General features: G+C 55.0%; 53 protein-coding genes, 1 pseudogene and 1 riboswitch (1 of these 55 running past the window's edge). Of the genes and pseudogenes, 41 read left to right on the plus strand and 13 right to left on the minus strand.

What is annotated here, in order from left to right:
• Positions 1-539 precede the first annotated feature (539 nt).
• From pheS to DQX05_RS23485, 4 genes are all read left to right on the plus strand, one after another.
• The gene (gene pheS / locus DQX05_RS23470; protein WP_119795804.1) at positions 540-1,574 is read left to right on the plus strand and encodes a phenylalanine--tRNA ligase subunit alpha; all 1,035 of its coding nucleotides are present in this window, start codon (positions 540-542) and stop codon (positions 1,572-1,574) included.
• Positions 1,575-1,616: 42 nt separating this feature from the next.
• Entirely contained in the window at positions 1,617-4,055 is a 2,439-nt protein-coding gene (gene pheT / locus DQX05_RS23475) for a phenylalanine--tRNA ligase subunit beta (RefSeq protein ID WP_119795805.1), read from the plus strand.
• Between the two features lie 328 nt (positions 4,056-4,383).
• Complete coding sequence (gene zapA, locus DQX05_RS23480) at positions 4,384-7,356, plus strand: cell division protein ZapA (protein WP_119795806.1); 2,973 nt, start codon at positions 4,384-4,386, stop codon at positions 7,354-7,356.
• Between the two features lie 103 nt (positions 7,357-7,459).
• The gene (locus DQX05_RS23485; protein ID WP_119795807.1) at positions 7,460-8,071 is read left to right on the plus strand and encodes a CvpA family protein; all 612 of its coding nucleotides are present in this window, start codon (positions 7,460-7,462) and stop codon (positions 8,069-8,071) included.
• A 111-nt stretch (positions 8,072-8,182) separates the two neighbouring features.
• Here the strand turns inward: DQX05_RS23485 and DQX05_RS23490 are convergent, their stop codons facing one another.
• Both DQX05_RS23490 and DQX05_RS23495 read right to left on the minus strand, forming a co-directional pair.
• The gene (locus DQX05_RS23490) at positions 8,183-8,554 is read right to left on the minus strand and encodes a cupredoxin domain-containing protein (protein ID WP_259392189.1); all 372 of its coding nucleotides are present in this window, start codon (positions 8,552-8,554) and stop codon (positions 8,183-8,185) included.
• Positions 8,555-8,691: 137 nt separating this feature from the next.
• Positions 8,692-9,045: a phage holin family protein gene (locus DQX05_RS23495; protein ID WP_087445079.1), complete on the minus strand. Its 354-nt coding sequence runs from the start codon at positions 9,043-9,045 to the stop codon at positions 8,692-8,694.
• Between the two features lie 151 nt (positions 9,046-9,196).
• On the opposite strand from DQX05_RS23495, the gene DQX05_RS23500 reads away from it, so the two are divergent.
• From DQX05_RS23500 to DQX05_RS23580, 17 genes are all read left to right on the plus strand, one after another.
• A complete protein-coding gene (locus DQX05_RS23500; RefSeq protein ID WP_119795808.1) occupies positions 9,197-11,554 on the plus strand; it encodes an endonuclease MutS2 in 2,358 nt (785 codons plus the stop codon).
• Between the two features lie 28 nt (positions 11,555-11,582).
• The gene (locus DQX05_RS23505) at positions 11,583-12,002 is read left to right on the plus strand and encodes a DUF350 domain-containing protein (RefSeq protein WP_119795809.1); all 420 of its coding nucleotides are present in this window, start codon (positions 11,583-11,585) and stop codon (positions 12,000-12,002) included.
• A gap of 163 nt (positions 12,003-12,165) precedes the next feature.
• Positions 12,166-12,699, plus strand: coding sequence for a hypothetical protein (locus DQX05_RS23510; RefSeq protein WP_119795810.1), 534 nt, complete (start codon positions 12,166-12,168; stop codon positions 12,697-12,699).
• Positions 12,700-12,781: 82 nt separating this feature from the next.
• The gene (locus DQX05_RS23515; protein WP_119795811.1) at positions 12,782-13,984 is read left to right on the plus strand and encodes an MFS transporter; all 1,203 of its coding nucleotides are present in this window, start codon (positions 12,782-12,784) and stop codon (positions 13,982-13,984) included.
• Between the two features lie 52 nt (positions 13,985-14,036).
• Positions 14,037-14,258: a hypothetical protein gene (locus DQX05_RS23520; protein ID WP_119795812.1), complete on the plus strand. Its 222-nt coding sequence runs from the start codon at positions 14,037-14,039 to the stop codon at positions 14,256-14,258.
• 142 nt (positions 14,259-14,400) lie between these two features.
• A complete protein-coding gene (locus tag DQX05_RS23525; protein ID WP_119795813.1) occupies positions 14,401-14,667 on the plus strand; it encodes a hypothetical protein in 267 nt (88 codons plus the stop codon).
• A 25-nt stretch (positions 14,668-14,692) separates the two neighbouring features.
• Positions 14,693-15,145: a spore coat protein gene (locus DQX05_RS23530; RefSeq protein WP_119795814.1), complete on the plus strand. Its 453-nt coding sequence runs from the start codon at positions 14,693-14,695 to the stop codon at positions 15,143-15,145.
• Positions 15,146-15,318: 173 nt separating this feature from the next.
• The gene (locus tag DQX05_RS23535) at positions 15,319-15,819 is read left to right on the plus strand and encodes an Lrp/AsnC family transcriptional regulator (protein WP_087445086.1); all 501 of its coding nucleotides are present in this window, start codon (positions 15,319-15,321) and stop codon (positions 15,817-15,819) included.
• A 13-nt stretch (positions 15,820-15,832) separates the two neighbouring features.
• Positions 15,833-17,041: an aminotransferase class I/II-fold pyridoxal phosphate-dependent enzyme gene (locus tag DQX05_RS23540; RefSeq protein WP_119795815.1), complete on the plus strand. Its 1,209-nt coding sequence runs from the start codon at positions 15,833-15,835 to the stop codon at positions 17,039-17,041.
• Positions 17,042-17,290: 249 nt separating this feature from the next.
• Entirely contained in the window at positions 17,291-17,449 is a 159-nt protein-coding gene (locus DQX05_RS32500) for an aspartyl-phosphate phosphatase Spo0E family protein (protein WP_255321635.1), read from the plus strand.
• 99 nt (positions 17,450-17,548) lie between these two features.
• Positions 17,549-18,097 carry a hypothetical protein gene (locus tag DQX05_RS23550; protein WP_259392190.1) on the plus strand — a complete coding sequence of 183 codons (549 nt, stop codon included), beginning with the start codon at positions 17,549-17,551 and terminating at the stop codon, positions 18,095-18,097.
• A 23-nt stretch (positions 18,098-18,120) separates the two neighbouring features.
• A complete protein-coding gene (locus tag DQX05_RS23555; protein ID WP_259392191.1) occupies positions 18,121-18,711 on the plus strand; it encodes a bifunctional adenosylcobinamide kinase/adenosylcobinamide-phosphate guanylyltransferase in 591 nt (196 codons plus the stop codon).
• 73 nt (positions 18,712-18,784) lie between these two features.
• Entirely contained in the window at positions 18,785-19,375 is a 591-nt protein-coding gene (locus DQX05_RS23560; RefSeq protein ID WP_119795819.1) for a cob(I)yrinic acid a,c-diamide adenosyltransferase, read from the plus strand.
• The gene (locus tag DQX05_RS23565; RefSeq protein ID WP_119795820.1) at positions 19,362-20,345 is read left to right on the plus strand and encodes an RluA family pseudouridine synthase; all 984 of its coding nucleotides are present in this window, start codon (positions 19,362-19,364) and stop codon (positions 20,343-20,345) included. The genes DQX05_RS23560 and DQX05_RS23565 overlap by 14 nt, the downstream gene beginning before the upstream one ends.
• Positions 20,346-20,475: 130 nt before the next feature.
• Positions 20,476-20,850, plus strand: a complete 375-nt coding sequence (locus tag DQX05_RS23570; protein ID WP_397335942.1) for an arsenate reductase family protein — start codon at positions 20,476-20,478, stop codon at positions 20,848-20,850.
• A gap of 180 nt (positions 20,851-21,030) precedes the next feature.
• The gene (locus DQX05_RS23575; protein WP_119795821.1) at positions 21,031-21,930 is read left to right on the plus strand and encodes a 5'-3' exonuclease; all 900 of its coding nucleotides are present in this window, start codon (positions 21,031-21,033) and stop codon (positions 21,928-21,930) included.
• Positions 21,931-22,052: 122 nt separating this feature from the next.
• Positions 22,053-23,222, plus strand: coding sequence for a phosphodiester glycosidase family protein (locus DQX05_RS23580; protein WP_259392192.1), 1,170 nt, complete (start codon positions 22,053-22,055; stop codon positions 23,220-23,222).
• A gap of 28 nt (positions 23,223-23,250) precedes the next feature.
• Here the strand turns inward: DQX05_RS23580 and DQX05_RS23585 are convergent, their stop codons facing one another.
• The gene (locus tag DQX05_RS23585; protein ID WP_087445094.1) at positions 23,251-23,547 is read right to left on the minus strand and encodes a DUF3055 domain-containing protein; all 297 of its coding nucleotides are present in this window, start codon (positions 23,545-23,547) and stop codon (positions 23,251-23,253) included.
• A 227-nt stretch (positions 23,548-23,774) separates the two neighbouring features.
• On the opposite strand from DQX05_RS23585, the gene DQX05_RS23590 reads away from it, so the two are divergent.
• On the plus strand, positions 23,775-24,836 hold the full coding sequence (locus tag DQX05_RS23590; protein ID WP_119795823.1) for an HRDC domain-containing protein: 1,062 nt from the start codon (positions 23,775-23,777) through the stop codon (positions 24,834-24,836).
• 97 nt (positions 24,837-24,933) lie between these two features.
• Here the strand turns inward: DQX05_RS23590 and corA are convergent, their stop codons facing one another.
• The gene (gene corA, locus DQX05_RS23595) at positions 24,934-25,869 is read right to left on the minus strand and encodes a magnesium/cobalt transporter CorA (protein ID WP_119795824.1); all 936 of its coding nucleotides are present in this window, start codon (positions 25,867-25,869) and stop codon (positions 24,934-24,936) included.
• A 504-nt stretch (positions 25,870-26,373) separates the two neighbouring features.
• A riboswitch (SAM riboswitch) is annotated at positions 26,374-26,524 on the plus strand.
• Positions 26,525-26,641: 117 nt separating this feature from the next.
• Between corA and metA the strand changes: the two genes are divergently transcribed.
• From metA to mqnC, 4 genes are all read left to right on the plus strand, one after another.
• Positions 26,642-27,583, plus strand: coding sequence for a homoserine O-acetyltransferase MetA (gene metA, locus DQX05_RS23600; RefSeq protein ID WP_119795825.1), 942 nt, complete (start codon positions 26,642-26,644; stop codon positions 27,581-27,583).
• On the plus strand, positions 27,583-28,767 hold the full coding sequence (locus DQX05_RS23605; RefSeq protein WP_119795826.1) for an aminotransferase class V-fold PLP-dependent enzyme: 1,185 nt from the start codon (positions 27,583-27,585) through the stop codon (positions 28,765-28,767). The genes metA and DQX05_RS23605 overlap by 1 nt, the downstream gene beginning before the upstream one ends.
• Positions 28,764-29,948 carry a trans-sulfuration enzyme family protein gene (locus DQX05_RS23610; protein ID WP_119795827.1) on the plus strand — a complete coding sequence of 395 codons (1,185 nt, stop codon included), beginning with the start codon at positions 28,764-28,766 and terminating at the stop codon, positions 29,946-29,948. Before DQX05_RS23605 ends, DQX05_RS23610 begins: the two co-directional genes overlap by 4 nt.
• A gap of 303 nt (positions 29,949-30,251) precedes the next feature.
• Positions 30,252-31,391, plus strand: a complete 1,140-nt coding sequence (gene mqnC, locus DQX05_RS23615) for a cyclic dehypoxanthinyl futalosine synthase (protein ID WP_119795828.1) — start codon at positions 30,252-30,254, stop codon at positions 31,389-31,391.
• Between the two features lie 33 nt (positions 31,392-31,424).
• On the opposite strand, the pseudogene DQX05_RS32505 reads toward mqnC, so the two are convergent.
• The 6 genes and pseudogenes from DQX05_RS32505 to DQX05_RS23650 form a co-directional block, all read right to left on the minus strand.
• Positions 31,425-31,670: pseudogene (locus DQX05_RS32505) on the minus strand (hypothetical protein); the annotation flags it as partial.
• Between the two features lie 584 nt (positions 31,671-32,254).
• On the minus strand, positions 32,255-33,598 hold the full coding sequence (pgtP, locus tag DQX05_RS23630) for an MFS transporter (RefSeq protein WP_119795831.1): 1,344 nt from the start codon (positions 33,596-33,598) through the stop codon (positions 32,255-32,257).
• Positions 33,599-33,601: 3 nt separating this feature from the next.
• On the minus strand, positions 33,602-34,645 hold the full coding sequence (locus tag DQX05_RS23635) for an ABC transporter substrate-binding protein (protein ID WP_119795832.1): 1,044 nt from the start codon (positions 34,643-34,645) through the stop codon (positions 33,602-33,604).
• The gene (locus DQX05_RS23640) at positions 34,642-35,460 is read right to left on the minus strand and encodes a DUF3919 family protein (protein ID WP_119795833.1); all 819 of its coding nucleotides are present in this window, start codon (positions 35,458-35,460) and stop codon (positions 34,642-34,644) included. The genes DQX05_RS23635 and DQX05_RS23640 overlap by 4 nt, the downstream gene beginning before the upstream one ends.
• A gap of 73 nt (positions 35,461-35,533) precedes the next feature.
• The gene (locus tag DQX05_RS23645; protein WP_119795834.1) at positions 35,534-36,973 is read right to left on the minus strand and encodes a sensor histidine kinase; all 1,440 of its coding nucleotides are present in this window, start codon (positions 36,971-36,973) and stop codon (positions 35,534-35,536) included.
• Positions 36,974-37,007: 34 nt separating this feature from the next.
• Positions 37,008-37,685 carry a response regulator transcription factor gene (locus DQX05_RS23650; RefSeq protein WP_119795835.1) on the minus strand — a complete coding sequence of 226 codons (678 nt, stop codon included), beginning with the start codon at positions 37,683-37,685 and terminating at the stop codon, positions 37,008-37,010.
• A 371-nt stretch (positions 37,686-38,056) separates the two neighbouring features.
• On the opposite strand from DQX05_RS23650, the gene ytxC reads away from it, so the two are divergent.
• The 11 genes from ytxC (at position 38,057) to DQX05_RS23705 (ending at position 52,272) form a co-directional block, all read left to right on the plus strand.
• Positions 38,057-38,974, plus strand: coding sequence for a putative sporulation protein YtxC (gene ytxC / locus DQX05_RS23655; RefSeq protein WP_119795836.1), 918 nt, complete (start codon positions 38,057-38,059; stop codon positions 38,972-38,974).
• Between the two features lie 488 nt (positions 38,975-39,462).
• Positions 39,463-41,418, plus strand: coding sequence for a threonine--tRNA ligase (gene thrS, locus DQX05_RS23660; protein ID WP_119795837.1), 1,956 nt, complete (start codon positions 39,463-39,465; stop codon positions 41,416-41,418).
• A 314-nt stretch (positions 41,419-41,732) separates the two neighbouring features.
• Complete coding sequence (locus tag DQX05_RS23665; RefSeq protein ID WP_259392195.1) at positions 41,733-43,949, plus strand: M1 family metallopeptidase; 2,217 nt, start codon at positions 41,733-41,735, stop codon at positions 43,947-43,949.
• Between the two features lie 225 nt (positions 43,950-44,174).
• Positions 44,175-45,635 carry an ammonium transporter gene (locus DQX05_RS23670; RefSeq protein ID WP_119795839.1) on the plus strand — a complete coding sequence of 487 codons (1,461 nt, stop codon included), beginning with the start codon at positions 44,175-44,177 and terminating at the stop codon, positions 45,633-45,635.
• Between the two features lie 298 nt (positions 45,636-45,933).
• Complete coding sequence (locus DQX05_RS23675) at positions 45,934-46,638, plus strand: response regulator transcription factor (RefSeq protein WP_119795840.1); 705 nt, start codon at positions 45,934-45,936, stop codon at positions 46,636-46,638.
• A gap of 4 nt (positions 46,639-46,642) precedes the next feature.
• Positions 46,643-48,037, plus strand: coding sequence for a sensor histidine kinase (locus DQX05_RS23680; RefSeq protein ID WP_119795841.1), 1,395 nt, complete (start codon positions 46,643-46,645; stop codon positions 48,035-48,037).
• Between the two features lie 76 nt (positions 48,038-48,113).
• Complete coding sequence (locus tag DQX05_RS23685; RefSeq protein WP_119795842.1) at positions 48,114-48,656, plus strand: FG-GAP repeat domain-containing protein; 543 nt, start codon at positions 48,114-48,116, stop codon at positions 48,654-48,656.
• The gene (locus DQX05_RS23690) at positions 48,643-49,614 is read left to right on the plus strand and encodes an LCP family protein (RefSeq protein WP_119795843.1); all 972 of its coding nucleotides are present in this window, start codon (positions 48,643-48,645) and stop codon (positions 49,612-49,614) included. The genes DQX05_RS23685 and DQX05_RS23690 overlap by 14 nt, the downstream gene beginning before the upstream one ends.
• A 63-nt stretch (positions 49,615-49,677) precedes the next feature.
• Positions 49,678-50,847 carry an FtsW/RodA/SpoVE family cell cycle protein gene (locus DQX05_RS23695; RefSeq protein ID WP_119795844.1) on the plus strand — a complete coding sequence of 390 codons (1,170 nt, stop codon included), beginning with the start codon at positions 49,678-49,680 and terminating at the stop codon, positions 50,845-50,847.
• Positions 50,848-50,964: 117 nt separating this feature from the next.
• On the plus strand, positions 50,965-51,879 hold the full coding sequence (locus tag DQX05_RS32940) for a 3D domain-containing protein (protein ID WP_119795845.1): 915 nt from the start codon (positions 50,965-50,967) through the stop codon (positions 51,877-51,879).
• 111 nt (positions 51,880-51,990) lie between these two features.
• Positions 51,991-52,272 carry a hypothetical protein gene (locus tag DQX05_RS23705; RefSeq protein ID WP_119795846.1) on the plus strand — a complete coding sequence of 94 codons (282 nt, stop codon included), beginning with the start codon at positions 51,991-51,993 and terminating at the stop codon, positions 52,270-52,272.
• A gap of 91 nt (positions 52,273-52,363) precedes the next feature.
• On the opposite strand, the gene DQX05_RS23710 is transcribed toward DQX05_RS23705, so the two are convergent.
• The 3 genes from DQX05_RS23710 to DQX05_RS23720 are packed head-to-tail and all read right to left on the minus strand — an operon-like array spanning position 52,364 to position 54,243.
• Positions 52,364-53,008, minus strand: a complete 645-nt coding sequence (locus tag DQX05_RS23710; RefSeq protein ID WP_119795847.1) for an ABC-2 transporter permease — start codon at positions 53,006-53,008, stop codon at positions 52,364-52,366.
• On the minus strand, positions 53,009-53,866 hold the full coding sequence (locus tag DQX05_RS23715) for an ABC transporter ATP-binding protein (protein WP_119795848.1): 858 nt from the start codon (positions 53,864-53,866) through the stop codon (positions 53,009-53,011).
• A complete protein-coding gene (locus DQX05_RS23720) occupies positions 53,863-54,243 on the minus strand; it encodes a GntR family transcriptional regulator (RefSeq protein ID WP_119795849.1) in 381 nt (126 codons plus the stop codon). Before DQX05_RS23720 ends, DQX05_RS23715 begins: the two co-directional genes overlap by 4 nt.
• 297 nt (positions 54,244-54,540) lie before the next feature.
• Between DQX05_RS23720 and liaF the strand changes: the two genes are divergently transcribed.
• The 4 genes in view from liaF to DQX05_RS23740 are tightly spaced (at most 36 nt apart) and all read left to right on the plus strand, a layout consistent with a single transcriptional unit that may run on beyond the window.
• On the plus strand, positions 54,541-55,506 hold the full coding sequence (gene liaF / locus DQX05_RS23725) for a cell wall-active antibiotics response protein LiaF (protein ID WP_119795850.1): 966 nt from the start codon (positions 54,541-54,543) through the stop codon (positions 55,504-55,506).
• Between the two features lie 3 nt (positions 55,507-55,509).
• Complete coding sequence (locus DQX05_RS23730) at positions 55,510-56,637, plus strand: HAMP domain-containing sensor histidine kinase (RefSeq protein WP_119795851.1); 1,128 nt, start codon at positions 55,510-55,512, stop codon at positions 56,635-56,637.
• 14 nt (positions 56,638-56,651) lie between these two features.
• Positions 56,652-57,305: a response regulator gene (locus tag DQX05_RS23735; RefSeq protein ID WP_182914883.1), complete on the plus strand. Its 654-nt coding sequence runs from the start codon at positions 56,652-56,654 to the stop codon at positions 57,303-57,305.
• A gap of 36 nt (positions 57,306-57,341) precedes the next feature.
• Positions 57,342-57,671: the 5' portion of a YugN family protein gene (locus tag DQX05_RS23740; RefSeq protein WP_119795853.1), read on the plus strand. The gene runs 87 nt beyond the window's last position; 330 of the gene's 417 nt are visible here — the first part of the coding sequence; its start codon is at positions 57,342-57,344; its stop codon lies off the right edge, out of view.

Below are 57,671 nucleotides of genomic sequence, written 5' to 3' on the forward strand. Positions count from 1 at the left end.
TAGTGACATTATCTCAGAACAGTTATAGGGTGACATTATCACAGAAGAACAACATCAACTCCGCGAATTAGACTTGCAAAACAGCGGCGCGTTGACTATAATACATGAAATGTAACGTATTGCTTATCGTTAACACATGTATCCATGCAACTGCCAAGATGGAGACAAGTACGCAGCACCGCTTCCCAGGGAAGATGCGCCGCCGACTGAGAGCGCGTCTGAAGACATGGACTGCCGAAATTCACTCCGGAGCAGGGCCTTGAACGGCAGGCACAGCCTGTGCCAGTAGAGGCTCCCGGCGAACGACCCGTTATCGTCGTATGAAGTGAGACAGCTCGCGGCTCTCGGCCATGCCGAAGCGTGTGATGTCTAATAAGGGTGGTACCACGGCCTTCTCGTCCCTTGAGACAGAGAAGGCTTTTTTGTTTTGAGAGGCTGTTCACAAAGTCCGCTTTTGATCGCGAAGTGATACAAAAAGAAGACCGGTCTTTTCGAACACGAATTGTATTGAACTGGAAAACCAAAGGGAGGTTGACACCATGAAAGAGCGTTTGCAGGCGTTGCGCGCCGAAGCGCTGGAGAAGCTGCAGCAAGTAAAAGATGCAAACAATTTGAACGAGCTGCGCGTCAAATTTCTTGGCAAAAAAGGGGCGCTTACTGAAATATTGCGCGGCATGGGCGGTCTGAGCGCGGAAGAGCGTCCGCTGATCGGCCAGGTGGCGAATGAAGTGCGCGGAGCCATCGAACAGTATATCGAAGAGAAGCAGGAGGCCTTCCAGCGCGAAGAGACGGAACGCCGTCTTCAGGCGGAGACGATTGACGTGACGCTGCCGGGACGCCCGATGGCGCAAGGAGCGGCACACCCGCTGCAAAAGGTTATTCAGGAGATTGAAGACATCTTCATCGGCATGGGGTATACGGTAGCGGAAGGACCGGAGGTCGAGCATGATTACTACAACTTCGAGGCGCTGAACCTGCCGAAGGACCATCCGGCCCGCGATATGCAGGATTCCTTCTACATTACAGAGGAGCTGCTGATGCGGACACAGACGTCCCCGGTTCAGGTGCGCACGATGGAGATTATGAAGGGCGAGGTGCCGGTCAAAATCATTTGCCCGGGCCGGGTTTACCGCCGCGATGATGACGATGCGACGCATTCGTTCATGTTCCATCAGATCGAGGGGCTTGTTATCGGCGACAACATCCGAATGAGCGATCTGAAGGGCACACTCCTTCAGTTCATGCGCGAAATGTTCGGATCGCATATGCAGATCCGGCTCCGTCCGAGCTTCTTCCCATTCACCGAGCCAAGCACGGAAGTTGATGTCACCTGCGTGGAATGTGGCGGCAGCGGCTGCCGCATCTGCAAGCAGACTGGCTGGATTGAGATTTTGGGAGCAGGGATGGTTCATCCGCGCGTGTTGGAAATGAGCGGCTACGATCCGGAGAAGTACACCGGATTCGCTTTCGGCATGGGTGTAGAACGGATTGCGATGCTCAAGTACGGAGTGGATGATATCCGCCATTTCTATACGAACGACCTGCGGTTCTTGCAGCAATTTGCTCGCATGTAAGCCGGAAGGGACTACTTCTCACGGGAAAGGAAGAGAACGGCCATGAACGTATCCTACCAATGGTTATCGGAATATATCGATGTGACCGGCGTGACCGCCGAGGAATTAGCGGCGCGGATGACGCAAGCCGGCATCGAGATTGATGTCATAGAAAATCGCAACAAAGGAGTAAACGGCGTCGTTGTCGGTTACGTCCAGTCCAAGGAGAAGCATCCGGATGCGGACAAGCTGAACGTGTGCCAGGTGGATGCCGGAACAGGTGAAGTGCTGCAAATCGTATGCGGAGCCAAAAATGTGGACGCTGGCCAAAAGGTGCCTGTCGCGCTGATCGGGACGGTCATGCCGGATGGCATGAAGATTAAGAAGGCGAAGCTGCGCGGCGTCGAGTCGCAGGGCATGATCTGCTCGGCGAAGGAGCTGGGCATGAACGACAAGCTGCTGCCGAAGGAAATGCAGGAAGGGATCCTCGTTCTGCCGGAAAGCACCGAAGTCGGAACGCCGATCGCGGATGTGCTCGGTCTGAACGACCATGTGCTGGAGCTGGATCTCACGCCGAACCGCTCGGACTGCCTGAGCATGGTAGGCGTAGCGTATGAGACGTCCGCTCTGCTCGAGCGCCCGCTTCGCCTGCCGGAGACACAGGTCCAGGAGGATGCTTCGCAGGCAGCGGATGCGATCCGTGTCAGCATTAGCGCAGCGGACGGCTGCACCCATTATGCGGCCCGCTATATCCGCAGTGTAACGATTCAGCCGTCCCCGCTGTGGCTGCAGAACCGGTTGTTGGCGGCGGGCGTGCGTCCGATCAACAATATCGTTGACGTGACGAATTTCGTCATGCTGGAATATGGGCAGCCGCTGCATGCGTTCGATGCCGATCAGTTGAACGAGGGGACGATCGAAGTCCGCTATGCGCGCGAAGGCGAGACCCTTGTGACGCTGGACGGGCAGGAGCGGAAGCTGGAGCCGCACATGCTGCTCATTACGGACGGAACGAAGCCGGTTGCGCTGGCAGGCGTGATGGGCGGCGAAAATTCAGAGGTAACGGAGCGGACGGTCAACATTTTGCTGGAATCCGCTCATTTCGGAGGCAGCGTCGTGCGGAGAACATCCCGACAGCTTGGACTTCGCTCTGAAGCGTCGCTCCGCTTCGAGAAGGAAGCGAACCCGGAAGCGGTTATCCCGGCCTTGAACCGCGCGGCTGAATTGATTCGCCAATTGGCGAACGGAACGGTCTCTGAAGGCATCGTCGAAGCGGTCGCGCAGCGGCATGAGCGTCCGGTCGTCACGCTGACGCTGGAGCGGACGAACCGTCTGCTTGGCACCGCGCTTCAAGCGCATGACGTGAAGACGATTCTCGACCGGCTCGGCCTTGAATCGGAGCAGTCCGGTGATGTACTCCATGTGACGGTGCCGGGACGGCGCGGCGATATTACGCGCGATGTCGACCTCATTGAAGAGGTTGCCCGCATCTATGGCTATAACCACATTCCGACGACGGCGATCGAAGGGGTGACGACACCGGGCCATCTGACGAAGGCGCAGCGGATCCGCCGCGCCATCCGCCATCTGCTGACGGACAACGGCCTGCATGAGACGGTCACTTATTCGTTCACGCATCCGGCAGAAGCGAAGCTGTTCCCTGCAATCGCGGCGGATGCCGTTCCGGTCAAGCTGCTCATGCCGATGAGCGAGGAGCGCAGCGTGCTCCGCACAAGCCTGCTGCCGAGCATGCTCGATGTCGCGGCGTACAACCGGAACCGCAAATCGGACAACATTCAGATTTTCGAATTGGGCAGCTTGTACATGACTCCGCAGGAAACGCTGACTGAGATTCCTCAGGTCGAGCCGGTGCTCGGCCTGCTGTTGGCGGGCGCGCGCCGTGCGCCGCAATGGAATATCGCGGCGGAAGCGGTCGATTTCTATGATGTGAAGGGGATTGTCGACAGCTTGGCGGCGCATTTCGGACTCGAAGGACAGATCCGCTATGAAGCGAATCGGCCGCAAGGCTTGCACCCGGGCCGATCGGCGACGATGTACCTCCAGGCGAACGGGGAAGAGCAGCGGCTTGGCATCATCGGCCAATTGCATCCGGAGGTTCAACGGGGCAAAGATCTGGGCGACACCTATGTCGCGGAAATTCATCTGAAGCCGTTGATTGAAGCGGCTTCTGCGGATATCGTCTACAAGACGCTGCCTCGCTTCCCAGCGGTTGATCGCGACATCGCGGTCGTCGTCGATAGCGGCACGGCTGTCGGCGAGATCGTCCAGACGGCGAAGGATGCGGCGGGAGAATGGCTGGAAGCGGTCCGCGTATTCGATGTTTATACCGGGGATCGGATTGCGGCGGACAAGAAGAGCGTAGCGATCTCGCTTACGTATCGTCATCCGGAGCGGACATTCACCGACGAAGAGATTACGGAGATTCACGGACGTGTCGTATCCGCGCTGGAAGCCGGATTCGAAGCGGAGCTCCGCAAATAGAACGAAATGAAGGAAGCGGATTGCCGTCCTCTGGTCTAATGGAGGAGCGGGCAGTCCGCTTTTATATCATCATCTCTCAGGAACGTATTTCTCTCACGGAGAGGCCGAAGCGTTTTTGCTTGTCTCCAGAGAATGAGTGCAAGATTCGATGCCGAGTTTCTCCTAGAGTTACTGCGTGATCAAAAACGGACTTTTTGAACAACCTCTAGAATCGGAGAAGGAAATGAAGCTTGTCATGCCGAACCTAATAGGGAAGGATGTATAGATATTGTCAGCGCTTGGCAGCATCAGGAAGCCAGGGCGACATGAAGGCAAGGAGGACGCTAGGATGACCACTCCGGACAATAAGCATCGGGTCACGGTTGACATATATGGAACGCAGTATAAATTGCTAGGAACGACGAGTAAGGAATATATTAGAAACATTGCCGCCATGGTAGACGAGCGCATGCGTACCATCTCGGATGTCAATTCCAGATTGGATACGACGCGCATCGCGGTCCTTGCGGCCGTGCATATTGCGGAAGAAGTGCAGAAAATACAGGATGAACATGTGCGGATCAGCCAGTCACTGCACGAGCAGGAACAGGCCGGCCTGGAGCTGACCCGGGAGCTGGAACGGGTGAAGTCGCACTCGGCACGGGCGCTTGAGGATTTGCAGAAGGAGACGGGAGCGCAGATTAAGCAGCTCCAGCAGGCGTTGACGGCGGAGAAGGAGAATACCGAGAAGCAGACAGCGGGTCTGCGCGCGGAGACGGCCAAGCTGAAGGAGTCGAATCATCAGCTGTCGGAACAGAAGAAGCAGGCCGATGAACGTCTTCAGAAGCTGAGCCAGCAATTGAAGGAAGCGGAACGCAGCGCGCAGTCCGCCGCGGCCCGCGAACAAGAGACGAAGCGCAAGCTGCAGGAGCTGGAGGGCAAGTGGAAGCAGGCCGTGACGGAGAAGGAGCAAGCGGCTGCCAAGCACGAACAGCAGATGAAGCAGAAGCTGTCCGAACAGGAGCGCAGCTGGAACGAGAAGCTGGCCGCTCAGGCGAAGAGCTGGCAGGCTAAGCTGGAAGCCGGCGAGCAAGCGTGGACTGAGAAGCAGGCTGCCCAGGAGGCGGAATGGAAAGAAAAAATCGCGGCGGCAGAGCAACTTGCCGAGGAGACAGCTACGATCTGGGAGGAGCAGCTTGCCGAGCAGGCTGCCGCTTGGGAAGGGCAGTTGGCGGCGCAGGCAGCGGAAGCGGAAGAACGGGCGGGCCAGCGGGAAAAGCAGGCGCAGCAGCAGCTCGCCGAACAGGCGCGGCTGCATGATGAAGAGTTGAACCGTCGCTTGAGCGAGCTGACGGAGCAATATGAAGCGGCCCAACAGGAAGTGCGTCAGAAGGCGGCAGCAGAGCGGCAGCAGTTGGAGCGCAGCTTCCATAAACGGATGGAACAGGTGAAGGAGCAGCAGCAGGAACAGTTGTCTGCCGTGAAGTCGGCGCATGAGCTCCAATTGAAGCAAGCCGAGGAGAAGCTGGAGGCAGAGCGCGAAGCTTGGGCCGAGCAGCATGCCGCTTCGCTGGAGCAGGCGAAGCGCGAAGCGGAGGAACTGGCGGCAGCGGAGCTGGAGAAGCTTCAAGCGGAGATCGGGCGCTTGCACGCCGCGCATGGGGCCGAGCAGGAGCAATGGCTTGAAGCGCATCAAGAGGAGCTGGAACAGGTCAGCGGCGAATGGCAGAACAAGCTGAATCGTCTTCAAGCGGCTCATGCGGAGGAACTGGAAAAGGTGAATCATCGCCATGCCGAAGATGTGGATGCGATGACAAGTCTGCAGCTCGAAGCCGCGGAGGAGCACGCGAAGGCGCTGTCCGCGGAAAGAGCGCAGCGTGAAGCGGCGGAAGCGAAGGCGACCGAGGCAGCGAAAGAGCATGCGAAGGCGCTGTCCGCGGAAAGAGTACGGCGTGAAGCGGCGGAAGCGAAGGCGACCGAGGCAGCGAAAGAGCATGTGAAGGCGCTGTCCGCGGAAAGAGTACGGCGTGAAGCGGCGGAAGCGAAGGCGGCCGAGGCAGCGGAGGAGCACGCGAAGGCGCTGTCCGCGGAGAGAGCGCAGCGTGAAGCGGCGGAAGCGAAGGCGACCGAGACCGCGGAAGAGCATGCGGAAGCGTTGTCCGAGGAGCAGGCGCTGCGCGAGGAAGCGGATGCGAAGCTGGCGCAAGCGGCGGCGCGCATCCAGCAGTTGGAGGGCCGGCTTAGCCGGGCGGAAGAGCTGGACCGCGCCCGCCAGGTGGAGATGGAGCGCCTGATGGCGGTTCGCGACGAGGCCCATGCGAATGCGGCAGAGCTGCAGCAATCGCTGTCCGACGCGATGGAGATGCTGCAGCAGGCGGAAGATCGCGAACGCGAATTGCTGGGGCAGGCGGAGGAGCGCGAAGCGCAGCTCGAAGCTTGGCGGAAGCAGGCGGCCGAAGAGCGGGAAGCGGAGCTCGCGAGCTTCAAGCAGGAGCTGGAGGAGCAGTTGCAGGCCGAGCGGGACGCGTGGCGCGAGAAGAGCGAGCAGGCCATCGCCGCCTTGCGGGAGCAGCATGAAGCGGAGCTCAGCGCATGGCGCGCGAAGGAAGCGCAGGAGCAGCAGGCCTATGATGAGCTAGTCGCCGAGCTGGAGGAGAAGAACCAGCAGCTTGAAGCGGAGGCGCTCAATTGGAAGGCGGCTGCCGAGACCGTGCAGGCTGCCCAGCAGGAGGCTGCAGCCTCTATCGAAGCGGCCCGGCGCGAGCTGGTGGAAGCGAAGGAGCAGACCACCCAGTGGCAAGAGGAATGCAGCCGACTGGAGACGGAATGGCAGGGCAAGCTGCAGGCCCGCGAATCTCACTGGCAGGAACTGGAGCAGAAGTGGGAGCAGCGCGAGCAGCAGTGGCAGGAGCATTTCCAGCAGTTCCAGGCTCGGGAGCAGGAATGGACGCGGACCGACGCCGCTTGGCAGGCTCAGGCCGACGAGTGGGCGGAGCAGGAGCAAGATTGGTCCTTGGCGTTCAAGGGCTGGAACGAAGAACGGGATGAGCTGCAGCTGCGCCTGAAGGAGGCGGAAGCCGAGCTGCACAACCTGCAGGCGGCTGAGCAGAGCGGCCAGGAGCAGCTTGAGGAGCTGAAGCAGATCCAGGAGCAATTCGAGCTGCTGTCCCATCAATTCCGGCTGTCGCAGGTAGAGCGCGATATGGAGCGGCAGCAGGCCAAGGAGACGCAAGAGGCTTACCTGCAGCTGAAGGACGAGTATCAGAAGCTGCAGAGCGAGTTCAATGAATGGTTGGAATTGATAGAGCAGGCCGATAACTAAAGAGGATGTTCAAAAAGTCCACTTTTGATCACGAAGTTACCCAGGAAGCAATTCGGCATCGAATCTGGCCTTTTTGAACACATACGGATAAAAGGAAGCAAATATGGATACAGACATCTTGGAATTTTTGGATAGACTGTGGGGCGATATCGCGAATGTATTTGCCGCATGGAACGGGTTGGATTATGTCGTGGCGGCGGCAGCTGTGGCATCGGTAGCATGGGGCGCATGGCGGGGAATGAAATCCCAGCTTCTGTCCCTCATTGGATGCATCGCGTCGTTCATTGTCGCTTCGCGGTATTACGAAGATTTCGTACCCTGGGTGCGCCGGCGGCTGTTCTCTCCCGATTCGGGGAACGGCACAGGAACGGGCGGGACAATATCGTCCCTGTCTCCAACCTTGATGGACACGGTGCATTCGGTTGTCGCGTTCATTCTGCTGTTCACCTTCGCGATGGCGGGGCTGTGGCTCATTCGGTTCGCCATCCAGAAGCTGACCGCTGCGAAGCCGGTGCGTGCCGTGGATCGGCTGGTCGGCGCCCTTTTGGGATTGGTGCAATTCGCTTTCCTCTGGTGCATCATGTACGTGCTGCTCCGGGCTTGGCCGGCCGGCGCTATCCGCGATTGGGCGGCAGCATCGGTCTGGATGGAATGGACCGGGGCATGGATACCCGATGCGATGGCACAGGCAGTCACTTGGGCGCAATGGCTGTAATTCGGCAACGGTGCCCGCAGCCTCCAAGCGAAGCAAGCGCTCTGCATGCAAAAGCCGCCGTCTCCCCGTAGGGCAGAAGGCGGCCTCTGTCTGTCTGGCCAGGCAGGGAAGCTAATCGACGATCAGCTTCGCGTGCATGTCCTTGTGGCCCGGCCCGCACATGATGGTGCAGAAAAATTCATAAGTACCCGGCTTGTCGGGAGTGATGACTTGCTCGGTCTGGTTCGGGTCCAGCTTCAGGCCCAGTTCCTTGACCTGAAGGCCGTGATTGCCTTTAGATTCCAATATGATGCGAACGGACTCGCCCGCCTTGATATGGTATTCCGGCTGATCGAACTGGTAGTTGGTCGCGGTGATGACCAATTCGGCATCCGCGGCTTTGGTTGCGGCCGCTGGTATACCCCTGTGCGATCCACCGCATGCGGTCAACCCAAGGCTCAGCAAAATGGTAATTCCTATCGTCCATAGCCTGCTGCGTCTCATGCTCATCCCCCTTATCAGTCCAGTGTAGCGGATGCATTGGCGGATTGCCAAGCCCGTTCAGACAAGGAATTCCGCTAATGATGGCATGACGGTGATGAGGGGGAGAGTATGGACTTGGAAAAGGATTGCAGTCCGGGTTACGATTCTTTACCGGCTTCGAATGGAGTCGCAATCGGGATGAACAAGTCGATCAACCCGATAACGAGCGCGGCCAGAATGGCGCCCAGAATGCTAACCGATACGCCGCCGACGAAAAATTGGGCTACATATATGACCAAGGCGCTGGCCAGAAAGCCGACAATTCCGCGTCCAAACGGCGTAACTTTTTTGCCGAAGATGCCTTCGACAATCCAGCCGAACAATGCAATCACCAAGGCCAGGATCAGGGCACTCCAGAAGCCGCCTACGGAAAACGCCGGCACAATCCAGCCCGTGACCATCAATACAATTGCCGCGACGATAAATCGAACGACATGGCCGAGAAAATTCATGGACTTTCCTCCTTTACTCGTTTGAAAGGGTGTAGGTTGTGCAACAATTAGTGTAACCTTTTCCTCGATAAACATTAGTGGCAGGTTCAGACATCATAGCTATCAAAAATGACTTTCGTTATAATGGACACCGAGAGGAGTCGAACTGGTTGTGGATTCAAAAATATTGAATACGATGGATTACCATAAAATACTAGCTTCCCTCGCTAAGCATGCAGCGACCGGGCTGGGAGAGCAGGCTGGGCTGAATCTGAGGCCGAGCTCGGACTTGGAGGAAGTGAAGCTCCGTCTGCAGGCGACTGACGAAGCGATGACGGTTGAGCGTCTCAAAGGCGGGCCGCCGCTGGCGGGGGTGAAGGATATTCGGGGAGCGTTGAAGCGGGCGCGGATTCAAGCGATGCTCAGCTCCACCGAGCTGTGGGATATTTCGGCGCTGCTATTCGCGGCTCGGCGAACGAAGCGCCATATTGCCGCCGTGCATGAGGAAGAAGCGATCCCATTATTGGAGGATCTGGCGGAGACGATCAGCGATCAGAAGCAGCTGGAGGAGGACATCCGCCAATGCATCGACGAGCAGGGCGAGATTCTCGACCAGGCCAGCTTCGAGCTGGCTTCTATCCGGCGTGAGCTTCGTATCGGGGAGACGCGCATCCGGGAGAAGCTGGAGGCGATGATTCGCTCTTCGAACGCGGCCAAGATGCTGCAGGAGCAGCTGATTACGATCCGCAATGACCGGTATGTGATTCCGGTGAAGCAGGAGTACCGGAGCCATTACGGCGGCATCGTCCATGATCAATCGGGTTCGGGAGCGACGCTGTTCATCGAGCCAGAGGCGATCGTGGCGATGAACAATAAGCTGCGCGAGACGAAGCTGCAGGAGGAGCGGGAGATCGAGCGGATTTTGTCCCGTCTGACCGAGCAGGTCGGCTTGCTTGCGGATGTGCTGGAGTACGATACGGGGGCAGTGGAGACGCTGGACTTCATGTTCGCCAAGGCCCGCCTCGCGCGGGAAATGAAGGCTTCGCTGCCACGGATGAATGACCGCGGCTTCCTGAAGCTGCGGAAGGCTCGTCATCCATTGATTCCTGCGGATCAGGTCGTGCCGATCGATGTGGAATTGGGCAATTCCTATACATCGATCTTGGTCACCGGTCCGAATACCGGCGGTAAGACGGTCACCTTGAAGACCATCGGGCTGTTGAACCTGATGGCGATGTCGGGGCTGTTCATTCCGGCGGAGGATGGAAGCCAGATGTGCGTATTCGATGCGATCTATGCCGACATTGGCGATGAACAGAGCATTGAGCAGAGCTTGAGCACGTTCTCCAGCCATTTGACCAATATTATTCGGATTTTGAAGCAAATGACACCTAAGAGCCTCGTGCTGTTGGATGAGGTGGGTGCAGGTACCGACCCGGCCGAAGGTTCTGCCCTAGCGATTGCTATTCTCGAGCATATTCATCGGCTCGGCTGCCGGATGGTCGCGACGACGCATTACAGCGAATTGAAGGCGTATGCCTATGAGCGCAAAGGCGTGATCAACGCCAGCATGGAATTCGATGTGCAGACGCTGCGCCCGACCTATCGGTTGCTGGTCGGCGTTCCGGGCCGAAGCAATGCATTCGCGATTGCGGAGCGGCTCGGGCTGCCGAAGCCGATTATCGATCATGCACGCGGAGAAGTGACGGAAGAGGATATGCGCGTCGAGACGATGATCGCGTCGCTGGAGGATAACCGGCTAAAGGCCGAAGCGGAGCGGGAGACGGCATCGAAGCTGCGTATGGAGCTGGAAGCGATGCGGCAGAAGCTGACCAGGGAGCTGGAGAAGCAGGAGGCCGAGCGGGAGAAGCGGCAGGAGCAAGCCGAAGAGAAGGCACGCGCCATCGTGGATAAGGCCCGCCGCGAAGCCAAGGAGATTATCGCCGAGCTGCGGCAGCTGGCGATGGAAGGAGTTCAGGTCAAGGAGCATATGCTGACGGAAGCGCGGAAGCGGTTGGATGAGGCCGCGCCCGAGGCCAAGCTGGCAGCGAAGCCGAAGCGGGACGCTAAGCCGGTCCGCCGCATTGAAGCGGGGGATGACGTCAGGGTGTATAGCCTCAATCAAAAGGGCAGCGTCGTTGAGCTGGCCGGAGAGGAAGCCGTTGTGCAGCTCGGGATTATGAAGATGAAGGTCCCGCTCGACGATTTGGAGCTTCTCTCCTCGGCGAAGTCCGCCACGAAGCCTGTGCAGTCGGGAGCCAACGTGAAGCGGACCCGGGGGGAATCGGTCCGGTCAGAGCTCGATCTTCGGGGGGCGAACCTGGAAGAAGCGTTGATGGAGGTCGATCGCTTCCTCGATGAGGCACTGCTTGGCAATCTGGGCCAGGTCTTTATTATTCACGGCAAAGGGACCGGCGTCCTTCGTTCCGGAATTCAGGAATTTTTACGCAAGCACAAGCACGTCAAGAGCTTCCGTCTCGGCAGCTTCGGAGAGGGCGGTACGGGAGTGACTGTGGCTGAGTTGAAGTAAAATATCTTGAGACCAAAGGGGGAGCACCGTGGAAGTCATGATTGAACAATGGCTAAGCAATCCCTACGTATCCATGATTGCTTATTTTTCCGTAGCCGTGCTGGCTTTAGTGCTGCTGTTGTCCGTTTTCGAGCTTGTGACGAAATACAAGTGCTGGGATGAGATCCGCAAGGGGAATCTCAGTGTTGCCATGGCCACGTCCGGTAAAATATTCGGGATATGCAATATTTTCCGCTTCGGAATCGTGGCCAGAGATTCCTTGTATGCGTCCTTGATGTGGGCTGCGTTCGGATACGTGCTGTTGCTTGCCGCCTACTTTTTATTCGGCTTCTTAATGCCTTATTTCCGGCTGGATGAAGAGATCGAAAAGGATAACCGGGCGGTCGGACTGTTGGCGATGATTATTTCCATTTCGCTGTCCTATATTATCGGGGCGAGCATCAAGTGATGCCGCTGGCGCCGGGTTGATCTCCATGACGTCTGGGAGGGATACGGAATGAAGTATTTATGGGGTGCGCTGTTTGCGCTAGCTGCGATTTTTTTCATTATCGGGATTATTTATTGGAAAAATATAGGGTAATCTCATGTAACATACAAAAGGAGTGAAGCCGATGAGCGAGACCGGCAAAACAATATGTCATTGGTGCGATACGGAAATTGTGTGGGACGAGGAACTGGGCCCGGAGGAAGAATGTCCGCATTGCCATAATGAGTTGAATAATTACCGCACGCTCAATGTCGAGCTGGAAATGGAAGAAGACGAAGTGACGGCGCCCGGGGAGCGGGAAGAAGCCGGAGAGTCGGAAGGGAAGGGCTGGTCCAACTTCGGTTGGGATGATGGCGGCGTGCTGTACAGCGACACGGACACGCTGCGTTACCAGGAAGGCGTGGATCAGGTCCTGCACAGCCAGGAGGAAGTGCCGGAATGCCCGCATTGCCGAGAATATATGCTGCTTACCGGGACGGAGACCGTATCCGGATCGGGCTACAAGCCTTCCCAGCCGGAAGCGCTGGCGGCGCCATTGCTTCAGCCGCCGTTCGAGTTGAACGTCTATGTGTGCACATCCTGCTTCCAGGTGTCCAAAATATTGACGGCCCCTTATCGCGAAGCGCTGATGGAAAATGTAAGAAATGCGAAAGCTTAATAAATAAGACGCCTGCTTTGGGGCAAGTTAAAAGCTGTAACCATATGGCTACCAGCTCTGAAAGCGGGGAGGGTTCACCTTCGTGAAAGCGCGTCTTGACGGCCAGTCTTTGTTGCTCTTGGTCGTATTCGGTCTATTTTCGTTGGCGAACGCCCTGTCCGGGACGTTCGTCAATGTTTTTTTATGGAAGATGAAATCGGAATTCGCCTTTATCGGCTGGTTTACTTTTACACAGCAGGTGGCAATGACCCTCATGTTTTATGTTGCCGGAAAATGGGTGAAGGAAGGCAATAAAATGAATTGCCTTCGGCTGGGCATCGGCTTGTCCGCCTTATTTTACGCGGCAGTTCTATGGCTCGATAAGTCTGCGGTGCAGTACATTCTCCCACTCGGCTTGGTGCTTGGCACCGCCAGCGGAGCCTTCTGGCTGGCGTACAATGTTATTTACTTTGAAATCACAAGCGCGTCCAATCGCGATTTGTTCAACGGCTGGACGGGCTTTATCGGTTCTTGCTGCGCCATGCTCGCCCCGTGGGTATCCGGGCTGCTCATCTCCGGGCTGGGAGGAGATCGGGGGTATACGCTGATTTTCACGGCTTCGCTGATCGTGTTCGTCACCGCAGGCATATTCAGCTTCTGGCTGCATCGGCGCCCGCCGGAAGGGGCGTACCGCTGGTCTCTGCCATTTAAGGCCTGGAAGCCGAAGCGAAGCCCATGGCGTGCCGCCCTCCCGGCACTGGCCGCCCAGGGGGTGCGTGAAGGCGTATACTACTTCCTGGTCGGGCTCGTCGTCTATATCACGACCACCAACGAGTTGAAGCTGGGGAACTACACGCTCATTACTTCGGCTGTCGCGCTGGTCAGCTTCTACCTTGCGGGCCGGCTGTACCGCGCTTCTTATCGTGCCGCAGGCATGATCGCGGGAAGCGTGGCGATGGCCGCGGCCATTGTCCCTCTGTTTTTCCAGGTGAACTATGCAATGCTCATCCTCTTCGGCGTTATCACATCTCTATTCTCCCCGTTGTTCATCGTGCCGATGACCTCCTCCACTTTCGACATTATGGGCCGGGATGAGGAGTCGGTCAAGCAGCGGGTGGAACTGACCGTCGTCCGAGAATTCGGCCTGCTGACCGGAAGGCTGCTGGGCATCGGGGCTTTTATTGCACTCGTCAGCTGGCGGAGCGGGCAAGGGGCTATCGTCGGTTTCCTGGCCGTTACCGGAAGCGTGCCCATTCTCAGCGCCTTGTTCATGCAGCGGCTTGTCAAGCAGGGAGTGAAGCAGTAGCGAGCCGCTCTGGTATCAGCCTGCCCGCTGGAATTCGCGACGAATTCCGGAGTTGACGGACGACACGGCCGGAATTGAAACCGACGATCATGCGGTACAAGGTCCGCTGCCGCCGAAGCCTTCCCTGCTCCAGTGTCACGGAAAAGAAGGGGCGAAGGCGAGTGTCGGCTACGGCTCCGGCCAAGGCGGATGCCGGCTTCCAAGCCTATTCCGCCTGCCACGGGCCAGGACGGGGGAACAACCGGCCCGGGTATCCTTCTCCAGCCCCTTTTGACTAGGCCGGAAGCACCGCTTTTCCATCGCTCGTTCCAGCTGCGGCCATGCTCTACGAATTCGGTTTACATATTTTCCTCACCAGAGAGTCATAATACAAATGATTACCAACAATTTCACGTTTGAAAGGAGCAGAAAAATCTATGCCATACGGACAACAAAGCCATCCTTCGATGAAGCCGCTATCTGCGAAAGAATTGGAATATATCGTAGATTCCATTTCCAATGAAGACTTGCTGATAAAGCAATGCGCGGCGACGGCGGCGAGCACGAACAATGCCGCAATCCAGCAGACGCTGGTCCAGATGGTGTCAGCTCATCAGCAGCATATGAACCTGTTGGTGCAATCGCTTCAGCAGCATGCCCAGATCGCGCCGGCCCAATCTCAGCAGCAGACCCAGTCCCAATAATAACGATCGACAGGAGGTTATGACTATGAACGGCACTTCAATGAGCGGGTTCATGCCCGAGAAAGATTTGTTACATACGATCCTTAATGACTTGAAGCGCACCTCAAGAGAATATGCGACCGGCGTAACGGAAGCGGCTTGTCCTACCGTTCGCCAGATGTTCACCGACCTGACACACAGTACCCTGCAGATGCAAGGCCAGCTCTTCAACCTGATGCAGCAGCAGAACATGTATTCCGTGGCCTCCCCGGCACTGCGGGACGAAGTCAACAAGCAGCTGCGCAACCATGAGCAGGCGATGCAGAAGGTGAACCAGTTCGTCCAGCAGAAGCTGCAAGCTCAGCAGAGCTACGGCGCCGGGTACCACGGACAGAGCGGATATCAGCAGCAAGCCCCGTACCAGCCCCAGCAACAGCAGCAAGGCTCGTACCATACGCAGTCGTCCGGAACCAGCCGCTACTCCGATTATCTATCCTAGCACGCCGATATCAGCCGCTTTTCCGATTCTATGGAAGGGCGGCTGTCGTGTGTTCTGGCAACCGCGCCTGACATATGTTTGTGCTGGTGTGGATCAGCAAAAAGGTGTATCATATTGAAATATCAAATAATATATCGGCTGATTTGCAAGGCACGTCGAGGGAGGCAATGGGAATGACAGATTTAAGCTCGCTTGATATTGAAATACTCAAATTGCTGAAAGAGGACGCCCGCCGTTCCCCGGACCTAATCGCCACGATGCTGGGGGTTCAGGTGGAAGAGGTTCAATCGGCGATCGCTGAAATGGAACGAAAGCATGTTATTGTCAAATATTCGACGGTCGTGAACTGGAGCAAAGTCGATGACGAGATGGTTACGGCTCTGATTGAAGTCCAGATTACGCCGGAGCGCGGCCGCGGATTTGAAGGAATCGCCGAACGGATTTATCTGTTCCCGCAGGTCAAGGCGGTCTACCTCATGTCGGGTTCCTATGATCTGCAGGTCGAGGTTCAAGGCAAAAGCTTGCGCGAGGTGGCGTCGTTCGTCTCGGATAAGCTGTCGCCGATCGAGTCGGTGCTGTCGACCAAGACGCATTTCATTCTCAAAAAATATAAGCAAGACGGCATCATCTATGAAGAGCGCGAGGGCGATCAACGTCTCGTCGTAACCCCGTGAGAGGTGACAGGTTATGATTAAGGAAGAGGAGAAACTAGGGACGAATCGTTCCATGCATCAATATATTAATCCGCTGGTCCGGGATATTCCCCCTTCCGGTATCCGCCGGTTCTTCGACATGGCGGTATCCAGCAAGGATATTATCACCCTGGGGGTGGGGGAGCCGGATTTCTGTACGCCTTGGCATGTGCGTGAAGCCTGCGTCTATTCATTGGAACGGGGACGCACCAAATATACGTCCAACGCGGGAATGCCGGAGCTGCGGGAGGAAATTGCAAAATATTTGGATGATTCATTCAAAGTTGCGTATGATCCTGCCGATGAAATTATTGTAACGGTTGGCGGCTCGGAAGCGATCGATCTGGCGCTGCGGACGCTGGTCGCTCCGGGTGATGAGATTCTTATACCCGAGCCGAGCTATATTTCGTACTCGCCGATTGTCTCGATCGGCGGCGGGGTTCCGGTCGGAATCGAGACGTTCGCGAAGGATGGCTTCAAGCTAACCGCCGAAGGGCTGCAGGCAAAAATTACGCCGCAGTCGAAGGTGCTCATTCTCTGTTATCCGAGCAACCCGACAGGCGGCATCATGACCTATGAAGACTGGTTGCCGATCGCGAAGATCGTGGAGGAGAACGATCTTATTGTCATTTCCGACGAGATCTACGCCGAGCTGACCTACGATCAGAAGCATGTCAGCTTCTCGTCCGTGCCAGGGATGAAGGAGCGCACGATTCTGGTAAGCGGCTTTTCGAAGGCGTTCGCGATGACCGGCTGGCGCATGGGCTATGCTTGCGGCCATAAGGACCTCATTTCGGCCATGCTCAAAATCCATCAGTATACGGTCATGTGCGCCCCGATTATGGGCCAGATTGCCGCGCTGGAGGCATTGAAGCACGGGCATGAAGAGAAGGATCATATGGTCGAGTCGTACAACCAGCGGCGGCGCCTTATCGTCAAGGGGCTGCGCGACATCGGGCTTGACTGCCATGAGCCGCAGGGCGCCTTCTATGCCTTCCCTTCGATTCAATCGACAGGGCTTACTTCCGAGGAATTTGCGCATCGGCTCCTGTTCGAGGCGAAGGTCGCGGCGGTGCCAGGAGACGTATTCGGCTTAGGCGGGGAAGGCTTCATCCGCTGCTCCTATGCGACGTCGGTGTCGCAGTTGAACGAAGCGCTTGATCGAATGGGGCGTTTTCTCGACAAGATTAAGCAGGAAATGTAAAAAAAATTCAAATTAAACTAAAATGAACTAGTTTTCTTTTCCTTCATCTGGTATAATATAACATGTCTCGCTTTATTGTCCCCAAATGGAACAGATGGACGATGATGGCGCTTCGAGGATCCAGCTGCGAAAGGAGGAAAGGGCTTGTTTTGTTCGAACTACACCTTGACGACGTATTCACGTAGTTTACTGAGAGAAGACGGATCTCATCCCAAATGGTCGGGCAAAACAAGAAACGTTTCGTCCAAGATGCTTGCTCTGGAACAGGAGATAAGGATTTTGCGCAAGCAAATGGAGCAGATGTTTCAAGAAGAGCAATCATTTACGGCTGAAAGTATGATTGAAATCAGCAGCATGCTGGACTTGAAGATTAACGAGTACATGAAATCGCTTGGCAAGCGAACTTAAGATACCGAAGACCCTGCGGGGTCTTCTTTTTTTGCTTATGCCGTTTGTGATATAGTGGGTGATAGACGGATAGACATGCTGGAGAAAGGGGAATACATCGTGCGGAAATGGGGATGGATGGGGATGGTGCTCGCACTGGCGCTCGTGCTGGGAGGCTGCGGGTCCAAAGCGGACATATCCGTGTTCATGATGTCGACGACAACGGTGCCATCCGAATTGACCGAGGCGCTGAAGACGGAATTGAGTCAGAAATTGGAAGGGAAATTCACAGTAGACGTGTTCGCGTCGCCGATGTACAATTTGCAGAAATTATTTGTCGAATATGCGGCGGGCGATAATGGAGTGCATGTGGTGCCCGAAGAAGATGTGAAGTCGATGAGCAAGCAGGGCGGCCATATTCCGTTGGATGCTTATTTCGACAAGGACAAATATGAAGAAGGCTATTTTGACGGCCTGGTGCTGGAAAAAGCGGAAAAGGGCTATATCGAGCATCAGGAAAAACATCTATATGCGCTTCCGGCTGAGAAGCTGCCGCTTCTGAACAAGCTCGGCATCAAGGAGAAGGGCTTGTTCGTCGCGATTCCGGTTCGCACGCCGGATGAGGAGCGTTCCGTCCAGATCTTGAAGCTGATGGAGGAAGCGAAGTGAAGGCCGGCAGATGATGCGGACGGATGGAGGGAGTCAGTGTGATTATCGGGATTACCGGAGGCCATGGCAGCGGGAAGACTTCGTTCGCGTTGTCCTATGCGGCAGGATTCGGCCGTGAAGGTCTGTACCTGTCGACGTTACATACAAGCCTTCCCGATGGTATGCCCGATTCTTCCCGTTGCCGGTGGCAGCATTTGCAGGCGGGAGAAGAGCTGCCGGGACTTCTGCATCGGATTAACGAAGAGTCCAATCTGTTCCGCGCGGAACGGAGGGTCGTGGTCGTGGATAGCGTCACCGCCTATCTGGCAGGCGCCCACGCGCAGGTGTGGAAAAAGCGTCCGGACGGCGATAATGAAGAATATGACGCCATATATATAGAGGAGATCGCCGCCGCCCGCAATCGGCTGCAGGAGGCCTTGTTTGCTTTTCAGGGCAAGCTGTTCCTGATTACGAATGATCCGCCGGCGTATACGCCGTTCACGGATCCGAAGGAACGGAGCTATATTATCGAGCATGCGGCTCTCAATCGGGAGCTTGCGCGCCGCAGTCATCAATGGTTCCGGCTCGAGGCAGGGATGCCGGAGGAGGTATCGGCCAGGAGGTTCAGAGGATGATGCGCTCCCAGCGGCTGCCCGGACGATATGCTGCACCGCGCGGGGTCAGCACTTAACATAAGGAGGTAGACACATGAGAATATATACGCGGACAGGGGACGAAGGGACGACATCGCTTATCGGGGGCCGGGTGTCTAAGGATCATTTGCGGGTGGATGCCTATGGCGAGCTCGATGAATTGAATTCGTTCATAGGCTGGGCGGCGGCATGCTGCCAGGGAGATGCTTATGAGGAACTCCGCAACCAACTGATCGAGATCCAGCATGAAGTGTTCGACTGCGGATCGGATGTCGCCTATGCGGAGAAGAAGCAGGGCGAGGTTGTCTATAAGGTGCACGCGGAGCAGGTGGAACGTCTGGAAGCCTGGATCGACGAGCATAATGCGCAGACGGAAGCGATCCGGAAGTTCATTTTGCCGGGAGGCAGCGAGGCCGCCTCGGCGCTCCATGTGTGCCGGACGGTATGCCGCCGCGCCGAACGCCGCCTCGTGACGCTGGCCCGGGAAGAAACTGTGCACACGCAAGTGATGAAATATGTGAATCGGCTCTCGGATTACTTCTTCGTTGCCGCCCGCCGGGCCAATGCGATTGCTTCGGTTCCGGATGAAGAATATGTGCGGAGCGCAGAAGTCTTCCGCCGCAGATCCCGTCATGACGGAGCCTAACGGACGGAAGCTTGCCGCGGAGCTCGAATATGTTGTGCCGGAAGGGGACGAAGGGATTCAACTGCGGACCGTGCTGCGCTCGCGTCTGAATCTGTCGCGCCGGCTGTTGACCCGGCTGAAGACGATGGAAGCGGCCATTACGGTGAATGGGCTGACAGAGCGAAGCGGCAGGCCGCTTAGTGTACGAGAGCGTCTCCATGCGGGGGATGTCGTTCATGTCCGGATCGAGGAGGAGACGGTTGAATCGATAGCGCCTGAGCCGATCCCGATTGATATCGTGTACGAAGACGACGATATTCTGGTGCTGAACAAGCCGGCGGGGATCGTCGTCCATCCGACGAAGGGATACCCGGGAGGGACGTTGGCGAACGGGGTTGTGCATTATTGGCGCGCCAAGGGGGAGCTGACCCGCTTCCGGCCGGCGAACCGGCTCGATCAGGAGACCTCCGGCCTGCTCATCGTCGCGAAGCATGGCCATGCTCATCATCAGCTGGCGGATCAGATGCAGACGGATGACATCTGGAAAGGGTATGAGGCGTTCGTCTATGGCGTCCCTTCGCCGCAGGAGGGCACGATCCGGGCTCCGATTGACCGGGACAAGACGGAGCCTCATTTGCGTGTCGTGACGGAGGACGGCTATGATTCGATTACCCATTACCGGGTGCTGGAGACGTACGGAGAGGAAGCATCCCTCGTATCCTGCCGCTTGGAGACGGGGCGGACGCATCAGATTCGCGTCCATATGAAGCATATTGGCTGCCCGCTGCTGGGGGACAAGTTCTACGGCGACGGGCAGGCAGCCTCGCCATGGCTCGCCGGAGCGCTGCAGCCGCTGACCCGGCATGCGCTGCATGCAGCCGAGCTGCGGTTCAAGCACCCGATGACAGGGGAGCCGATGCATTTCACGGCTCCGCTGCCGGATGATCTGCTGGCGCTGCGGGAGCGCCTGTTGTGTGGGCGGCAGCAGTGACGGTTATTGAGCCAGCGTGGCGCCGGGACGCTAACGCCGCGATTCGCTCAAGGAGAACGGCCAGGACAGAAGGAAAAATGGAAGCGCGGGCTTGCACTAAGTGGAACGGACAAGGAAGGAGCTGGAGCAAGTGAAGGTAACGGTCTATCAATATGCCAAATGCGGCACTTGCCGCAAAGCGATTCAATGGCTGAAGGAGCAGGCGCTCGAGCTGGAGCTGGTGCCGATCGTGGAACAGCCGCCGAGCGAGCGGGAGCTGGAGAAGATGATTGAGCGGAGCGGCCTGGAGCTGAAAAAGTGGTTCAATACGAGCGGGGAAGTCTATAAGGAACTGAAGCTGAAGGATAAGCTGCCTCAGATGAGCCGTGAGGAGCAGATCAAGCTGCTTGCCTCGAACGGCAAGCTCATCAAGCGACCTGTCGTTACGGACGGGAAGCGGGTCACGGTCGGCTTCCGCGAAGATAACTACCGCGATACGTGGACGACTGCGGCCAAGCACGACTGACAGCGCTAGCGGGAATGGCTGACAGCTTCGATGAGTATGGCTTGCTGTGCTGCGGCCAGCTTGCCAGCTTGGCCGTAAGGCGCTAGCGGAAGCCTATGTATGCTATAATGGATAGCAGTGTCAGCAATATAGAAAAATAGCAATTATGTCATGAAAAGATAGGAATGGGGGACGTGAATGATGTGGGATACGGACACGATGTCCGAATCGGCCGGGCCACGCATGCTGCTGGTTGACGGGATGGCTCTACTGTTCCGCGCGTATTACGCCACCGCATACGGCGGGTCGATCCGCCGCATGAAGGACGGCACGCCGACGAATGCCGTCTATGGATTTATGCGTTATTTCTGGGATGCGGTCAAGCGGTTCGAGCCGACGCATATCGCCTGCTGCTGGGATCTGGGGAGCAAGACGTTCCGGGCGGAGCAGTTCGATCAATATAAGGCGAACCGGGCCGAATGCCCCGATGATCTGGTGCCGCAGTTTCAATTAATCCGCGACGTCATGGACAGCTTCCAGATTCCGAATGTGTCGGCCGAAGGCTACGAGGCGGATGATTGCATCGGCACGCTGTCGCGGCTGTTCCGGGATGAGATGGAAGTGTATGTATTGACAGGCGACCATGACATGCTTCAATTGGTGCATGAACGGACCCGCGTCGTCATCATGAAGAAGGGACAAGGCAACTATGCCGTCTATTGCCCTGAGACTCTGATGGAAGAGAAACAGCTTACACCGGAGCAGATTATCGACGTGAAGGGACTGATGGGCGATCCGTCGGACAATTATCCGGGCGTCCGCGGAATCGGCGAGAAGACGGCCCTCAAGCTGATTCAGCAATATTCGTCGATAGACGGGATTCTTGCCAATATGGGCTCGCTTCCGGCAGGCGTCCGCACCAAGATCGAGACCGATCTGGAGATGCTCCATCTGTCGCGGCGGCTCGCACGCATCCATTGCGACGTTCCGGTGGTATGCGAAGCCGGTCAATGTGTGTTCGAACCGCAGCGGGATGCGGTCGCGGCCATGTTCGAGCAGCTTGAGATGACAAGCATTCTTCGTCTGATCGAGACGGCCTAACGATCTGGCTTTCCGCTGCCGATACAATATATATCGAGATATGCATCGAATGACTAGAAGACCCTATCCTCCCTGTATTTGGCATTATTCATGGGGAGAGATAGGGTCGAATTGTTGGGGGAATGAGAGAGTTGAATCAGGGCAATGTATGCCGGGCTCCTTCCGAACGCCGTGCCAGCCGATGGCGTTGCTGTCTTGCGGGCCTGATCGCTTTCGGCCTGTTATGGGCCTGGACGCCGGGAGCGGACGTGCATGACGGCCGCTCCCCGGCGCCAGGCGTCGTCGTCGCGGCAGGCAAGCCCGTGAAGAAGGTGAGCACTTCGGTGAAGCGGGTCTCCCTCGGCGGCAAAATCTTCCGCGTGACGACCGTTCGCGTGCCGAAAGGAATGCAGCCGCATGTCTCCTTCGGCAAGGACCGCTTCGGCACGACCGCGACGATGACCCGCACCGCGAAGCGGACCGGGGCCAAAGCGGCGGTGAACGGGACGTACTTCGAGGCGTATGGCGGCCGGCCCGAGCCGTATGGCACCATTATTAATCGCGGCCGGATCGAGCATACAAGCAATTACGGCACGGCCATCGGCTTCCGTCAGGACGGGCGGGCCGTAATGGACAGTCTGCGCATCGAGATTCGCGGTCAAGTGACGAACGCGGCGACCGAACGCACTTCGTCATGGTATGCCTATTTCGTCAATCGGACGCCGAAGCGGGACGGCAGCGCGGCCGTATTGTACACGCCGCTGCGTGGCAATTCGCTTGGCTTCGCCTATGGCCGGGCCGTCGTCGTTCGCGGCGGCGTCGTGAAGAAGGTGACGGCGGGCCGCAATGTGGCCATCCCGAAGGACGGATATGTGCTTGTGTTTACGGGAACGGAGAAGCCGATGGCCGATCGGTTCCATGTCGGGGATCAAGTCTCGATGTCGATTCGTTACACGGATCGGCTGGGCCGCCCGATCGATTGGGACGACGTGCAGGTGGCGCTGGGCGGCGGTCCGCGGCTCGTGAAGGATGGCAAGGTGGCATTGAATCCGCGGGCGGAAGGATTCAAAGAGGACAAAATATTGACCAAGTCGGCGATGCGGAGCGGAATCGGCATCCTGCCCGACGGATCGATACTGTTGGCGACGGTTCCATCCGCGACGATGAAGCAGTGGGCGGAGATATGGAAGAAGATGGGCGCCGTGCAAGCGATGAATCTGGACGGCGGCGCTTCCTCCGGGTTGATCGCCAACGGCAGGGTCGTGACCAGACCGGGACGGGAGCTGAGCAATGTGCTCTGGTTCTCCGAGTAAGCTCGTCCCGGCCATCGCAGAATCCGAATCAGTCAGTGAAATGCGCCGCGCCGACGACGAGGGACAGGAATTGGCGGAGATCGGCGGCCTCTTCGTCCGTTAACCGGTAGAAGTGCTCAAGATAGCCTTCCTCCTCCAGATCGTCCTGTCCGAGAATGGCGGTCAGGCCGCTCTGCAGATCGGTGACGAGCGTCTTGCCATAGAAGCGGGTGGTCGCGGTTAGCGCGAGATCGAAGCGGCGCATGCTGCCGCCGATGAACGTAACGAACCTCGTTGACGTCGCTTCGGTGTGATCGGCCAAAAAATCGAGTTCATGTGCACTCATGGGACGAGCCTCCTTGTATCGGTAACGCTATCATTATACCGCACGCTCGCGAAAAGGCCATAATCAATTGACAGATTCTGCAATCATGCTATAATCTAATATAAACTCATAACTAGGACGAGGAAGCACCTCTTCATGATGCGCAAGCCGCATGGGAAGAGGTGCTTTCTTTTTGTATGCCTTTAGGTATGGGTGTCATTGAGAAGCGAGAAGGAGGAAGGTAGATCATGCAGGTTGTATGGATGGTGCGATTGGAGCGAGGCATGGAGGAGGAGGGGAGCGAGAAGCGCCTGAAGCGTGGCGGGAAGCGGAAGGAAGACTCATACACGGCTCCCTTCGGGCTCCTGACCGCAGGCGAGGAGCAGGGGCAATGGATGGTGCTGTGGGAGGCCGAAGGAGCGGAGCCGGAGATCTGGTTCGAAGGCGGCGATTGGGCCGAGATGCGGGCATCGCTGCGGCGGGGCATGGCACGGCTCATGAGCGCAGGCTACCGGCTGTCGCTCGGCTTCGTTCCGGAGGTGGACATTCATGAGCGCCGCATGCGGGAGCAGCAGGAGTGGATCGCCTGCTATGCTGATCTCCATCCGAATGCGGAAGTGTACGATCGGCTGGCCCAATGGCGCAGGGAAGCGGCCACGAGGCTCCGACGCGCTCCTTACTGGATTGCGTCGAACCGGATGCTTCGCATGGTCAGCGCCTATTTGCCGCAGCAGTTGGAGGAGTTGGAGCAGATACCGGGCTTCGGCGTGGTGAAGGTTCGTGACTTCGGCGAAGAGATTATTCAGATCGGGAAGCAGTATGCCCGCACGACGGACTTCCCGCTGGATTGGGTGGCGGACGCCGTGAGCGAGCCTGAATTCGCCAGATGGGTCTATGCGGAATGGGAAGCGAAGCAGGCGAATGAACTGGCCAAAATATCGGAGCGCCGTCTGTTGATGGAAGGGCTTCAGCAAGGGATGGGGATCGAGCAACTGATGGATCGGCTGCAGGTGGATCGGCGCGAATTGATCATGCGCATCGAGAAGATTGCGAAGGAAGGCGGCGCGATCGAAGGGCTGGCCGAGGAGGAGTTGGCTTCCATGCCTCCCGTTGAGCGCGAAGCGGTCGAGTCCGCCCTCATTGAACTGGGGGACGAGTACATCAAGCCGATCTATATTAAGGCATTCGGCGAAGCGGCGCTGGAGCTCCCGGCTTCTGAGCTCCAGACCAATTATGAACGAATCCGCCTCCTCCGGCTCCTGCACCGCAGACGGAAGAGCCGGGAGGCGCGGCAGGCGAAGGCGGGTTAATCCGAGGGAGGCATGAACAAGCCCGCATCCCTTGGAGCGGGAGGCGGGCTTGGGTTTTATCGTGCGTATGTGTATAAGGACGGATTTCGGAATCGGTTCAGATCCAGTCTTTTTTGCGGAACAGGTAGAACATTAGGGCCCCGAGTATGAGCATAAAGCCGATAATATAGAGCGACCCGTATCCCCATGACATGAATGGTATAAAATCAAAATTCATGCCGTAAATGCCGGTAATGAGCGTCAGCGGCATGAAGATCGTCGTAATCGCGGTAAATACCCGCATAATATCATTCGCGCGGTTGGCGATGCTGAGCTGATACGATTCCCGCAAGTTGCCCATCAGGTCGCGGAATGTCTCGAACGTCTCGGAGACTTTGACCGCATTTTCATAGATATCCCGGAAGTACTTCTGCAGATCGTCATCGATCAGCCGGAGATCTTTCCGGTACAGGACGAGCAGCACTTCTTTTTGCGGGGCCATCCCTTTCTTCAGCCACAGAATTTCGCTGCGAAGACTGATGATCGCGTTCAAATGGGCTTTCTTGGCGCTGACGATCAGCTCTTCCTCCAAGGTGTCAATCTTGGCTTCGATCCGATCGGCTACTGAGAAGTAGTTATCCACCAAGATATCGATTAAGTGGTACAGCATGCGGTCGGCCGCACTTACCTGCTGCTCCCACAGCATCGGCTTGACCATGCGCAATTCATTGATTTTCTGCTTCATGACGGTGATGATGTAGTGCTTGCCGAGGAATATGTTCAAGGCCCGCAGGAATATTTCCTCATCGTCGAACCGGATGCTGTTCAGAACGATAAAATAATGATTTTCATAGATTTCGATTTTGGGCCGCTGCTCTTCCTCGCTCATGCAGTCCTCGACCGCGAGATCATGAATGGAGAACAAAGGCTGCAGCTCGACCAAATCTTCAAGATCGGCATCTAACCAATAGAAGCCGCTCTCCGGCGGAGTCAGTGTAGTCTGTATGTCATCCACCGGCGTAAAGACGCCCTCGTTAACTAGACGTATTTTCATCGCTCTCTCCCCTTCGGCCGCATATCGGATGCGGCAGCTTGCTTCGTCTGTTAAGACGATTCGCGCAGGGAAGATGCAGATGAGGGCCGTTCACCCCAGGGCACAGCAGCTAATCGCGCATGATGCTCGGGGATGGGCATAATGACAGAACGCGACAGCCGTCAAGCTGCACGGGGTCCCGCCGAATCGCCTTATTCGGTTGTCCGTTCGTACCTCGGCATTGCCTCGGGTCGCCATCCATCCGAAATTCACCCCAATTGAAATGATTTACGATAATCTTCGAACGCTTTATGACAACAGTGCCGCGCAGGCACCAGTTTAGTATACCGCTCGGCACGTCCTTTTTTCAAGAAAAAATCGACTTGCTGCAACGTGCATGGAATACGATATGCGGGAAGGAGCAAAAGATGATTTTCCTCTTGACTTATTGCTTGACTTAGCTTTAAATTATTACAAAGTCCTATTCGGCTTCACAGGACTGCAATCGAATATGTAATGTTAGCAATCTTATCAAGAGCAGGTGGAGGGACAAGCCCGATGAAACCCGGCAACCGGCAGATGCGCAGACGTTCTTGCATTTTAAGGACGTAGCTGCAGCGTGCACGGTGCTAATTCTTGCGGTAGCGGTCAGAAGACTGCTGCTGACAGATGAGAGAGGCGCATGATTTAGGCTATGCATAACCTTTCTCGAATGTCGGGAAAGGTTTTTTTGTACCCTCATACCGCAAGCGACAACCAATCTATGATGGATTTCATGAAGGAGGAGAGCGTCATGCCGATCAAGATTCCCGATCATTTGCCGGCCACAGAAATATTGTCTCAGGAGAATATATTCGTGATGGACGAAACGCGCGCGTATCACCAAGATATTCGTCCCTTGCGAATTGTCATCCTGAATCTGATGCCGACGAAAGAAACGACCGAGACGCAACTGCTGCGACTCATAGGCAATACGCCGCTGCAAGTGGATGTGACGCTGCTTCATCCAGCGACGCACACGTCCAAAAATACATCCGCTGAACATTTATCTGCATTCTATAAGACATTCGATGAAATCGAGGAACAGCAATTCGACGGCATGATTATTACGGGAGCGCCGGTAGAACAGATGGAATTCGAGGAAGTGACCTATTGGAGCGAGCTGTGCCGCATTATGGAATGGTCTTCCGCAAATGTGACGTCTACGTTCCATATTTGCTGGGCTTCCCAGGCTGGCTTGTACTTCCATTACGGCATTCCGAAGTATCCGCTTGAGCGCAAAATTTTCGGCGTGTATCCGCATTGTACGACCTTGGACAATGTGAAGCTGACGCGAGGCTTCGACGACGTGTTCCTCGTGCCTCAGTCCCGGCATACGGAGGTTCGCCGCGAGGACGTGGAACGCGTCCCGGAGCTGGATATTCTCGCCGAGTCGGAGGAGGCAGGCGTATATCTCGTGGCCACGCGGGACGCAAAGCATATCTTCGTGACCGGTCATTCCGAGTACGACCCCTTCACGTTGAAATGGGAATATGATCGGGATCTCGCCAAAGGGATGGAGATGGAGCTGCCGGTCAATTACTTCCCGAACAACGATCCGTCACGCGAGCCGCGTTCGTCGTGGCGCGCCCACGCCAATCTGTTGTTCTCGAACTGGCTGAACTACTATGTCTATCAGGAAACGCCGTACGAACTGGGCAGAGCCGTATTGCGTAAGGAAGGGGCCAACGTATAATGGTGGAGCGCAATGAAGCCGGTTACCGCATCGAAAGCCGTCTTGCTCAGATCGGATCGGTTCACGATCCGGCCACAGGATCCGTAAATTATCCGATTTATCAGGCTACCGCGTATCGTCATCCGAGGTTGGGACAGAGCACGGGCTTCGATTATATCCGGACGAAGAATCCGACGCGTACTGTGCTGGAGGAAGCGGCAGCCGCCCTCGAGCAGGGCGATGCCGGCTTCGCCTGCAGCTCGGGCATGGCCGCGATACAGACGGTGTTCGCCAAATTCGGGCAAGGCGATCATCTGATCGTGTCGCTCGATCTGTACGGCGGCACGTACCGTTTGCTGGAGCGGATATGGTCCCGCTGCGGGGTTACCGCCACTTATGTCGACACGAACGACCTGGATGCGCTCGAGTCGTCCCGGACGCCGCAGACGAAGGCGGTCTTCATCGAGACGCCGACCAATCCGCTGATGATGATTACGGATATTGAGCGGGTGGCGGCCTGGGCGAAGAAGCACGGCCTGCTGACGATTGTGGACAATACGCTGCTGACGCCGTTCTTCCAGCGTCCGCTGGAGCTTGGAGCGGACATCGTCGTACATAGCGCGACGAAGTATCTCGGCGGCCACAACGATGTGCTGGCGGGTCTTATCGTGACGAAGGGCAGCGAGTTGTCGGAGGAGATGGCTTTCCTCCACAACTCGATCGGCGCTGTGCTGAGCCCGTCGGACTCGTACCAGCTGATGCGGGGCATGAAGACGCTGGCGCTGCGGATGGAGCGTCATGAATACAATGCGACCCGCCTCGCGGAATGGCTGCTGGAGCACCCGGCTGTCGAAGCGGTTTATTATCCCGCTCTGGCGGAACATCCGGGCTACGAGATTCAACGTCGCCAGTCTTCCGGCAACGCCGGCATCTTCTCCTTCCGCTTGAAGAATGCGCGCGATGTCGATCCGATTCTGCGCCATCTGAAGCTGATCGCGTTCGCGGAGAGCCTGGGCGGCGTCGAGTCGCTGATGACCTATCCGGCGGTGCAGACTCACGCCGATATCCCGGCGGAGATTCGGGACCGGATCGGGGTCGACGATCGGCTGCTGCGCTTCTCCGTCGGCATTGAGCATGTCGACGACCTGATCGAAGATCTGGCGCAAGCGCTCGAAGCTGCCTGGTTGGAGGTGGAGCAGGGATGAGCGGATCAGACAAAGCGAAGCCGGATTTGAAGCAAGGACAGGCGCTCGATTTTACAACGAAGCTGCTTCATTTCGGCGGGGAAAGCGACAAGACGACGGGCGCGTCCAGCGTGCCGATTTATCAGGCGACGACGTTCCATCATCATGATATTTACGACCCGCCGGAATTCGATTATTCGCGCTCAGGCAATCCGACCCGGCAGGCCTTGGAGGATCATATCGCCGTGCTTGAAGGGGGAACGAACGGTTACGCGTTCGCTTCTGGGATGGCGGCGATCTCCTCCGCCTTCCTGCTCTTCTCCGCAGGCGATCATATTATCGTAACCAAGGATGTATACGGAGGAACGTACCGTCTGCTGACGACGATTCTGAACCGGCTTAAGATTGAGTCGACCTTCGTCGACATGACCGATATCGATCAGGTGAAGTCGGCGCTGCGTCCGAATACGAAGGCGGTCTATATGGAGACACCGTCCAACCCAACGCTCCAAATTACCGACATCGCGGAGGTATGCCGTTGGGCGAAGGAGCACGGACTGCTGACGCTCCTGGACAACACGTTCATGACGCCGTATCATCAGCTTCCGATCGCTCACGGGGTGGACATTGTGCTCCACAGCGCGACGAAGTTCCTGAGCGGACACAGCGACGTGCTGGCCGGTCTGATTGTGACGGCGACCGAGGAACTGGGCGCGCGCATCAAGCAGCTTCAGAACGGCCTTGGCACGGTGCTTGGCGTGCAGGACAGCTGGCTGCTCATGCGCGGAATGAAGACGCTGGGCGCGCGGATGAGCCACAGCGAGCAGAGTGCTCGTCGCTTGGCGGCCTGGCTGCAGGAACGAAGCGACATCAGCCGGGTCTATTATCCCGGCCTGGCGGATCATCCGCGCCGTACCGTTCACGAGAAGCAGTCCGCGGGCTATGGCGCGGTCGTCTCGTTCGATGTCGGCTCCGGCGAACGGGCGAAGCGGGTGCTGAACCAAGTGAAGCTTCCGCTGGTCGCGGTCAGCCTCGGCGCAGTGGAAAGCATCCTGTCCTATCCGGCGATGATGTCGCATGCCTCGATGCCGGAACAGGTTCGGCTGGAGCGCGGCATCACGGACGGGCTGCTGAGGTTCTCGGCCGGACTGGAGCATATCGATGATCTGCTCCAGGATCTGGATCAAGCGTTGAGCCAATAGCTAGGCGCTCGCTGCTTCATTTTTCCATATATATACGGCATTATGCCCTCTTCAGCGGTAGGAACCGGCCATGTTGTGCTCCTGCCTTTCGCTGGAGAGGGTGCTGTTTTTTCGCCCATAATTGTGGTACGATTATGAAGTCATTGACATGAATGGCCATACGCTCTATCGGGTAGCGGCCGCATGTCGGGAGCTGATATCGAATGACTTACGAATAGAGGAGCATCTACTGGATGCATCCGCTTCGTGCTGCATGTACGCTCATACAGCATGCAACTTTTGAGAGAGGAAGTGACTGTGACGATGTCACCGATTGATCGCATTTTGGATAAAGCGCTGCGCGGTGAACGTATCGACACGGATGAGTGCGTGACGTTGTTCGCGTCCGATCAGGTAGAGAAGATCGGGCATGTCGCCAACCAGATCATGTTGAAATGGCATCCTGAACCGATCGCTACGTTCGTCATCGGACGCAATGTGAATTATACGAATATCTGCGATACCTACTGCCGGTTCTGCGCGTTCTACCGTGCCCCGGGTTCCAAAGAAGGCTACGTGCTTCCGGACGAAGTCATCTTCCAGAAGATTCAGGAAACGATCGATGTCGGCGGTACGGAAATTTTGATGCAGGGCGGGACGAATCCGGAGCTTCCGTTCAGCTATTATACGAATCTGCTCACAGCGATTAAGGAGCGCTTCCCTAGCATTATCATGCATTCCTTCTCACCGGCGGAAATATTGAAGATGAAGGAAGTATCGGACGGACTGTCGCTGGAGGAAGTGGTGCGCGCGATTCACGAGGCGGGACTTGACTCCTTGCCGGGGGGCGGCGCGGAGATTCTGGACGATCGCACCCGCCGCAAAATCAGCCGGCTCAAAGGCTCCTGGCGCGATTGGATGGATGTCATGCAGACCGCGCACAAGGTGGGCATGAACACGACCGCGACGATGGTCGTCGGCTTCGGTGAGCTGCTGGAGGAGCGCGCTCTTCATCTGGAGCGGGTCCGCATTGCGCAGGACGAGTGCCTGGAGAACAAGTATCCGTCCAAGGGCTTCCTTGCCTTCATTCCATGGACGTTCCAATCGGAGAATACGAATATGAAGGCAGAGCCGGTCAGCCCGGAGGAATATTTGAAGACGCTGGCGATCAGCCGCATCTTCCTTGACAATATCCCGAACTTCCAGGCGTCCTGGGTAACGATGGGGCCGGAAGTCGGCAAGAAGACGCTGAGCTACGGCTGCAATGACTTCGGGAGCACGATGATCGAGGAGAATGTCGTTTCTGCGGCAGGGACGACGCATAAGGTCAATATCAGCAGCACGCTGCAGCTTATCCGCGAGGCCGGCAAAATTCCGGCGCAGCGGGACACGAAGTACAATATTTTGAAGATGTTCGACGATGAGAACGTGAAGGTGGATCGCGATTTCGTCATGCAGAATTAATTCTGCCGGACTGCGGACATTATTATTATTTTTTTAGGATGCGCTTGAACGCGTTATTTTATAGATGCGTAAAGTGAAAGACCGGCACACGCCGGTTCCAGAGTGTTGACCAACTCCCGCGAAAAACTGTACCGCGGGAGTTCTTTTATGTTCAGATGGGTGACCGGTCTTCCAGAGCCAGGTCGCCACTTTTTTGAGGTTCATGGCAGCAATAACAAGCATCGCTTGTGTGGTGTCCCTTTTTAGTCCTCGTAAGGTCGTCCACCGCATACCATGCTTTAGAAACAGGTATACCATAAAATTGCGGATGAAGGAAAGCTTCCAAACGAATACGTCGGAAATATGAAGCCCTGTGTAAAACCAAATGGGTTAGCAGATGTGATATACATAAGAAAAACATTGAAGGTACGAGTGACAATGAGCGTCCATCGGTTCTGGCAGCCTGCAGCAAATGTTGTGACGCCTTGGGCCGGATACTGGTATAGAAAGCTTTGCACTTGATACGGGGACTGCGATAGCTGCTGCAACGAACTCAGCAATTGAGGCGGTGGCGGCGTAATGCCTGGAGGCAATCCCGCTCCAGGCCCTCCCCCTGGTGCGGAAGGAATTCCAGGCGTGAAAGGCCCCCCACCTGGCGTTGGGATTGGAAAAGGCAAAAATGGACCGAGTGCTCTATAGGTAGTCACGGATCTCTCCCTCTCTTATTAGGATTGACATATATCGTTACGCTACAGTATGCACAGGCGTTAGCACATGTTCTTCTTGATTCCGCAAGGTTGAATAAATAGGAAACCCTCTGATGACCGGCCTTGGCAGCGTGACATCAGAGGGTTATTTTTTATAATTTATATCCTGCCTGCGACTTACGCTTGGTTCGCAGCGTTAGCCAGCTTCTTCTTGCGACCGATCTGAATCAGCGTCAGGAAGAGTGCTGCCAGTACGCCACTCGCGAGAAGCAACAGGAAGCAACCGTTCCAACCGGAGGATTCGACGATAAATCCAACGAGTGCGCTTGCAGTCAAGTTACCGAACAAGTAAGCGAACAAACCAGTCATCCCAACCGTGGTACCTACAGCGAACTTCGGTACAAAGTCGATTGCGCTAAGGCCAATCAAGAACTGCGGCACATAGATGAGACAGCCGATAATGGATACGGCGATAGTAATTATGATGACGTTCGTAGACTGCCAATACACGAGCGTAGCCAACACGACGCCGACCATGCTGATAATGCAGAGCGGCATCCGGTTGCCTTTGAACACCTTGTCGCTAAGCACACCGACGATGAGCGAGCTCAGAATGGCTGCCCATTCGAATACAGCAAATGCAATGTGATATTGCGATTGAGAGAAGCCTTTTACTTCCGTCAAGTATAATGGTACCCAATTCAAGACGCCGAAGCGAATGAAGTACACGAATACGTTCGCCAAGCACAGGTACCAGATGAATTTGTTTTTGAGTACATATTTGATCAAGATTTCTTTCATGGACAGCTTGTCGCCATCTGGATTGCGTTCCACATCGTCATAATCGTTGCGATATTCATCGATTGGCGGTAGACCAACCGATTGCGGAGTATCCTTGCCGCAGAACCATACGAACACGGCGATAATCATCGCGAGAATGGCCGGGATTACGAAAATTCCTGTCTGCCAATAGGCAGAACCGAGAATGCCGATGGCTACGCCTACGATTGGGGCAATGATGCCTCCGCCAATGTTATGGGACGTATTCCAGATTCCCATATACGTACCGCGCTCTTTCTTCGAGAACCAGTTCGCCAGTACGATACTGCAAGGAGGAGCCCCCATGCCTTGAAACACCCCGTTCACGATAAGCATCATGAAGATGAGACCGAACGAGGTAGTAGATCCTAAGATAAGGTTAACTACGGCAGCCAAGAACAAACCAACAGCGATAAATCGCTGCGTATGGGCTTTATCCGCCAAATTCCCCATGAAGAATTTGCTTATTCCATAGGTAACGGCAAGTGCCGCGCTCAACATACCGATTTGAGAAGGGCCGAACCCGAACTCACTCTTCAAATAGGGTGTGGACAACGTAAAGTTGCTGCGTACTAAGTAGTAGCCTGCATAACCGACAAAAATGCCGATTAATGTACGAATACGGAAAATTCGGTACATCTTCGCGATCATGTGCTCCGGCAATCGAGGTATGGCGGGAGCTTTTTTCAACCAACCTAACATTCTTCATTCTCCTTGACCTTTTTTGTCCGCACGCAATCTGTTCCAAAGGTCTAGGATTTGTTCATGCCTACGCATGGAACTGTGTACAGGTAATACAGCAGAATTCGCTGCATCCTGCTTGTTCTCGTGAACGGTCGGAGTGCCGTAAGACACTCGTTCCAAGACAGCAGCAGCCTCTTGAGACAAGCTGTAATTGATGAACCAGTCTGCAGCGGCCTCATTGGGCGCGTTCCGGATTTTCGAAATGCCATTGACGAATAGGCTCGTATTTATCGGAACGCTGCTCACGATATCGAACCCGGACTCGCGGAGCTTGCGCTGATCTCCCAGAAAGTTGATACCGATTGCATACTCGCCCGAGCTGACGTATTGTGCCGGCATGAAGCCGTTTACAGTAAGCAGACCGATATTGCGGTTCAACTGTCGCAAATAATCGGAAGTTCTCTGCTCGCCCCATGCATCGTATAGCGAGGCGATAAACGTGTACGCGGTTCCTGAATAATTCGGATCTGGCATGACGAGCTTGCCGCGATATGCAGGATCAAGCAGGTCTTCCCACGTGTTAGGGAACTTCAACCCGAGCGGCGCAAATTCTTGATTCCAGCGTTCGCGATTAACGGCAATGGATAACTGCTCAACTTCGTAACCAGCCCAATATCCATCCTCATCCTTGAACGGGAAAGGGATAAGATCCATATTTGCGCTCCGAATCGGGGAGGATAGATCCTCTTCCTTCATCGTCATGTGCGCATCGATCGTTCCGCCAATGACGAGATCCGCTTGCGGCTTCGTTGATTCTTGAGACACGCGGCGCAATATCTCCTCTGTCGACAGCCGGATGTATTCGTACGTACATTCTGTTTGCTGACAGAAGGAGGACAGTAGTGCACTGCCGACTTCTTCACGAGCGGCCACGTATACAACCAGATGGCGCCCTTTCATGTCGGGCACGCCTTGCTCATCCACAGTAATGGCATGATGATCATTGGAACAGCCTGCCTGCGCAACTAGACAGACGAATAGTAAAAGGTAGAGTAATCGTGTCATCTTATATCCGCCTTTGCGTTCTTTCCATGAAGCAGCTTCTCCAAGCCTGCCTGCAAATAGATCGAATTTCCGTTGTCATCGCCCATATACTGCATGACGACATAGTCGGAATACACGACAATATGCAGGATATTGCTGCGGTCATTTTTCAGCTCCTTGTCCTCCTTGTATGCAGTAATAGAGCCGAGCGGCTTCTGCTTGCGGAGCAACAATTGCTTAATTTCGACCAGATCTTTGATTTCCAATGCTTGTTGAATGCTGGACACCAAGTAACCCTTTTCATGATCAGGCAAATTTCCTTGTACGCCGTCAGAGCGGAAAGTGAGCCCCTTTGCAGTTCGTATGAATTGTGCGAAATGCTCGGGCGTGTAATAAAGACTTTGCAGCTGAGTCTCCAGGGCAGACAGCAGAGGAGTCTCATGTCCAGGGCCGTAAGACCACTTGCCTAGGGTAAAGGTGCTGCCAAGCTCAAAGGTCTGCTCGCTTCCGTTCAAATATTGGATGCGTCCCGAGAGAAGGGCCTGTTCACTGTCGGTATCAGTAGACAGCCTCGGTTCATACTCCTGCTTGATCCGATCCACATAGGATACGAACGCGTGCAGACTTACCTCGTCATTGACATGCAAAGATCCCCATTTCTGATGAGAAATTGTTGCTTGCACAGGAAGGGAATCGCTTACTTTTCGCAATACTTCATGCTTATCGTTGATAATGCCGACCTTCTGATAGACCTGCTCATTCAGGAAGAAGCCGGCAAAAGACAGCAAAAGAATGATTCCCGTAAAAAGAAAGGCACTCCATATAAGTTTGTTCATTCTGCATTACTCTCCTTGCTCAGCATAAACAATCATCATTTCATAATCTCTTCGTAATTGTTTCATAAATGTATTATTTCGAGCACGTTGGCAGAGGATGAGTATCCAATGCTGCCGGTGAGCGGAATTGGAGCGTGATCGTCGTTCCGATCCCATCCTCGGATTGTATGGACATTTCTCCTCCCTGCAGGGCCATCAGCTGCTTGCATATGAGCAATCCGAAGCCATTGCCTGCGTCCGATGTAAGGGCTGTGTCCGATGAAGAGTTTTCGAACCGTGCAATGAGTGAACGGCTTATGCCGATTCCATCGTCCCGGATCGTAATTCGCTCTGCATCATCGCTTGATGTCTGTTGAATCACTAGCTCGGATGCATCGCTATATTTGATTGCGTTGTCGAGCAGGTTTAGGAAAATCTGCTTCGTCTTATCCGGATCTGCGACAACCATCGTAGTTACTACATCGTTGTGCAGCCGAATCTGATATTTGTCGAGTCGTGGCTGCATGATATAGACGGCTTCGCCCGCAATCGCCGCGATATCGCATATGGTAGGAGATACCGAGAACGGGCTGTCTCCATACTTGGATTGGCTGAGCAGTTCCTCGACAAGTGTAAGCATGCGCTCGCTTTCCACGGAAATATGGCGCAGGCTTTCTTGAACATCCTTCGGATCCTTCAGACGTGGAATTAGGTTCGAATATCCCATAATCGCGGTCAGAGGCGTCTTCAGCTCATGAGTGACTCGATCCAGGAAATCGCGCTGCTTGTCCTTCTCCCGGCTTAGCTGCTTGATGTGCAACTCGATTGCATCGGCCATTGCATGCAAGGAATGCGCCAGCTGACTTATTTCCTCATAACCGCTTAGTTCGATACGGCTGCCGTAATGGCCGTTGGCAAGCTTCTTCGCCATATCCCGAAGCTGCTCGATCGGTTGGCTCAGCGACTTGGCGAAGCGATTCGCAATCAACCCGGCGGCAGCGAGAATAAGCAAGCAAGCAACCGCGAAGGTGATCTTCATTCGCTTGAGCAGCTGCGATTCATCCTCCAAGGGCTGGAGGAATCGAATTAATCCGATGACTTGATTGTCGACGTAGATTGGGCTAGAGAACAGCAGCAATGGAGAAGGAGAGGCCTTTTGAATCATATAGGACTTATTGCCGAGCATCGCTTGTTCCATATCCTGATTCACATAAGACAGCGCTCCTCGCTCGGTATCGGCTAGGACGAGATGATGCGCGTTAATGAGCTGAACACGAACGCCCATGCGCTTGGACAGATATGAGGCAATGAGCGGCGCGCCTTTGTGAAGCGTGACGTCTGGTTTTCCTTTTTGTTCGCGTTCCACATAATTGATCGTGTAGATCTGAGCTTCTATGCTTAGCTTTTGCAGCGAATTGACCGCGGAGTGATAAACATTATTCTGCAAAGAAATATCAAGCACGATATAGAGAAAAAGCATGACAGGAATGAATAGGGCAAGAAGTGCCAAGTGAAAGCGTTTCTGTAAAGTCATGGGTTGTCCACCTTGTTCAAAATGGCCGTGCAAATCAACAATCTATTTTGTATCCGACGCCGTAAATGGTTTTGATTCGCTCTCCTTCTTTTCCTAGCTTTTTGCGGAGGCGCTGTATCATAATATCGACAGCTCTTGTATTTTCCGGATAATCAAGCTTCCACACCTTCATAAGGAGATCATCGCGAGTGAAGATGCGCTGCTTATTGGATAATAACAGCAGAAGCAACTCATACTCCCGATACGTTAGCGTAATTTCCTGTCCGTTCACAACTATCGCGCGCTTTGCCGGATCGACTTGAAAAGGTCCGCAATGCATGATGCTGGATCCGGAGTTCGTCTGCTCTTGTTTTTTCATCCGTCTTTCGATCACCTTGATTCGGAGCAGCAGCTCCGTGCTGTGGAACGGCTTGACGAGGTAATCATCCGCGCCTAATTGCAGTCCCAGCAGTTTGTCGTTTATTTGTCCTTTGGCGGTAAGCATGATGATGGGAACGTCTGAGTTGCTGCTGCGGAACTCGCGTAGCAATTGATACCCATCTGTATCGGGAAGCATCACATCAAGAATAATCAAATCTATCTGTTGCGCCTGCCATTGTTCGTGCGCGGCTTGGCCGCTTGCGGCCGTGCATACCGTGTAGCCTTCAATCTCGAGATTGAGACGGATGAGGTTCAAGATGCTCTGCTCGTCATCGACAACTAGAATATTCATCGCGTCCTCCTTCTAGGGTGTAGTTATCATTACTCGCACAAAAAAGCAGCCTGGCAAAAGGCCGCTCCTTCTTATTATACGGACATACCCATAACTGTACATGAAATGCTTCATTTATATCGTATTATTGTCGCGTATACAATGTTGATTGGCAATTGGTGGGGAATGCACGTCTCACCGCACGGACATATGACCACACCAATCACCATACGTATGGCCATATATGCAACACCTCATTTCGCTATGCCAAGCCAGCTTGTCTGACGTGCCGGCCCATGGCTTGTCCGGTTCGCCTTCATTTCCAGAACCCGCTTCGTATATCTGTTTCTTAAGCCCCATATACTGAATAAGGAACAGAAAGGAGTGGGCGTATGGAACTGTTCACGTTAACGCTTCCGAATGCGTCACAGGAAGAGGTTTTGTCTGTAAGCAAATTGCTGCAGCAGGAGCTGGGTGATTTACATAAAGAACAGACGATTGTCCAATTGGATGTCACGTTCGGTGAACAGCTGAGCTCCATTGCATGCAGCGGAGTGCTGCCGGAATTTCAACTGGCGCGTCATGGCGCCGAAGTGTGGAATCGAAGTGCCCGCGCCTTGGCCGAATTTATTTTGTCCGCCAAAGAAGAGCAGCTTCTGCGCGCCTTGATTCAGAAGTATACGAGCTATGAGCCGGAAGAATGCGTCAAAATCGAGGATTACTGTCTGCTGTTATTGAGCGGCGGTGACGATACCGGTGGACAGGAAGCGCGCCGGCGCCGGAAAAAGAAGGTGATGCGGGCTATCCGCGGTTATTTGGAGGAGCATGCTTCCCTTCATCTGGACGGCTTCATCCGTTTCCGGCTTCAGCCTTATATGGCCGAGCTCCAGGAAGTCGTTGATTATGCCGTGGATGAATTTGTGCTCGAACGGCAATACCAGGAATTTATCGCGCTGTTGAAATATTTTGTCTATATTCAGGAAACGAAGGTGCCGCTGGCGCATCTGATGCATAGCGGAGGCCATGATTTTACCTTGCTGAATGAGGAGCTGCAGCCGTTGGAGCCGAAGCATGTCATGGACGGCATGATCGTGGAAATGGTCGATTGCGATATGGAGATGGAGGACATGATTGTGAGCACGCTCATCAATGTCTCTCCGCAAAATATCGTCATTCATACCCGGGAGCCGGATTCGCAGGTCATCAAGACGATTCAGCAAATTTTCGAATCGCGGGTCCATGTCTGTGTCCGCTGCAACGCCTGTCAATCGATGCTCTGGCAGAAGCAGGAGACGGCGCCTGATTTTTGAATGGCAGGGCTCCAGCTTGACCTCCCGCCGAAAATGCCATATAATATGGCATAATCAAAAATGCGATATCAGTCGCGATGCAACATGCTGTGACGAAGACAACAATGGCGAGATGGAACCGCCCAGAGAGAGGGACCTTGGCTGCAAGTCCCTTCGGTGGCCGCGCCGATTGACCCCTTCGGAGCATTGGGCGGGAACCCCGGAAGCCGGACATGCGGCTCTTCGAACAGTATCGCTCAACGAATCATTCCCGTTACCGAATGCTCAAGAACCGGACAGACCGATCGCAGGGAACCGTTATGCGGTGATACGAGCGTGCGGACGCTGCCGGTTGAATGAGGGTGGAACCACGGGTTAACTGCGTATTTGAACACTCGTCCCTTGCCAGGGACGGGTGTTTTTTGTTATTCGCGGGCTCGCGGTGGCCGCACGGATGTCGCATATATCGATATCGCAGCACAACAGCTGAAATGAGGAGGTCCAGCATCATGTCTATGGTCAAAGTAACTCTGCCCGACGGCTCCGTACGGGAGTATGCGCAGGGCACAACATTGGAGGAAGTCGCCGGTTCCATCAGCAGCGGCTTGAAGAAGAACGCGCTGGCAGGTAAATTGGACGGCAAAATGGTCGATCTGGCGACGCCGATTGAGCATGACGCCGAGGTGGCGATCGTAACGGCGGATTCGGAGGAAGGGCTGGAAGTGATGCGCCACAGCACCGCCCATCTGATGGCCCAGGCGATTAAGCGGCTCTACAAGGATGCGAATGTGAAGCTAGGCATCGGTCCGGTCATTGAGGACGGATTTTATTATGATATCGATCTCGATATTTCGTTGACGCCGGAGGATCTGCCGAAGATCGAGAAGGAAATGACACGGATTATCGGGGAAAATCTGCCGATTACACGCCGCGTCGTCTCCCGGGAAGAGGCGTTGGCGATCTATGAGGAGATGGGCGACGAGCTGAAGCTGGATCTGATTCGCGATCTGCCGGAGGATTCGGTGATCACGATCTATGATCAGGGCGAGTTCTTCGATCTGTGCCGCGGCCCGCATGTTCCTTCGACCGGCAAAATCAAGGTATTCAAGCTGCTCAGCCTTGCTGGCGCTTATTGGCGAGGCAATTCGGACAACCAGATGCTGCAGCGGATTTACGGCACTGCCTTCCCGAAGAAGGCGCAGTTGGATGAATACTTGCATTTCCTGGAGGAAGCGAAAAAACGGGATCACCGCAAGCTGGGCAAGGAACTGAAAATGTTCACCTTCTCCCGCGAAGTCGGCCAGGGGCTGCCGATCTGGCTGCCGAACGGGGCGACGCTGCGCCGCACGCTGGAGCGCTATATCGTCGATATGGAAGAGCGCCTCGGCTACAGCCACGTCTATACGCCGGTGTTGGCCAACGTCGAGCTGTACAAGACGTCGGGCCACTGGGAACACTACCAGGAAGATATGTTCCCGAAGATGGAATTGGACAATGAGGAGCTCGTGCTTCGTCCGATGAACTGCCCGCATCATATGATGGTGTACAAGAGCGAGATGCGCAGCTACCGCGACTTGCCGGTCCGGATTGCGGAGCTCGGCATGATGCACCGCTACGAGATGTCCGGCGCCTTGACGGGGCTCCATCGCGTGCGAGCGATGACGTTGAACGACGCTCATATTTTCTGCCGTCCGGATCAGATCAAGGAAGAGTTCGCACGCGTCATTACGCTGCTGCGCAAAGTATATGAGGATTTCGGCATCAAGGAGTACCGCTTCCGCTTGTCCTATCGGGATCCGCAGGATACCGAGAAGTATTTCCCGGACGATGAGATGTGGGAAATGTCCCAGCGTATGCTCCGCGAAGTGGTCGAGGAGCTGGGCCTTCCGTTCTTCGAGGCCGAAGGGGAAGCCGCATTCTACGGTCCGAAGGTCGACGTACAGATCAAGACGGCGCTCGGTAAGGAAGAGACGTTGGGTACCGCGCAGCTGGACTTCCTGCTGCCGGAGCGCTTCCAGCTTGAATATGTCGGAGATGACGGGCAGAAGCATCGCCCGGTCGTCATTCACCGCGGCATCATCAGCACGATGGAGCGCATGACGGCGTTCCTGCTGGAGAACTTCGCCGGCGCGCTGCCGCTCTGGCTGTCGCCGGTCCAGGCCAAGGTGCTTCCGGTATCGCCGACGTATGAGGCGTATGCCAAGGAAGTAACCGAGAAGCTGCTGGATGCGGGCATTCGCGCCGAAGCCGATGTGCGGAACGAGAAGCTCGGCTACAAAATCCGTGAAGCGCAGCTGGAGAAAATGCCTTACATGCTCGTCGTCGGCGAGAATGAGAAGAATGAAGGCGCCGTCTCCGTCCGCAAGCGCGGAGAAGGCGATCTGGGCATGAAGCCGCTCGCGGAGCTTATCGGGCTGATGCAGGAAGAGATTCGGACACGCCATATCGCGGAGCCGAAGGAGTAATATTCGCTTAGCATGCCGGTGTGCTGTCGAAGCTGAAGTGGAATGGAAATGTCAAACTGAAGCCGTTGGATGGAACGCCGCTCGGGCTAAGCCGCCATACAAGACGTCTGTCGCTGACAGGCGTCTTTTTTTGGTGAAGGATGACGGGGGCGGGCGATGAGCAGAAGAAGGGGAATCCCCCATGCTGTGGACGTCCAGCTGACAAGTTTGTAAGTTTTCGATAAGGGAAATCACTGGCACGCCGCTCCTTGTCTCCGTTACAATAGGAGTAACAGCAAGACTTACCAGCAAGGATAAAAGGAGTGGGGATATTGATGAAAATGACAGGACGCCAACTGCTGCATACGACCTTGGCGGCAGCGATGGGCTTCACGATGCTGGCGGCTCCTCTGGCTGGGACAGGCACTGCCTATGCCCAGGAGAGCGCCAAGCCGGGCGCGGCTCAGAATGCTTCTGCAGCGGGACAGACAAAGCGCGAAGCCGCCGCGCAGGTTCAATATGATATTCAGGCGAAGCTGGACACCGAGAAGATGACGATTACTGGCAAGCAGAAGGTAACCTACCGCAATACGTCATCCGACGAGCTTCATGATGTCGTCTTCCGCCTGTTCGCCGATGCGAACCGATCGAAGGAGACCCAGCCGAGCATGTTCGAACGGAACAATGAGCAGATTGCGAAGGATAATCCCGATAAGAAGCCGGAGGACTTCCTTGGCGGAATTGACATGATTAGCGTGAAGGATGCGAGCACCGGACGGGAGCTCGACTTCAAGAACGAAAATCAGGCGCTGACGGTTCCGTTGGCGAAGGCGTTGAAGGAAGGGGAAGCGGTCACGCTGGAGCTGGAATTCAAGACGAAAATTCCGTTCGGCATGCAGCGGCTGTCCTATTACAAAGACATTGTGAACGGCGCGCATTGGTTCCCGGTCATGTCGGTCTATGACGGGAAGACGCATACTTGGGCGAAGAAGCCGTACAGCAAGACGTTCGAATCCGATTATTACGATACGGCCGATTATCGCGTCAGCCTGAATGTTCCGGATAAGCTTCAAGTGGCGATGCCGGGCCAGTTGTCCGAAGCGGCGGCAGAGCCTGGACGCAAAACAGTTACGGCCCAGGCGGACAACACCCGGGAACTGGTCTTCTTCGCCAGTCCCAAGTACCACAAGGCGAGCAAAACGGTAAACGGCTTGACCGTGGAATATTATTATTACAATGACGACAATGATCCAAAGAAGACGGACATCATTAATCAATATATCGATCAGGCGTTCAAGGCGATTACCTTCTTCAGTGAGAAGTTCGGTCCTTACGATTATCCGGAATTCCGCATTGTGGAATCCCATGTTGAGGGCGTCGCTGTTGAATTCTCCAGACTCATTCAGATGGGGCTGGTTAGTGCGCAGGACGATCCGGAAAGTAAGACAGCCTTCGTGCACGAGATTGCGCATCAATGGTTCCATTCCATTATCGGCAATGATTCAGAGCATGAATCGTTCCTTGATGAAGGCTTTGCCGACTTCGCCATGGCCTATTTCTATGAAGAGCAGGGCAATAAGATGAGCGGCTTCGACGGCGTGCGGATGGATGAATTTCCACTGGAAGAAACGATTAATTCTACGAATGACAATGTGGGCGACTCTCCAGATGCCGTATTTTACAAAAAAGGCCGTCTGGCCATCTATGAGCTGTACCGTACGGTGGGACAAGCCAAGTTCGATGCGTTCATGAAGGCGTATTATGATCGCTACGCTTACCGGAACGCGACGGTGGAAGGGCTGCTGCAGACGGTAGAGGATCAGTTCGGGAGCGAGATTCGCCAGCGGATGGATGATAATTTGAACAAGCCGAATTTTGAGCTCAAGCCTGAATTCCGGTTGACCGAAGCGGAGAAGGCGAACTTCAACCGGACGACGATGACCCAATTGTACGACGGCATACTTGGGCAATATCCGGATCTTCCGCAAGAATCGATGGTTCGCATCATGTCCAAGACGCTCCATGGAGAGCCGCTTGCGATCGTGCTGAGCGATGCCGTAAGCCCGGAAGCCGCGGCGCAGCAGGAGATCGTGAAGGACAGCCTCCTCAATATGCTGGATATGTGGGGCTTGAAGGCTACGGTGTTGACGGAGCGGCAGGCGGTCAAGAAGAATATGGAGACGACGCTGGCAAAGAGCAATGTTATCGCGATTGGCAATTCGTCGAAGAACGCATTCGTGCAAGCGATGAAGCCTCAGCTCGTCGTGAAATCGGCGCAATCCGGCTTCCCGTGGAAGGAAGTCATGGGCAAGCACGGTCTCTATGGCGCTTACGGCACGGTTCATCCGTACAACAAGAACCGGCTCGTGGTGCATTATTTCTGGACGGATGATCATGTTAATGACAAGGCGGCAGAGGCATTTTTGCCAATGGCTGGCTTCAGTACGCTGTTCCCGACGCAGAATTTCCAACAGTATAAAGTATTCAAGCAGGACGGCACGATCTATAAAGAGAAGTTTACTGAAAATCCGATTTCCCAAGTATTCCAGTAACATCGAAATCGGCATCCATACCGTGGGGGATATATCCTCTGCGGTTTTTTACTATAAACCTGACATAGGAAGTGAAGTATTTGCGTTAGATTCATTTACATTAATTGCAGAAAAATATACATTATCTTGAAAACCCATTGAAATAAGGCGATCTGACCCCTATAATCACCACTAATAAATCAAATTTGTGTTATATTATCTGACACAATAAAGGGAGTGGAGATTATGGAGAGCATCCAATCAAGACGCAACACGATTCGATGGGGACGATGGACAATGGCTGCGCTTTTCGGGATCGGCTGGGGATTAACCATACCGGTTCCGGCCTCGGCAGCGGACGGTCCGTCCGCCGAGATGCTGAACACGGGGATGAATGCGCTCTGGGTCATGCTGTCGGCCGTGCTGGTCTTCTTCATGCAGGCGGGATTCATTCTGCTGGAGTCGGGATCGACCCGCATGAAGAATGCGGGCCATATCGCAGGCAAGACGGTGTTCACGGTCGGCTTATGCTCACTGGTCTATTGGGCTGTCGGCTATGGCCTTATTTTCGGCAGCGGCGGCAACGGATTTATCGGCTGGGGGGACTTCTTCTTCAACCCGCAGAGTGCTGACGGCCTGCCCCCGTTCGTATTCTTCACCTTCCAGTTCGCCTTCGCGGCCGTAGCGCTGTCGATTGCATGGGGGGGCTTCGCGGAGCGGGCGAAGCTGTCTGTCTATGTGGTGTTCACCGTCTTGTTCACGGCTGTCATTTATCCGGTCGTGGCGCACTGGATCTGGGGCGGCGGCTGGCTGGCGGAGCATGGGAAGCAGGATTTCGCCGGCTCGACCGTCGTTCACTTGACGGGCGCGATGGCGGCGTTGGCGGCGACCCTGCTGCTCAAGCCGCGGCTCGGGAGATTTGCCGGCCAGGGAGCTTCCGGGGAGATGAAGGGGCATAATCAGGTCTACACTACGCTTGGCGTGCTTATTCTCTGGATCGGATGGTTCGGCTTCAATGCGGGCAGCACGTTGGCTGTAGATGACGGCTTCTTCGGTTACGTTGCGATGAATACGCAATTGGGTGCCGGCGCCGGCGCGATAGCGGCGCTCGCGATCTGCTGGATCGTGAATGGCAAAGCGGACATTCCGACGATATTGAACGGCATGCTGGCCGGGTTGGTGGCCATTACCGCCTCTTGCGCTTTTGTGGAACCATGGGCGGCGGTGCTTATCGGTCTTGTCGCCGGGGTACTGGTCTTTTACAGTGCGAAGCTGTTCGATAAGCTGCGCATTGACGACCCGATTTACGCATTGTCCGTCCATGGGATGGCCGGAATCTGGGGCACGCTCTCGAACGGAATTTTCGCGACGACGGAGCTGGCGGCCAAGGTGGGCGTCGGAACCGGAGGTCTTCTCGATACCGGCAGCTTCCACCAGTTGGGGGTTCAAGCCTACGGAATCGCGGCAGCCGGCGCGTTTGCCTTCCTCGCTTCCTATGTCCTGTTGTATGCCATCAAGCAGTTCTCGGGCCTGAGAGTACGAGAGGAGCAGGAAGTGATAGGTCTCGATCTGAGCGAGCATGGCGAATACGGCTACCCGGAGCAGATGGGCCAGCTTGACGATTCGCAGCATAATCTCCCGCCAAGCTCCCCGATGACTCAGCCGATCGGCCATTCGCCAGCGAAGCCGGTTGTTCTGAGAAGATAGGAATGCGGTCTGGAAGGAAAGATCCGAGAAGCGGTCTGCGTCTTGAACGCGGGTGGCTTCTCGGGCTTTTTGCCGTTCATCCGATCTGGTCGAGGCCTGCTGCAGCGCGCTGGAAAAAGGGGGGGCATCGCGGAACCGTCCCTTCACCCGTTATAATAGAAGATACAGCGCAAAGCTGGAAATGGACGCGCAGTCTGCTTGCCGGCCCGGCGGACACCGGTGCTGTGCGCGCTGGCAGCCTGTTAGATGTTAATGATTCTCCCTTATCGATTCATGAAGGGGAGTGAAGGAGGCAGCAATGAATACTTCCTGCAGCAATCAAGTGCTCGTCGTTGAAGACGATGATAATATTAGACGGTTTGTCACGATTAATTTGGAACGGAACGGGTTCCAGGTGGTGGAGGCGGCGCAAGGAGAGGCGGCGCTGCATCGATTTGCGGCAACCCGCCCTAATGCGGTGGTGCTGGACATTATGCTCCCTGATATCGATGGCTTTACCGTATGCGAGCGGATGAGAGAGATGGATCCTGATATTGTCATTATTTTTCTCACGGCACGTGGACAAGATCTGGACAAGATCAAGGGCCTTGAACTCGGCGCCGACGACTATATCGTCAAGCCGTTCAATCCGCTGGAGCTTGTCGCCAGAATCCGCACCGTGCTGCGCCGAACCCGGCAAGCCGCCGCACCTGCGCGACAAATCGTGGAATCCGGCCCGTTCCGGCTCGACCTGGATGCGAACAGACTGTTCAAGCAGGATGATGTGATCAGTTTGACGCCAAAGGAATATCTAATGGTAAAAGTATTTATGGAGCATCCCGATAAAGCTTTATCCCGGGACGAGCTGTTGAACCTGGTCTGGGGAGAGGACTTCGTCGGCGATCCGAAGACGGTAGATGTGCATGTTCGGAAGTTAAGAGAGAAGCTCGAAGACGATTGCTCGAAGCCGCAGCGGATTGAGACCGTATGGGGAACCGGGTACCGCTGGAGAAAGGACGAATGACATTTTGGGAATCCGACAAAGATTAGTAGGCAGCTACTTGGCGGTCATCCTTATTACGGTCTCGATATTGGAAGTGTTCCTGATCGCGACCGTGGATTACTATTACCATTACAGCGTCAGGCGCATTCTGGTGAATCAAGCGCAAATTTCGGCCGCTTTTTTTCAGCAATATTTCTCGGGGCAGGATGTGGCTGAGCAATCGGAGCGGCTGCTGCGGGGATTTTCCCAAAATACGACGGCACAGGTGCAAATCATTGATGCCTCAGGACAGCTGCTTCAGGATAATGTCAACGTCGAGGCCATCGGAAGCAGGATTGATTATCCGGATGTCCGGCAGGCCCGGGACGGAGCGATGGGCATCTGGCGGGGGACATCAGCCTTCTCCGGCGAGTCCTTGCTGGCGGTATCCTACCCATTGGTGACGGACGGCGAGACGGTGGGGGTCGTCAGATATGTGGCCTCCTTGACAAGCACGATTGCCACCATCCGCTGGATTGCTGCCTTATGTATTGCGGCTGGCCTGCTTGTCGTCGCGATTGTGGCCCTAGTCAGCCTATTCCTGTCGCGGACGATTACCGGATCGATTCAGGAGCTGAAGCTGGCTGCGGATCAGATGGCGGAGGGCGATCTCTCGGCAAGAGCAGGAAAGCGGTACAAGGACGAATTGGGGGCCTTGGCAGACACGTTAAATACAATGGCCTCCCGGTTGCAGCGAAGCGATCAGCTCAAAAATGAATTCATTTCCTCGGTATCCCATGAGATTCGAACCCCGTTAACGTCCATTAAAGGATGGGCGGTGACGTTGAAGTCAGTTAACGGCGACAGCAAGGAGTTGTTGGAAGAGGGATTGGATGTGATTGAATCGGAAAGCGACAGATTGACCAATCTGGTCGATGAATTGCTCGACTTCTCCAAGCTGGCGAATGGAAAAATCACGCTGTCCCGCGGCCCGGTACAGCTTCCGGAGCTGCTGCGGCATGTCGGAAGACAGATGGCCCCTAGAGCCTCCAGACTGGGGCTCGAGCTGGAAGTCAGGGCGGGAGATGCCGTGCCTGTCATCGATGCAGATGCCAATCGCTTGAAGCAGGTGCTTATCAATCTGTTGGATAATGCGATGAAGTTCACACCGCCGGGCGGGAACGTCACGATGAGTGCAGACGCGCTCAAGGAATACGTTGTTCTTACGGTTGAGGATACCGGGGCGGGAATATCTGAGGAGGATATAGGGAACGTCCTGCAAAAATTTTATAAAGGAAACAACAGCGGAGCCGGAAGCGGACTGGGCTTGTCCATCTGCCACGAGATCGTCAAGCTGCATGGCGGGGATCTGAAGGTAGAGAGCGGGCCGGGACGGGGAACGAAGGTTCAGGTGTTCCTTCCACGGCGGCAGATGACCTAATTTTAACCTTTTCATAACCTATTCTTGGTTATGAACCAATACACTAGAGTGGAAGACAGGCAGAGAAGGGGATGCAATGAGAGACATACGGAGATGGGGAGCGCTCGCAGCGGCTTCCTTGCTGTGGATAGGCGGATGCAGCATACCTTCCGCTCCGGCTGATCTGGTTCAGCCTCCACAACCCGAACCCCATCAGCGCAGCGGCCTTGTGTTAAGCGATCTTCCGGGCTTCTCCAGATTGTTGATTCCGGCTCTCGGTAGGGAGGGCAACGGCATCTCGGTCGGGGATGTGGATGGGGACGGCAACGATGAGGTCGTCGTCGTATATGAAGCGAATATTGAAGACGAGAAGGTGCAGAAGGCGGCCTTGCTGAAGCGGGAGGATGAAGAATGGCGGGTCGTGTGGGATACGAAGGGGTTCGGCCACGGCCTGGATTATGCAGGGCTCGCCGATCTTAATCAGGACGGCTATCCGGATATTGTGCTTGGCTGGGCTCTGGGCGGCGGAGAAAAGGGCATGGATGTCTATGTGTGGAAAGACGATGGCATCGAACTGTGGAGAAAAGCAGCATACCGCGGCCAAATGAGTTTGGGAGAGATGGACGATGAAATTCAATAAAAAATGGGCGATTATTGTGCTTGCTGCAGGCCTTGTGCTTATCGGGGGCTTTCTATTTCGCAAGCAGCTAGCCGTATTCGCCTTCGATATGTTCCTGTCGGATAAGGTGGAGAAATCACTGGATCGGACATACAAACCGCTTTATGACACGAAGGATATGATAGGTATTAATGATGATCCGTTCTCGCTGCTGCTGCTCGGAATCGATCAGCGCGACAAGGAGGTCGGGCGCTCCGATTCGATGCTCTATACTGTCGTGAGGCCGAAGGATAACCGGATTCTGCTCCTGTCCATCCCGAGGGATTCATACGCAGAGATCGTCGGCAAGGACAAGCAAGACAAGATCGCCCATGCCTATGCCTTCGGAGGCGCCAAAATGAGCGTGGAGAGCGTGGAACAGCTGCTCCAGTATCCGGTCAATCATTACGCCGCCATCAACTTCAAAGGATTCAGGGATGTCGTCGATGCGCTGGACGGCGTCGAATTGCCGATCACGGAAAACATCCAGAATCGCAGCCAGTATCATGACAAATTCCTGATCGAAGCGAACAAGCCGATCTATACCGGACTGGAAGCATTGAACTATGTTCGTTATCGCGAAGACTCGGATATGAACCGGATGGAGCGCAACCGTATCTTTTTGCAAGCTCTCATGAAGCGAATGGTACAGCTTGACAAGATCAGCCAACTTCCGGAGCTTCTGGAGATTGCCGGCGACAATCTGGAGACCGATATTTTGCCCGGCGATATGATTGGCTTGGCGAAGATGATGTTATTGAAAGACAACCTCCCTTCATTCAACAGCTATTCATTGGATGGGGAAGGGAAAATCATGGATAATATTTGGTATCTGATCCTGAATGAAGAGGATCTCGACTATGCGCGGGAGCTGATTGACAATTGGCTCGATCCGGAGGTGCCTTCTGCGGAATTGTTAAATCCGGAGTTAAAGGGATAGCGAGCGCCTGATTCTGCGGTAGGAGTTTAACCGCTTTAACTTATTGAATGGCAAGAGGTGGATATGATTTATATTCGCAAGCTGAAAAAAATGGATAGACCGATCGTCATGCTCATGCTCGCGCTCATTGTCATTGGGACGATAGCCGTGCATGGAGCTACGACCGGCACCAAGCTGGACGGCTTATATGTGAACAATATCGTCTTGTTCGCCGTATTCACGATTCCGACCCTGATTGTTGCGGTGTTCGATTATACCATCCTTATGGGCGTCGTAGCCTACGTGTTATACGGAATCGGACTTGCTCTCCTGCTGCTCGTGATGTTCGTTGGAGAGAATATCAACGGAGCGGTGCGGTGGCTAAGTATCGGCAGCTTCCAGCTTCAGCCTTCCGAGTTATGTAAAATAGCCGCGGTACTGGTGGCTGCCGATCTGCTGCATAAGCGGTCGGGCCGGACGCTCCGTCTTGTACCGGATCTGCTGCCGATCGGGGCCGTGTTCTTCGTCCCGACGTTCATCATTATGAAGCAGCCCGATCTCGGCACGGCGCTTGTCTTCGTCGGCGTCCTGCTCGCCATGCTATGGATGGGCAACATTCGCACCTCCTATATGGTAGTGCTGCTTGGCACGATTGCGGTGGCGATCGCGACGATATGCTGGTTGTATTACGCGGATCACGATTTGCTGGCCAAGCTGGTCAAGCCGCATCAAATGTCGAGGATTCAGACCTTCCTCGATCCGGCCAGCGATCCCGATAAATCTTGGCATGTCAACAATGCCATGCATGCGATTGGCTCGGGCGGATTGCGAGGCGATTCGGGATTCTATATCGAGCGCGGCTACATTCCGTACGCGTATTCGGATTCCATTTATGTCGTCATTGGAGAGAAATATGGCTTTTTAGGGTCCTCGGCGCTGCTGCTGCTTTATTTTCTTCTTATCTACCGTATGACGCTTATCGCACGCGAGAGCCGCGACCTGGCAGGCTCCTATCTCGTTATCGGACTTGCCGGAATGCTGGTCTTTCAAATTTTCGTCAATATCGGCATGCACATTGGCCTGGTTCCGTTAACCGGCCTGTCGCTGCCGTTCATTAGCTACGGCGGCAGCTCATTGTTGGTGAATATGGTGTCAATCGGGCTGGTGCTGAGCGTCCATATTCATAAGGATGACGTGATCCTGGATGTTGGCGGCCATTTGCCTGCTGAACCTCCCCTATTGGGGCATAAATAGAGTTGCGCTGCTGATGTCGAAAGAACGCCTTCCTTGCGGAGGGTGTTCTTTTTTTGTCGATGGTGCATAAAATAAATCATCCGTGGACATCCTTCCCACTAAGGGAGGGGTAACCATATGTTGACAGGAATGAACAAGGAACAAAATTGGACAGAACGTTCGATGATGCAGTCAACCGGCAATCGCGCCAAACGCTCGCGGCTTCGGCTGGCAGCCATTCTTCTACTGGGTGCGCTTGCCATTGCGTGTGCACCAGACCGAGGAGCGGCCGATGCCTATCTGTACCGCTATGCGGATATGATGGCGCAAGGGCCGATGTCTGCCGCCATGCAGGGAAGATTGCCCGCGTCTGCGCTGGCATGGGGGGGCTCAACCCTTCCGCAGGACACTTGGAATGGGTTTGCAGTTCTTCCGTCGATGATGAACGGTTCAGCTTCGATGGACTGGAACCGATTCACCGCGCTCGGGGCATACCATGCAAGGAGCGAGCAGTTTTCGCCGATTCCGATCGTATATGTCGCTTCGCCCGCCCGTTCGGACCAAGCTGCGCCGAACGAGCCGCGCAAGGCGGTTCCGACTTCCTCGACGTCGTATTCCGACATCAATCTGGCACCGGGGAAGCAGCAGGTGATCAAGAGCGTGAAGGTCATGGCCACAGGCTATACAGCAGGGGTGGAATCGACCGGGAAAAAACCGGGCCATCCGGAATACGGAATCACCTATTCCGGCGTGAAGGTGCGAAGAGATTACGTGTCCACGATCGCCGCCGATCTGTCCGTCTTCCCGCTGGGCAGCATCTTGTATATTCCCGGCTACGGCTACGGCATCGTGACGGATATCGGTTCGAAAATTAAAGGAAATAAAATCGACTTGTATTTCCATACAACGAAGCAGGTATATAAGCAGTGGGGCAAGAAAGAAGTGGAAGTTCAGCTTATCCAGGAAGGCAGCGGCAAGGTGTCGGAGGATATGCTGAATCAATTGAACGAGGCTGTCTTCAAAACCGGCTCGATTCCTAAATCGCTGCAGTAGTCTGCTAAGCGAATAAAGCGGGGCGGACCATCGCATACTACTTGTCGTGGGAAACGACGTTTCCTTGACATGCTCGCCAACGATGGCGAACACTCCAGGAGGTGAAATGCGATGAAAAACAACAAAGCGAACAGAATGTCCCCGGCGAATTCGAAATATGTTGACGCTGAATTTGCAGCAGAAAACACAGCTGCAGATACGGGAGTCGCAGCAAGAAACGCGGCTGCTGTAACGGGCGGATTGGCAGCTAACAACGCAGCTGCGAACACGGAATTTGCAGCAGGCAACGAAGCTGCGGATACGGAATTTGCGGTTGATTCGGAAGGCGCTGCAAGCGCTCTGAACAAGCCGCAAGCGAACCGTGTCTCCAAAAGACAGCCAGAACAACTGTAATTGCGCTGCCATGGAGGGCGCCTGGATCGTCCCCTGTTATTAAGAGATGCAAGGACCGCCGCTGAGGCGGTCTTTATTTGCATCCAAGTCATCACAGGTTTTGTCGCGAATAGATGGTGATCGACAGGCGCATCGACATCCATCCAATCAACAATCCGAGCAGTGCGGGAAGCCAGGCCTGCACGGCAGATGGAAGAGGAAGATCAAAGCTCAGACTGAAGCGGGAATCATGTGCCATCCGAGCGAGGAACGGCGACACAAACGGCGTGAGAAAGACAAAAATCATAAATACATATTTGGATTTCTCGTAACCGAAATGATATTGGAACGGCAGCAGAATCCCGAAGATAAGGGAAAAGAACAGAAACGATCCGGCGAACGAAGCCGCGGACAATAATTCGAGCTTCGAGGGCAGTATCAGGGCCATTATCGTATAAATCAAGTAGCATCCGGCAAAGAGCACGCAAATGAACAAATATTTTGCTTTTACCAAAGCTTGACGAGTATAGGGGGTAGCGCAAAGCAAGGAAGCGCCCTTAAATTTATATTCCATCATCGACACGGTGTTGAAGAGCAGGTACACAAAATAAAGCCAGGTAATAAAAAACGCTAAAAAGCTGCTGGACACAGGAAGCTTCGAGGAAATAAAAGCCGGCAGTACAAAGGCGACCGCCAGCATGAAGGCCAAATGCTTTTTTGCCAGGAGAAAATCTTTTTTCACAAGATGAAGCAGCATCTATTTTGCCTCCTTTAAGTAACCAAGCATCACATCTTCGATCGTTGGACGTTCAATAAGCACATTGTTCATTTTTTGGCGCACGGCCATTTTATTGCCGGTCAGGCCCGTAAAGCCGTAATGGGTCTCGTCCAGGCTCAAAAAGAAAGCCCTCGTCTCCTCGTCCAGTGCAGCTTTGTCCCCCTTCACGACCGCATGCGAATCCAGCAAAGCGTCCTTATCCTCCATGAATCTGATTCTGCCCTTATCCATGAAAATGAGCGCATCGGCCACTTTGTCCAGGTCTGACGTGATATGGGTGGAGAAGAAGACGGATTTTCCGCCTGATTGCATAAAGTCGAGCAGGATGTCCATCAGCTCGCTTCGCACCAATGGGTCCAGGCCGCTGGTAGGCTCATCCATAATCAACAGCTCGGCATGATGGGAGAGCGCCAAGGCAACAGCATATTTCATGCGCATTCCTTTCGATAAGGTCGATATTTTTTGGCCGGGCTGCAGGTTGAAGCGTGACATGTATTGCTTGAATGCGGCCTCATCCCATTGGGAATAGGCCGGCGCGATGATGCTCTTCATTTCCTGCAAAGTCAAATCTTCATAAAAGTAGCCTTCATCCATCACGATGCCGATCCGGTTTTTCAGCTCCTGCTCATGGCTGGCTATGTCCTTGCCGAATAGGGCGATGCCCCCGGCATCTGCCGGCACCAAGCCGAGGATCGACTTGATCGTCGTCGTCTTGCCTGCCCCGTTAATGCCAACCAGCCCGGTGATGCAGCCTTCCTGCAGAGAGAAGCTGATATCCTCCAGGCGGAATGAGCCCATTTGCTTGTGAAGCCCTGTGACATCCAGAATTGAATTCATTGGTCTTCCTCCTCGAAAAGTATCTCCATCATGGCCACGAGTTCTTCCTTGCTGATTCCGAGCGCGCGGGCGGTGGTCCATGCTTCTGTCAGCTTGACTTCAACCATATGCCGCTTCGATTCCAGCAAGAGCTCCAGGTTCTCCTTCGCAACAAAGGAGCCTTTGCCCGGCCTGGTTGTAATAAATCCTTCGGACTCCAGTTCATCATACACTCTCCGCGTCGTCAGCACGCTCACATGCAGATCGTTGGCCAGCGCCCGAATGGAGGGGAGTAATTCGCCTTCCTCCAGCTCGCCGTACAGGATGGCATCCTTGATCTGGTCCTTGATTTGCTGATAAATCGGCGGATCGGACACGTTGGAAATAATAATTTTCATGGGGCCTCCATTAATATCAACTGTGCATGTCTAACATACACATCATATACATGAATTACATGATTGTCAATCACAACGCACATCCCCTGCGTGACTCCAACTGCCACGGCTATGCTGACGGAGGACGGAACAGGCTTTGTTCGAATATGTGGAATCAGATTCCAGCCCCTCGGTCTGGAGACCGAGGACGATTTCAACCTCACGCCGCTGGCGCCCGGACGAGTCATCGCTTACACTAGAGATACATGAAGCGGCATGAGCTTGTGCCGCATTTGGTATAGAAGCGAGGGATGAAACATGCAACATAATCGTGGACGATGGTTCGGCGGTCTGGTGCTCATCGCGCTCGGTGCTTTCTTTATGCTTAGCCAGTTAGGCTACATCGATATAAGTATCGGGGAGCTGTTCCGCACCTTCTGGCCGGCCATTCTGATCGTCATTGGCTTGAATTCGCTCCTGCATGGCGCCTTCTGGGGAGTCATTCTGCTTGGCGTCGGCGGCTACTTCCTGTTGTCGAATCTGGGATACATTTATATGTCGCCGGGCGATTTCTTCAAAATGCTGTTCCCGCTGGCCCTTATCGTGGGCGGGGTATGGATGCTGTTCAAGAAGCGGGATTATCCGCGGCCTGACCGGGAGCGTCATCGCCGGAAGGACTGGAAGGAGGACGATTGGGGATACGATGCCCATACGCAGGCCCCGCCGCCACCGCCACCGCCGCCGAAGGACTATGATTTCGACAGCAAGTTCGATGAGCAATTCGGCACGAATTATACGAAAAAAGAGCCGAAGAAGGGTGATTTCCATGGTCAATCGGGCTCCTTCGCCGGGTCGGTTCCGCCGCCGCCTCCGATGGGGGGAATGTCAGGCGGTCTGAAGCGCGATACGCTTAACAAATCGGCGTTCATCGGTGATACGCATCTAGGTAGCGATTATTGGGAACTGAAGCCGACGAATCTCTCTCATTTCATCGGCGATACGTTCATTGACTTGACGAAGGCACAGGTTCCATACGGAGAGACGAAGATTACGGTCTCTTCCTTCATCGGGGACGTGAAGGTCTTCGTTCCGAACGATATGGATTTGGGGGTTATCGTAACATCGAGCTCCTTTTTGGGCGATGTCAAAATCTTCGACCAGAAGAAGGACGGATTTATGAGCAGCGTTCAGATGGAGACTCCATATTTCTATGAGGCTGGCAAAAAAATTCGCATCATCGTCAATACGTTCATCGGTGATGTGAAGGTGACAAGGGTAGGATAACGGATGCTGATGAATTGGGTTCGCCGCTCCCGGAGCGTCAAATGGGAGCTTCTCCTTACCTTCCTTATCTCCGGCGGCCTTATTATGAGCGTCTTCTGGATTGGCATTGTGTACGGCGGCGCATGGTACCACGGCATGAACTGGTGGCTGTTCGGCATCAGCACGGTCATCGTCGTGTCACTCATTATGGGCTATGTCGCCGGCGTCCGGCTGCAGCGCCGCCTTGACGTGCTGCATCTGAGCATGATGCAGGTGATCAAGGGCAATTGGTCGGAGCGGATTCCGCTCGGCGATGAGGCCTCCTTCGATCAGCTCTATGAAGACTTCAATACGATGGTCGACGCGATGGAGAAGAAGCTGCGCCTGCTGCAGAAGATGTCGGAGCAGCAGGTGATGGATCGGGAGAAGGAATGCGAGGCGGTTGTGCTGGAAGAGCGGCGCAGGCTGGCCAGAGATCTGCATGATACGGTCAGCCAGCAGCTGTTCGCGCTGCATATGGCCTCTTCTTCTCTGCCCAAAGTAATGGAACGGGATATGAAGCGGGCGGAAATGGTGGTCAACCAACTGATCCAGATGTCGCATATCGCCCAGCGGCAAATGCGCAGCCTGATTGCCCAGCTCCGCCCGTTGGAGCTGGATGGGCGCACGCTCCAAGAGGCGCTCGATCACTGGTTCCCCGACTACTGCCGGCAGAACGGCCTTCAGGGCAAGTTCGATATCGACATGAACATCAAGCTGTCCGAGGCGATCGAGCATCAGAGCTTCCTGATGATCCAGGAGGCGATGGCCAATGTCGTCAAGCATGCGCGCGCGACGCAGGTTACCCTTACGATGCACGCGACGCCGGCGCAGCTCATATTGGCCATCGCGGATGACGGCCAGGGCTTCGATCTGCAGGGCGCGGCCTATAAGACCGGAAGCTACGGGCTGACGACGATGAAGGAACGGGTAGACAAACTGGGCGGCAATCTGGATGTCATCAGTCAGCCCGGCGCGGGAACGACGATTCGCGTTCATATCCCGTTATTTCGCGAAGAAGAGGCGGAGGAGACAGCCTCGCCAAGTGCCGGATTGAAGAGGGGAAGCGCCCCGGAGCAGGTTGAGCGGGACGGAGACGGAGGGATGTCATAGTGGAACAGACGGTGATGACCGTATTTCTTGTGGATGACCACGAGATGGTCCGAATGGGATTGAAGACGTATTTGATGCTGGATCCGGATATTGAAGTCATCGGGGAAGCCAGTGGCGGGCTTGAAGCGATCCATTCCATCTCGGCCCGGGCAGAGCGGGGAGAGCGGCTGCCCGATCTCGTCCTGATGGATCTGATGATGCCGGACATGAACGGCGTCGAGGCGACGCGGGAATTGACGCGCCGCTACCCGGATCTGAAAATCGTCATGCTGACGAGCTTCATGGAGGACAATCAAGTCTTCGAAGCGATTCAGGCCGGGGCCATCAGTTATGTGCTGAAGACCGTATCCGCCGAGGAGTTGGTCTACGCCCTCCGGGGCGCCTTGCGCGGCATGCCGGTGATGAGCGGAGAGGTGTCGCAGGCGCTCACCCGCGGCTTGCGCAAGCAGGCGTCGCAGTCGGATGATGAGGCGTTGACCGAGCGGGAGCGGGAAGTGCTGCTGCTTATCGCCGACGGGAAGACGAATAAGGACATCGCCGAAGAGCTTCACATTAGCATCAAGACGGTTAAGACGCATGTGTCCAATCTGCTCATGAAATGCGAGGTGCAGGATCGGACGCAGCTCGCCGTCCATGCGCACCGCAAAGGCTGGGTTAAAAGCGACTGACTTCGTCCACACTAAGGAGGAAGGAGGTTGCATGCCATGCAGCAGTTGGAAGGGAAGTTCGTCGGCCGCAAGTTCGGCACCGATGAACTGGTGCGCGTGTTGGAGCCGATCGGCTTCGCCGTCTCCGGCAATTGGAATTATGAAGGAGGCAGCTTCGATTGCGCATTGAACGAGGAGCGCACCTTGTGGCTCCGTCTTCCGTTCACGGCGGTGAATGGTCCATTCGACGGGGAAGCCAACGAATCGGTCTTCGTCCAGATGAAGCGGCCGTTCGTGCTGAAGCACGAGTACCGGGTCGGTACTGATCCGGATGCGGGCGTGCAACTGTTCGGCGCCGTCGTGAATCAATTCCAGGCGCCATCCAAT

Source organism: Paenibacillus thiaminolyticus (assembly GCF_003591545.1).
Classification (GTDB): domain Bacteria; phylum Bacillota; class Bacilli; order Paenibacillales; family Paenibacillaceae; genus Paenibacillus_B; species Paenibacillus_B thiaminolyticus_A.

Coding starts and splice junctions, on each gene's coding strand:
- ytxC (WP_119795836.1), top strand. CDS start 38,057: ATGGAACTGTTCACGTTAACGCTTCCGAATGCGTCACAGGAAGAGGTT.
- pgtP (WP_119795831.1), bottom strand. CDS start 33,598: ATGTTAGGTTGGTTGAAAAAAGCTCCCGCCATACCTCGATTGCCGGAG.
- DQX05_RS32940 (WP_119795845.1), top strand. CDS start 50,965: ATGTTGACAGGAATGAACAAGGAACAAAATTGGACAGAACGTTCGATG.
- pheS (WP_119795804.1), top strand. CDS start 540: ATGAAAGAGCGTTTGCAGGCGTTGCGCGCCGAAGCGCTGGAGAAGCTG.
- DQX05_RS23525 (WP_119795813.1), top strand. CDS start 14,401: ATGCCATACGGACAACAAAGCCATCCTTCGATGAAGCCGCTATCTGCG.
- DQX05_RS23640 (WP_119795833.1), bottom strand. CDS start 35,460: ATGAACAAACTTATATGGAGTGCCTTTCTTTTTACGGGAATCATTCTT.
- DQX05_RS23635 (WP_119795832.1), bottom strand. CDS start 34,645: ATGACACGATTACTCTACCTTTTACTATTCGTCTGTCTAGTTGCGCAG.
- DQX05_RS23490 (WP_259392189.1), bottom strand. CDS start 8,554: ATGAGACGCAGCAGGCTATGGACGATAGGAATTACCATTTTGCTGAGC.
- DQX05_RS23510 (WP_119795810.1), top strand. CDS start 12,166: ATGAGCGAGACCGGCAAAACAATATGTCATTGGTGCGATACGGAAATT.
- DQX05_RS23605 (WP_119795826.1), top strand. CDS start 27,583: ATGGTGGAGCGCAATGAAGCCGGTTACCGCATCGAAAGCCGTCTTGCT.
- DQX05_RS23540 (WP_119795815.1), top strand. CDS start 15,833: ATGATTAAGGAAGAGGAGAAACTAGGGACGAATCGTTCCATGCATCAA.
- zapA (WP_119795806.1), top strand. CDS start 4,384: ATGACCACTCCGGACAATAAGCATCGGGTCACGGTTGACATATATGGA.
- DQX05_RS23675 (WP_119795840.1), top strand. CDS start 45,934: ATGAATACTTCCTGCAGCAATCAAGTGCTCGTCGTTGAAGACGATGAT.
- DQX05_RS23720 (WP_119795849.1), bottom strand. CDS start 54,243: ATGAAAATTATTATTTCCAACGTGTCCGATCCGCCGATTTATCAGCAA.
- metA (WP_119795825.1), top strand. CDS start 26,642: ATGCCGATCAAGATTCCCGATCATTTGCCGGCCACAGAAATATTGTCT.
- DQX05_RS23585 (WP_087445094.1), bottom strand. CDS start 23,547: ATGAGTGCACATGAACTCGATTTTTTGGCCGATCACACCGAAGCGACG.
- DQX05_RS23575 (WP_119795821.1), top strand. CDS start 21,031: ATGTGGGATACGGACACGATGTCCGAATCGGCCGGGCCACGCATGCTG.
- DQX05_RS23580 (WP_259392192.1), top strand. CDS start 22,053: ATGAGAGAGTTGAATCAGGGCAATGTATGCCGGGCTCCTTCCGAACGC.
- DQX05_RS23590 (WP_119795823.1), top strand. CDS start 23,775: ATGCAGGTTGTATGGATGGTGCGATTGGAGCGAGGCATGGAGGAGGAG.
- DQX05_RS23530 (WP_119795814.1), top strand. CDS start 14,693: ATGAACGGCACTTCAATGAGCGGGTTCATGCCCGAGAAAGATTTGTTA.
- DQX05_RS23715 (WP_119795848.1), bottom strand. CDS start 53,866: ATGAATTCAATTCTGGATGTCACAGGGCTTCACAAGCAAATGGGCTCA.
- DQX05_RS23730 (WP_119795851.1), top strand. CDS start 55,510: ATGCTGATGAATTGGGTTCGCCGCTCCCGGAGCGTCAAATGGGAGCTT.
- DQX05_RS23735 (WP_182914883.1), top strand. CDS start 56,652: ATGACCGTATTTCTTGTGGATGACCACGAGATGGTCCGAATGGGATTG.
- DQX05_RS23650 (WP_119795835.1), bottom strand. CDS start 37,685: ATGAATATTCTAGTTGTCGATGACGAGCAGAGCATCTTGAACCTCATC.
- mqnC (WP_119795828.1), top strand. CDS start 30,252: ATGTCACCGATTGATCGCATTTTGGATAAAGCGCTGCGCGGTGAACGT.
- DQX05_RS23560 (WP_119795819.1), top strand. CDS start 18,785: ATGAGAATATATACGCGGACAGGGGACGAAGGGACGACATCGCTTATC.
- DQX05_RS23495 (WP_087445079.1), bottom strand. CDS start 9,045: ATGAATTTTCTCGGCCATGTCGTTCGATTTATCGTCGCGGCAATTGTA.
- DQX05_RS23565 (WP_119795820.1), top strand. CDS start 19,362: ATGACGGAGCCTAACGGACGGAAGCTTGCCGCGGAGCTCGAATATGTT.
- DQX05_RS23665 (WP_259392195.1), top strand. CDS start 41,733: ATGAAAATGACAGGACGCCAACTGCTGCATACGACCTTGGCGGCAGCG.
- DQX05_RS23685 (WP_119795842.1), top strand. CDS start 48,114: ATGAGAGACATACGGAGATGGGGAGCGCTCGCAGCGGCTTCCTTGCTG.
- DQX05_RS23485 (WP_119795807.1), top strand. CDS start 7,460: ATGGATACAGACATCTTGGAATTTTTGGATAGACTGTGGGGCGATATC.
- DQX05_RS23555 (WP_259392191.1), top strand. CDS start 18,121: ATGGAGGGAGTCAGTGTGATTATCGGGATTACCGGAGGCCATGGCAGC.
- liaF (WP_119795850.1), top strand. CDS start 54,541: ATGCAACATAATCGTGGACGATGGTTCGGCGGTCTGGTGCTCATCGCG.
- DQX05_RS23710 (WP_119795847.1), bottom strand. CDS start 53,008: ATGCTGCTTCATCTTGTGAAAAAAGATTTTCTCCTGGCAAAAAAGCAT.
- DQX05_RS23695 (WP_119795844.1), top strand. CDS start 49,678: ATGATTTATATTCGCAAGCTGAAAAAAATGGATAGACCGATCGTCATG.
- DQX05_RS23705 (WP_119795846.1), top strand. CDS start 51,991: ATGAAAAACAACAAAGCGAACAGAATGTCCCCGGCGAATTCGAAATAT.
- thrS (WP_119795837.1), top strand. CDS start 39,463: ATGTCTATGGTCAAAGTAACTCTGCCCGACGGCTCCGTACGGGAGTAT.
- DQX05_RS23610 (WP_119795827.1), top strand. CDS start 28,764: ATGAGCGGATCAGACAAAGCGAAGCCGGATTTGAAGCAAGGACAGGCG.
- pheT (WP_119795805.1), top strand. CDS start 1,617: ATGAACGTATCCTACCAATGGTTATCGGAATATATCGATGTGACCGGC.
- DQX05_RS23645 (WP_119795834.1), bottom strand. CDS start 36,973: ATGACTTTACAGAAACGCTTTCACTTGGCACTTCTTGCCCTATTCATT.
- DQX05_RS23690 (WP_119795843.1), top strand. CDS start 48,643: ATGAAATTCAATAAAAAATGGGCGATTATTGTGCTTGCTGCAGGCCTT.
- DQX05_RS32500 (WP_255321635.1), top strand. CDS start 17,291: ATGCTTGCTCTGGAACAGGAGATAAGGATTTTGCGCAAGCAAATGGAG.
- corA (WP_119795824.1), bottom strand. CDS start 25,869: ATGAAAATACGTCTAGTTAACGAGGGCGTCTTTACGCCGGTGGATGAC.
- DQX05_RS23535 (WP_087445086.1), top strand. CDS start 15,319: ATGACAGATTTAAGCTCGCTTGATATTGAAATACTCAAATTGCTGAAA.
- DQX05_RS23670 (WP_119795839.1), top strand. CDS start 44,175: ATGGAGAGCATCCAATCAAGACGCAACACGATTCGATGGGGACGATGG.